Genomic DNA, 55322 nt, shown 5'->3' on the forward strand with positions numbered 1-55322 from the left:
CGTGCGCAACCAGCTCAAGCAGTGGGAGGACCAGGGCTACGGCAATCTGCCCGTCTGCATGGCCAAGACGCAGTATTCCTTCTCCACCGACGCCAATCTGCGCGGGGCGCCGACCGGCCACGTGGTGCCGGTGCGCGAGGTGCGGCTGGCAGCGGGCGCCGGCTTCGTGGTCGCCATCTGCGGCGAGATCATGACCATGCCCGGCCTGCCGAAAACGCCTTCGGCCGAGCGCATCTTCCTTAACGAACAGGGTTATATCGAGGGGTTGTTCTGACAAAACCGTGCCGCTCATCGGGCCGGCACGCGGAAACGCAAACAACGGAGGGCGAGCATGCGGATCGCTGAGATGAAAACAGGGACCACGATCATCGATGGGAAAGCCTTCGCGGCCGAGATGCGGGGGCGCGTGGCGGAGCAAGTCTCGAGACTCAAGACCGAGCATGGCATCACCCCCGGACTCGCCGTGGTGCTGGTGGGCGAAGACCCGGCATCCCAAGTCTATGTCCGTTCCAAGGGCAAGCAAACGGCGGAGGCCGGTATGGCCTCCTTCGAGCATAAACTCGACGCCGACACAACGGAAGCGGCGCTTCTCGATCTCCTCGGGCGCCTCAATGCCGATCCGTCGGTGCATGGCATCCTGGTACAGCTGCCCCTGCCCCGCCATTTGGATTCGGCCAGGATCATCAACGCCATCGACCCGGCGAAGGACGTCGATGGCTTCCATATCTCGAATGCCGGGCTACTCGCCACCGGACAAAAGGCCATGGTGCCCTGCACGCCGCTCGGCTGCCTGATGCTGCTCAAAGCGCATCTCGGCAACCTTTCCGGCCTCCAAGCTGTGGTGATCGGGCGCTCCAACATCGTTGGAAAGCCCATGGCGCAGCTCCTATTGGGCGACAGTTGCACCGTGACGATTGCTCATTCACGCACCCGCGATTTGGAGGACATTGTGCGACGCGCCGACATCGTGGTGGCTGCGGTGGGGCGCCCGGGAATGGTTCAAGGTAGCTGGATCCGACCGGGCGCAACGGTGATCGATGTGGGCATCAACCGCGTCGAAGGGCAGGACGGTAAGTCACGTCTCGTGGGCGACGTGGATTTCCCCGGTGCCGCCGAAACCGCCGGCGCGATTACCCCGGTGCCCGGCGGAGTCGGCCCGATGACGATCGCCTGTCTGCTCGCCAACACGCTGACAGCAACCTGTCGCGCAAACGGTCTCGACGAACCCGAGGGACTCACCGCCTGACATGCGGTGCGGGTGAATGGGCCGCTCGCGCCGCGTTCACCTGGCAGTCACTGCAGGGAGGAAACACAGTGCCGGAAGGGATCGCTCCCGTTGTTGGGATAACACGGAAGTTCCTGGGTGATGCCAATCCGTCGGTGATTTCGGCGATTGTCGGGCTTTTCACGGTCGAAGCCCGACCTCGCCGCGGCGCAAACCGACGATCACGTGGGCTGGCCATCCATTATTGCGTCCACGGACAGATCGCTGCGGGGAGGAGGCATGATGCCAGAACAGGCAGCTCCCGTCGTTGGGACAACACGGATATTTTTGGTTGACGCCAATCCGCTGGTGATTTCGGCGATTGTCGGACTTATCACGGCCGAGCCCGACCTCGCCATGGTGCAAACCAGCGATCGCGGCGACGACCTGCTGAAGGCCGATGTAACGACGTTCGATCTCGCCGTGCTGGCCTGGGATCTCGCCGATGCGAAGGCGCCTGAAATCCTGCGAAAGCTCAAGAATAGCGGCAACACTGTCAAGACGGTCATCTTCAGCAACAATCGCGATCCGTGCGCATTACGCCAGGCCGTGCGTTTGGGCGCTCACGGTTTCTGCTTCCAGCACGAAGCCGCAGCCATCCTGCTGCAAACAATCAGGGTCGTTGCGGCGGGACATTTTTGCATTCCCTATATCGACATCGCCGAGCTTAACGACACTCCGCTCTCCAGCCTCACAGTACGCGAACGTGAATTGCTCGAAGTCCTCGCGCGCGGTTGGACCAACCAGCAGATCGCCAACCGCACGGGCATTTCGGAAAACACGGTGAAATACCACCTAAAGAACCTTTACGAGAAACTGGGTGCCCGTAACCGCTCAATGGCCGTGGCAGTCTGGCTGCGGGAAGCCGACACCTGAATTCGCTAAACGGGTAGGCCATTTCCCCTCCTACGACTGCAAATTCCTATCCGCCTGTGTGTGGTCCAAAACGCCGGAATCGCGATGCTAGCGGGGGAATGATTGGAGAGGAGATTCCCCGATGCCCGGCTACAAGCATCTCTACATTCCTGGTCCGACGAACATTCCGGAAGAGGTCCGCATGGCGATGAATGTCCCGATGGAGGACATGCGTGCGCCCGATTTCCCGGATTTCACCAAGCCGATCTTCGAGAAGGTCGCCAAGATCTTCCGAAACACCACCGGGCAGGTCTTCATCTACCCCTCATCCGGCACCGGCGCCTGGGAAGCCGCAATCCAGAACACGCTTAATCCCGGAGACAAGGTGCTGATGAGCCGGTTCGGCCAGTTTTCGCATCTCTGGGTCGACATGGCACAGCGCTTCGGCCTCGATGTCGATGTGATCGACTGCGAATGGGGCGAAGGCGTTCCGGTCGAGAAATATGCCGAAAAGCTGAAGGCAGACGTCTCCAAGGAATATGCGGCCGTCTTTGCCACCCACAACGAAACGGCAACCGGCGTCAATTCAGACATCAAGGGCGTTCGCGCGGCGCTCGATGCCGCCGACCACCCGGCGCTGCTGATGGTCGACGGCGTCTCCTCGATCGGATCGACCGAATTCGATCAGGATGCCTGGGGCGTCGATTGCGCCGTCTCCGGCAGCCAGAAGGGCTTTATGCTGCCCGCCGGTCTCGGCATCCTCTCGGTCTCGACATCTGCGCTGAAGGCGCACAGGAACGCGCGCTTCAACCGCACGTTCTTCGCATTCGAGGACATGATAGCCACCAACACCGCTGGTTACTTCCCATACACACCGGCCACGCAGCTTCTGCGCGGGCTGGATGTAGCCTGCGACCTCCTGCTGGAGGAGGGGTTGGAAAACGTCTGGGCGCGGCACCACCGTCTGGCGACCGGTGTGCGCAAGGCCGTGGATGCGTGGGGGCTCCGCCTTTGCGCGAAGGAGCCGAAATGGCACTCCGACACGGTCAGTGCGATCATCGTGCCGGAAAACATCGACGCGCGCGACATCATCTCCCGCGCCTATCATACCTACAACACCTCCCTCGGCACCGGACTCAGCAAGGTCATGGGCAAGGTCTTCCGTATCGGCCATCTCGGCTGGCTGAATGAAGGCATGGTCGGTACCGCGCTGACGGCGGCGGAGATGGCGATGATCGATTGCGGCATTCAGATCGAGCCTGGTTCGGGTGTCGGCGCGGCGGTGTCGCATTTCACCGAGACGGCGGCAGTCCCGGCGGCCGAAGCAGCCTGAAGCGCCAGAGGAGGAGCCAGGAATGAGCCACACGATCCACCACCTGCGCCGGGTCCGCCTGCAGCGCAGCACCCTCGCGGTGCCCGGATCCAACCCGTCCATGATCGAGAAGGCCGCAACCAGCGCCGCCGATTGCATCTTCCTCGATCTCGAAGATGCGGTTGCGCCGCCCGATAAGGAGCAGGCGCGCCGAAACGTCATCACCGCGCTGAACGACATAGACTGGAAGGCCAAGAACAAGACCATGTCTGTCCGCATCAACGGGCTCGATACCCATTACATGTACCGCGACGTGGTCGATGTGATGGAACAGGCCGGCGGCAGGCTGGACGTCATTCTGATCCCGAAGGTCGGCGTGCCGGCGGATGTCTACATGGTTGAGGCGATGCTCAACCAGATCGAAATGGCCAAGGGTTACGCAAACAAGGTCGGGATCGAGGCGCTGATTGAAACCCCACTCGGCATGGCCAATGTAGAGGCGGTCGCGGCGGCGCCCTCACGGCTTGAGGCGATGCATTTCGGAGTGGCCGACTACGCTGCTTTCAACAAGGCGCGGACCGTCAATATCGGCGGACTGAACCCGAATTATCCGGGCGATCAGTGGCACGCCGCCCTGTCGCGGATGACGGTTGCCTGCCGCGCCTATGGCCTCCGGCCGATCGACGGGCCCTTCGGCGACTTTTCCGATCCGGAAGGATTCCGCGACGCCTGCAAGCGCGGCGCGGCGCTCGGCATCGAGGGCAAATGGGCCATCCACCCCAGCCAGATCGACCTGGCCAACGATGAGTTCTCACCACCCGAAACAGAAGTCGAACGGGCCCGGCGCATCATCGACGCCCTTCGTGAGGCCGAGGCCGCCGGCAAGGGCGCGGCGAGCCTCGACGGCAAAATGATCGACGCGGCATCGGAACGAATGGCGCACAACGTCATCGCCATGGACGAGGCCATACGTGCCCGGGCCGCCTGAAAGGAGGCAAGATCATGGATATCCACGAGTATCAGGCCAAGGAACTTCTGGCCACGCACGGCATCCAGCTTCCGCGCGGCGGACTGGCATACAGTCCCGAGCAGGCGCACTACCGAGCCACCGAAATCGGCGGCGACGTCTGGATTGTTAAGGCACAGGTGCATTCCGGCGCCCGCGGAAAAGCCGGCGGCGTCATTCTCTGCAGGTCCGAAAAGGAAGTCGAAGAAGCCGCGGAGAAGCTCCTGGGGCGCCGGCTCGTCACCACGCAGACCGGCCCGAAGGGCAAACTGATCAACCGCCTCTATGTCGAGGAAGGCATACGGATCGACCGCGAATTGTATCTGGGCTTCGTCCTCGACCGCAAGGAAGAGCGGATCGTGGTCGTTGCCTCGTCTTCCGGCGGAATGGAGATCGAGGAGATCGCCGAGAAGGAACCCGACAGTCTGGTGCGGTGCAGGATCGATCCAGGCTTCGGCATGCGCGATTTCGAGGCCCGCGAGATCGCCTTCGGCCTGGGACTCGACGGCAAGCTTATCGGCAAGGCGGTCGACACGATCCTGGCCTGTTACCGCGTGTTCCGCGACTTCGACGCCACCATGCTCGAGATCAACCCCCTCGTCCTGTCGAAGGACGAACTCCGCGCGCTCGACTGCAAGATGAGCTTCGACGAGAACGCGCTGTTCCGCCGTCCCGACATCTCGGAACTCCGCGACAAGAGCCAGGAAGACCCGCGCGAGACCTTCGCCTCGGATCGCGGCCTCAGCTATGTCGGGCTCGATGGCGATATCGGCTGCATCATCAATGGCGCCGGCCTCGCCATGGCGACCATGGACATGATCAAGCTCTCCGGCGGTGAGCCGGCCAATTTCCTCGACATCGGCGGCGGCGCCAGTCCCGAACGAGTGGCGAAAAGCTTCCGTGCGGTGCTTCAGGACAAAAATGTCCAAGTGATCCTGGTCAACATCTTCGCCGGCATCAATCGCTGCGACTGGGTGGCCGAGGGTGTGGTCAAGGCGCTGGAAGAGGTTGGCGTCAAAATGCCGCTCGTGGTGCGTCTGGCCGGCACGAATGTCGAAAAGGGCAAGAAGATTCTCGTGGAAAGGGCGCCGGACGTCATCGTGGCCGACACGCTGGCCGAGGCGGCAGAACATGCCGTTTCTGCGCTGAAAGAAGTCCGGAAGAACGCCGCCTGAGGAGGACACACAATGGCAATTCTGCTGACGAGAGGGACGAAGGTACTGGTGCAGGGGTTTACGGGCCGGATCGGGAGCTTCCATGCACAGGAGATGATCGAGTACGGCACCAACCTGGTAGGCGGTGTGACCCCCGGCAAGGGCGGTGCTATTCATCTCGGCCTGCCGGTCTTCAACACGATGAAGGGCGCAGTCGCGGAGACCGACGCAGAAGCCTCCATCGTCTTCGTGCCGCCACCATTCGCCGCTGACTCGATCATGGAAGCGGCCGATGCCGGCATAAAGACCTGCGTGTGCATCACCGACGGTATTCCGTCTCAGGACATGATGCGCGTGAAGCGCTACATGCGCCGTTACCGGTCCGAGAACCGGATGCGGCTGCTCGGTCCGAACTGCGCTGGCATGATCACTCCCGGTCAGGCAATGATGGGCATCATGCCGGGCCACATCTACGCGCCGGGCCGGGTGGGGATCATCGGGCGTTCGGGCACGCTCGGCTATGAGGCCGCAAGCCAGATGAAGGCGCGCGGCATCGGCGTCTCGACCAGTGCCGGAATCGGTGGCGACCCGATCAACGGTTCATCATTCAAGGATATCCTGGAACTCTTCAACGAGGATCCCGAGACCGATGCCGTTGTGATGATCGGCGAGATCGGCGGCACGCAGGAAGCCGAGGCCGCACTTTGGGCAAAGGAGAACATGAGGAAGCCTCTGATAGCATACATTGCTGGGCTTTCAGCACCCAAGGGCAAGCGGATGGGCCACGCCGGTGCGATCGTGTCGGCCTTCGGAGAATCCGCACAGGAGAAGGTGGATCTCATCCGTAATGCCGGACATCACATCGTTCCAAACCCGTCCGCCTTCGGCGAAACCGTCGCGGCGGTATTGGCCGGAATGAGCGCCGCAGCGTGATCCCATGACACGCAAAAGAATCCTGCTGACACGCCGCTGGCCTGAAGCGGTCGAAACGCGTCTCGCCTCGAGCTACGACGCCACGTTGAACCCGGAGGACCGCCCGATGAACGTCGAGGAGATCGGTCGGGCGCTGCGCGACTACGATGCCGTCTGCCCTACAGTCAGTGACAAGCTGCCGGCCGAGATCTTTTCCGCCCCGCCTCAGACGAAGATTCTCGCCAATTTTGGTGTGGGCGTGAACCATATCGACCTTCCCGCGGCCGCAGCTGCCGGGATCACAGTCACCAATACACCCGGCGTCCTGACCGACTGCACGGCGGATCTGGCCATCGCCCTAATGTTGATGCTCGCCCGTCGCCTCAAAGAGGGCGAACGCGAACTGCGTGCCGGCACCTGGGCCGGCTGGCGCCCCACCCATCTCATGGGCATGTGTCTCAGGGGCAAGACGCTGGGTATCATCGGCATGGGCCGCATCGGCCAGGCAACCGCCCGGCGTGCGCAAATGGCCTTCGGCATGGACATCGTTTACTACAATCGCACCCCAATGCCGGACGCGCGCCTTGCTGACCTGAAAGCCCATGCTCTCCCGACGGTCGATGCGGTCATCGAACAAGCCGACTTCGTTTCCCTGCACTGCCCTGGCGGCGGCGAAAACCGTCACCTGATCGACGCAAGGCGCATCGGACTCTTCGGGCCGAAGACGTTCCTGATCAACACCGCCCGCGGCGACGTGGTGGACGAAACGGCGCTCCGCGCAGCACTCCGCCAAGGCGCGCTAGGCGGTGCCGGTCTGGACGTGTTTGAGCGGGAACCGCACGTGCCCGACGACCTTATTGCTTTCCCAAATGTCGTTTTGCTGCCCCATCTCGGCAGCGCCACCCGCGAGACGCGGGAAGCAATGGGCATGATGGCCGCCGACAATCTGGACGCCTTCTTCGCCGGCACCGCGCCGCCCAACCGGATCTGACGGAGGTCGCTCATGGTCTCGACCGAGGCGCAATACCGGCTACCGACCCTTGCGGCAAGCGCTGCCGAGACGGTCCCGTGCGGCGAACGCGGACCGTCTGATATACTGGCGCTGCTGAAATCGAGTCTAATCGGGGTCGGTCGGCAACATCTCCCTGAAATCGCGGGTGTTCTGGATGGCAGTGTCCCGGTCAACGAGTTGCCTGAGGAACGCCGCTTCCTGGCATTGCAAGGTCTGGGCGCGTGGCACCAGCTGATCGCCATCGGGCAGGAGTTCGAGACCAGCCTTGAGCGCCGTCTGACCGAACGCTCCGGCAACGCGACCCCAGGCGGGTTCACCGACGTGCTGAAACGCGCGGCTGCAAAAGGCGTAGCACACACGAGCATCGCGACCGCGCTCGACCGGCTGGCCGTCGGGCCAACGATGACGGCCCACCCGACCGAAACCAAGCGCGTCACGGTTCTGGAAATCCACCGCCGCATTTACCGGCGTCTGACCGATCTGGTCACACGCGAATGGTCCCCGCATGAAGAAGAGGCGTTTCGCGAGGCGCTCCTGGCGGAGATTGAACTGCTCTGGCTCACCGGCGAACTGCGCCTTGAGAAACCCTCCGTGCTTCAGGAAGTTGACTGGGGCATCCATTTCTTTGACGAGATTCTGTTCGAGGCTCTGCCCACTCTCGTCGACCGACTGTTGCACGCAGCCGGGGAATACGACGGAATTGCCCCGCCGAGCGGCTTTCTGCACTTCTCCTCCTGGATCGGCGGGGATCGGGACGGTAACCCGAATGTCACGACAGAGGTCACACGGGCAGCATTGGCCCGGTATCGCCTGACGGCCCTTAACTCCTACCGTGCTCCGCTGAAAGCACTCATGCGCGATCTTTCCATCGGCGTTAGCGTTACACCGCCGTCGAGCGGATTCCTCGAAGCACTTGATGCCCTGTTGGCGCAATGCGGGTCGGAACGGATGCGCATCGAGTCGCGCAACCCCGGCGAGCCCTTTCGCCAATACGTCGCCACGCTTCTCGCACGGCTCGACGCGACATGCGCGAACGATCGCGGTGAGTCCACGGACGTCGCCCCTTTCGCTCGGTCGCGTGAGTTCGCCGCCAACGTCCAGATCCTCGGCAATGCCCTGCGGGACGCCGGCGCACCGGCCGCGGCGCTCAGGAAAGTCCTGCCCCTGGAAATGCGCATCCGGACCTTCGGCTTTCACACCGTATCCCTGGACATCCGCCAGAACGCGACGGTCGTGAATACCGCGCTTGCCGAAATCTTCACCATGATAGACGGATATTCGTCCCCACGGCCCGGCACCCGGGAATGGACCGAGCGGCTGACACTGGCGCACGACGGTCCCGTCCCGGACATAGATCGCGTCCGCCTGTCACGGCAAAGCCGCGACATCCTCGACCTATTCGATCTGCTGACGGAGGCCCGGCGGCGCGATCCCGAGGCAGTCGGCGCCTTCATCCTGTCAATGACCACCTCGGCTGATGATCTCCTGGCCGTCTACCTGCTGGTCGGCTGGTCGGCCGGTCCGGCCTTTGGTACTATGCCCCCGCTTCCGGTCGTCCCGCTCTTCGAAACCATCGAGGATTTGCGCGCCGCGCCCGATATCCTTTCGACCGTATTCTCGCACCGAGCCGTCCGACGCCTCATCCGCGAAGCCGGCGATCGTCAGGAGGTGATGCTCGGCTATTCCGACAGCAACAAGGATGGCGGGTTCCTGTCCTCCAATTGGGAACTGGCCAAGGCTCAAACCGCGCTCAGGCGCATCGGCCAGAAATTCCGGATCGAGGTCTCGTTCTTCCACGGCCGCGGCGGCTCGGTCAGCCGTGGGGGTGCGCCGGCAGGCCGCGCCATTGCTGCCCAGCCCGCCGGCACCGTCAACGGGCGCCTGCGCGTCACCGAACAGGGCGAGATCGTCTCGGCAAAATTCGCCAACCGCGGTACCGCCTTGCAGAACCTCGAGAGCCTCGCCGCCGCCGTACTGGCCCACACGCTGGAGCCGGCGGACAGCGCCCGGCCGGACGAGACTGGCGAGTTCAGCGAGGCGTTCGAGGCCCTGTCCGGCCTAAGCCACGTCAAGTATATCGACCTTGTTACGAAGCCCGGCTTCATCAACTATTTCACCGAGGCCAGTCCGGTCGAAGAACTGAGCCTGCTTAAGATAGGCTCCCGCCCCGCACGGCGTTTCGGTTCGACGCCCCGGGATCTCGGCGATTTGCGGGCGATCCCCTGGGTCTTTGCGTGGAGTCAGAACCGGCACATGCTGACCGGATGGTACGGCATCGGCACTGCCCTGTCGTCCTTCACACGCGTTCGCGGCGAAACAGGATACGCGCTGCTCAGGAAGATGTACGAAACCTCGCGGCTTTTCCGTCTGGTCATCGACGAGGCCGAAAAGATTCTGTTCCAGTCCGATCTCGCCATCGCGGAACACTATTCGACGCTCGTACAGGACCAGTGCGGCGGAAGGCGCATCTTCGACATGATCGCCGAGGAGCACCGGCTGACCCGGGACATGATCCTCTCGCTGACCCAGGAAGAAGGTCTTTGCCTCCGCTTTCCGGTGTTCCGCTCGCAGCAGGACGCCGTGCGTACCCAAATGGACGGGCTGCACCGGCTCCAGGTCGACCTTCTTCGCAAGGTGAGATCCGATCGCGAGACCGGCATAGCGAGGTCCGAGGATATCGACGCCCTGCTCATGACCATTCACGTGATTTCCGGCGGACTCGGCTGGACGGGTTGAAAAGGAGGAAAGCATGCAAGACTTGGGCCCCAGGCTTCAGTCAGCCTTTTTCGATCAGCCGCTGGCCGATCGGGATTCCCCGCTCTGGAGCATGATCGAACGCGAATACGCTCGCCAGCGCGACGAGATCGAGCTGATCGCATCGGAGAATATCGTCAGCCGCGCCGTGCTCGAAGCCCAGGGCTCAATCATGACGAACAAATATGCCGAGGGCTATCCGGGACGCCGGTACTATGGCGGCTGCCAGTTCGTGGACGAAGCCGAAGAACTCGCCCGCATCCGGCTAAAGGAACTCTTCGGATGCAAATGGGTCAATGTGCAGCCGAATTCGGGGAGCCAGGCCAACCAGGCCGTCTTCATGACACTGATGCAACCAGGCGACACGTTTCTGGGCCTCAACCTTGCCGCCGGCGGACACCTTACGCACGGCGCCAAGGTGAACATGTCGGGGAAATGGTTCAACGCGGTCCATTACGGCGTTGGGAAGGAAAGCGGCCTGATCGATATGAACGAGGTCGAGGACCTTGCCACCCGGCATAAGCCCAAGGTCATCGTGGCTGGGCACTCCGCCTATTCACGCCATCCTGACTTCGCCGCCTTCCGGCAGATCGCAGACAAGGTAGGGGCGAAACTCTTCGTCGACATGGCCCATTTCGCCGGTCTCGTGGCGGCAGGCCATCACCCGAGCCCCCTGCCCCACGCCCACGTGGTCACGTCGACAACGCACAAGACGCTGCGCGGACCGCGCGGCGGGATCATCCTGTCGAATGACGAGGAGTTGGGCAAGAAACTCGACTCCGCGGTTTTCCCGGGTCTGCAGGGCGGTCCGCTGATGCATGTGATCGCCGCCAAGGCTGTCGCCTTCGGCGAAGCGCTCACGTCGGAATACCGCGACTACATCGCAAAGGTGATCGCCAACGCCCGAAAGCTCGCGGCGGTCCTCAAAGGCGGCGGCGTAGACATCGTGTCCGGCGGCACCGATTCCCATCTGATGCTGGTCGATCTGCGTCCGAAGGGTCTAACCGGTAAAGCGGCGGAACAGTCGCTGGGGCGAGCCCATATCACCTGCAACAAGAACGGCATCCCCTTCGACCCCGAAAAGCCGATGGTGACATCCGGCATACGGCTCGGCACCCCTGCGGTGACGACCCGCGGTTTCGGCGAGGCCGAAATCGAGACAACAGGCAATCTCATCCTCGAAGTGATCGACGGGCTCACGAAACACGGCGTAGCCGGCAACCACGTCGTTGAAACCTCGCTACGCCAGAAGGTCGCCGGGCTCCTGGAGGCGTTCCCCATTTATTCAGCATGGCGTACTGGAACATATCGTTAGTGGAAGCGGTTGCTTCGCGCCCCTACCTCGGTCGCCATGGCGAGATCGGCCCAATGCGTCAGCGTGTTTTTCCTTTCCATTGGTGATGGAAACGGCGAGACTAGACTAGAATCCCTGCGGGTGGTTCTGTCGCAAATTGGGAGCGAGGTACCAACGGGAGCTGTGTTCGCGGCGGCTCAGGCGGCAATGATCTCGAACTGCTCGGCGATTGAGGGACCTGGATACGACGCTGCGGGAGGACAAGGCGATTACCGAAAACAATCAACTCGGCGTCAACTCGTCCGCCTATAGGCCCGGTCGATACTCTACGCAAGAAAAGCGAATCTCGGAGTTCGCGGACTGGTACATGGGCAAGCGTCAGACGACTGTGATGGCGAGTGCGGGATAGACTGCCGCCCAGGATGACCCAGCTTGCAAGCGATGGCGGACTATCTGTTTCAATCAGGCAGGTACTGATCCGCCGTCTCTGGTTGCGCGAGACGGTTGAACGACTCAAGCAGGTCGAGCAACTGCGCGTATTTATCGGGTCCAAATCGCTGGGCGATCGTATCGGTGATCTGCCGTGAGGTCCTTGCATGTGTCTCGATGATCGCCTGTCCGGCGGGGCAAATCGATACGACCTGACGGCGTCGGTTGCTGGCGTCCTGCACGCGCGCCACGTATCCTCTTTCCACCATTGTCTGCAGTATCCGAGACACTGATGCCGGCTGCAGGCAGGCCGACCGGGCCAGTTCCTGCCCCGACATCGGCCCGGACTCGATCAACACCCGCAGGATGCGCCATTGCGGCTCGCTCACGCCGGCGTCGGCGAGCATCCGGCGCAGCGGTACCAGCAGCACCTCGCGCGCGCGGATCAGCGCGAAGGGCAGCGACCGGGATGTGGGCGCGAGCCTCGCGCGGTCTTCGGTCATAAATCTCCTCCTGCCGGCCATCAACTAGCCTACAACAGCCAGAGCGACAGCGCCGGCACCAGAACCAGCAGCGCCAGGCGCAGGATGTCGGCGATCCAGAACGGCACGATACCGCGGAAGATGGCTTTGAGCGGGATCTCGGGCAGTGTCGCGCGCAGGACGAAGACGTTCATCCCGACGGGTGGCGTGATGAGACTGATTTCGGTCACGACAACGACCACCACCGCGAACCAGATCAGGATGTTCTCCGGGTCGGACAGCAGCCCGGCGCCGAAATCGAGCTGATAGACAATCGGATAGAAGACCGGCACCGTAAGCAGAATCATCGAGAGGCTTTCAAAGACACAGCCCATCACAAGATAGATCGCCACCATCAGCCCGATGACCGCCCAGGGACTGATCTCGAACTCGTAGATCAGGTCAACCAGCGCATCGGGCAAGCCGGCGAAGTTGACGAAGGCAGAAAAGATCTCGGCGCCGATGATGATGGCGAAGATCATCGCGGAGGAGAGCACCGTCTCGCAACAGGCCTCCCAGAAGCCCTTGCGGCTGAGGCTGCGCATTGCCATTGCCAGCAAAAGCGAAAAGATCGCGCCCATGCCGGCGGCTTCAATGGGGGTGAAGAAGCCGCCATAGATGCCGATCATGATGAAGGCGAAAAGCGCCAGCGTCCCCATGACGCCCATCACGTCGGCGCGCGACATGGGCTCGGGATCCGAGACCGGCGGGGCGAGGCGCGGGTTCACTCGCACTGCGACCAGCACCGCGACAAGGTAGAAGACGACCCCCAGCGCACCCGGAATGAGCCCTGCGATGAAGAGCTTGCCGATATCGCTTTCGGTGAGCAGGCCGTAGATGATCATGATCACAGAAGGCGGGATAAGGATCCCCAGCGTGCCGCCTGCGGCGATGGAGCCCGCAGCGAGGCTGTCGGAATAACCGAAGCGGCGCATCGGCGGCATGGCGACGCGGCTCATCGTGGCGGCCGTGGCCAGCGACGACCCCGAGACCGCCGAAAACCCGCTGCAGGAGAGAACCGTTGCCAGCGCCAGCCCGCCCCGCATCCGCCCGAACAGTCGGTCCGCCCCGGCGAAGAGCCCGTGCGCGATGCCGGAATGGGCAAGGATGTTGCCCATGAAGATGAAGAGCGGCACCACCGAGAGCGAATAGGAAAAGCCGGTCTCGAACACCGCCGCGCCCACCATGGCGCCGGCAGGCTCCACCCCGCGCAGCCAGGCGAAGCCCGCCGCCCCGACCAGCGCCATGGCGAATGCGATCGGCACGCGGGCAAAGACCAGCACCAAAAGCAGGACGAGCGCGACCAGCGATTCAGTCATGGTTGAGTTCCCGGATCACGCCGAATACCGCCGCCACCACGCAGGTGAGCCCGCCGAGAAAGGCGAAGGGTGCGAAGGGCACGCCCAACGAGACCGAGCGCGAACCGTCCTCGAACTGTGTCACGCCGAGCACGGCAAGACGCCAGCCGAAATAGACCAGCACGAGCGCAGAAATCAGCGCCGCAAAAAGCCCCAGCGCCCTTGTGACCCGGCGCGGGAGCATCTCGACCAGCAGGTCGACCTCCACATGCGCGCCCGAGCGGCTGACCAGTGGCAGCGCCACGAAGACCAGCGTCCCGAGCAGCAGTTCGGTCAACTCGAAAGCGCCTGAAAGAGGCGCGTTGAAGAGGTAACGGCCGACCACGTCTATGCCCGTTACCGCCATCAGGGCCAGCAGCAACAACGCTGCCAGCCCCATCAGACCCGCCCTGATCCGCGTGGCGATCATTGCGGCACCGCGCCGGGTTCGCCGATCCCGGTCATCTGCCGCATCCGCTTCAGGGCGGCAATGCCGTCCTCGCCCTCGGGCAGCGATGCGGCCCAGGCCTCTTCATGTTTTTCCGCCGCTGTCTCGATCGCCGCCAGAACCGGGTCCGATGCCGAGTAGAGCTCAATCCCCGCCGCCTCGATCTCTACCGTGGCGGCCGCGTCGGCGTCGTTCCATGCCTTGCCCACACGCTCGGCGAAGGCCAGCCCCGAGATCGCATCTATGGCCGCCTGATCCTCGGGCGAGATCTGGTCCCATTTGTCCTCGTCCATGACCAGGAACCAGGTGGTATTGTAGATGCCGCCGGGCACGGTCATGGAGTATTTGATGTCGCCGGTGAGATTGAACGCGGTCAGCGCCTCATAGGTGAAGGCGACCCCGTCGATCACCCCGCGCGAGAGCTTCTCATAAACCTCCGGAGAGGACATGAAGAGCGGGGTGGCGCCCAGATCACCCACCAGCTCGGCCACATAGCCACCGGGCACGCGGATCTTGAGGCCTTCCAAATCCGAAGGCGTCTCGATCCTGCGCTGGTTGTTGTGCAACAGGCCGGGGCCATGCATGAAGAGCCCCAGCAGATGGGTGCCCTCATGCTCCCTGGCTGCATTCAGATCCTCGGTATAGACGGTCCAGAAGGCCTTGGAGCTTTCCACCGCGTCATCGCCGAGGAACGAGAACTGCCCTACCCGGCTGCCGGCAAAACGATCGTCCTGTGTGAAGCTGTGCAACCCGTAGGTGATGTCGGCCACACCGTCCTTGGCCATGTCGAAATGTGCGGGCGGGCTGCCGAGCGGCTTGCCCAATACGCGGATCGAGACGCGGCCCTCGGTCACCTTCTCGACCTCCTCGGCCCAGGGCTTGATCGCGTTGACCACGATCGGGTGCCGCGGCGGCAGCCAGCTCGACAACACGAGCTGCAGATCGGCCGCCTGCGCGGCGAGCGGCACGAGCACGGCGCCAAGGGCCAGCAGGCCCGCTTTCGCAAGGGTTTTCATATGCATTTCCTCCCATGGTGGTTAAAGAGCCCCTCGGGATCTCTCCGGCCCGAGCGGCGGTGATCTGATCAGTTGGTGGGTTTCGGGCGCACCTCCTCGGGGTGCGCGGCGGCAAAAGCGGGCAGCGCGGTACAGGCTGCGGACACGCGGGCGAGACGCGGCAGATCATCGGTTGCGACACCCCAGCGCGCGGCGTTGTAAAGCTGCGGAACCAGCACCAGATCCGCCTGGCTGAGCGCGGCACCGATGGCATAGGGGCCGGCAGCGTCAAGCAGCGCCTCGACGGCCTCGAGTCCCCGGCGGATGAAATGGCGCATCCATTCGGCACGGCTTTCCTCGCGCCCGGTGAGTGCCACAACATGGGCCGCCACGCGCAGGTTGCAAACCGGGTGGATATCGCAGGCCACTGCCTGCGCTATGGCGCGCATTCGGGCGGCAGCGGTGGGGGTGCCGGGGCGCAAGGACAGTCGGCCCGTGTCCTCGAGGTAATCGAGGATGGCCAAGGACTGGGTCAGCCGCAGCCCGTCGATCTCGAGCACCGGAACGAGCCCCTGCGGGTTACGCGCCAGATGCGGCTCGGCCCGCTGATCGCCCGCCGTCAAGTCGACCGGCACCGCGGTAAAGGCGATCCCGGCGAGGTTGAGTGCGATCCGCACGCGGTAGCTCGCCGTGGAGCGCCAGTAGTCGTAAAGGATGACCTCACTCATAGGCACGCGCCGTGTTAATGAGGCCGCGCAACTCGGCCAGATCGCCGATCCGGTTCGCCATGAGCAGCACGAGGCGGGCGTTGAGCCGATGGCTCTGCTCATCGGACAGCCCCTCATGGGCGCCGATCAGCGCTTCATAGAACGCGTCCTGCTGCCCCCCGAAGCCGTCTTCATAAGCATGTTTCGCATTCATCATGCCGTCTCCCACGCGCTTTCGCGCCCCAATGCGCGGTTCATCGCCGCCCGTATCCCGGTCTCGGTCGGTGCCTCGAAGACCGCCGCCACATGACCGTCGGGCCGGAAGAGATAGGCGATATCCTTGCCGTAGCGCTGCAGCGCATAGCCTTCCGTATCGGCGTGGCAGGGATAATCCGTCGCGCTCTGGCCGATGCCGATCCGGCGCAAGTCCGGCACATCGGGCAGCGCCACATTGCCGAAGCCCACCAGCGTGAAATCCCCTTGCACGAGCGAGATCAGCCAGCCGTTGCCCACCGGTGCATCCACCATCGGCGCACCCGGCTGCACCTGCGCGGCTCCCGGGGTCTGCAGCGCGAAGCCATCCAACGAACAGGGCAGCGACAGGCGCCCCGAATTGATCAGACGCCGTGCGAAGGGCTGGTCGTGGGCCATGCGCAGGACCTCGGCGCGAAACAGCGCCTCGATTGGGGTCTTCGGCGTCATGAAATTGGTCGAACGCGTCGAGTTCTTTATGTTCTCGGCCGATCCATGGCTGCGCTCGTCGTGATAGGTTTCGATTATGGGGTGATCGGCTTTGCCTGCCAGCACGGCGGCAAGTTTCCAGCCGAGATTGTCCACGTCTTGGATGCCGCCGTTGCCGCCCCGCGCACCGAAGGGCGAGACCACATGGGCGCTGTCGCCGGCAAAGATAACCCGCCCATGCACAAAGCGATCGAGCTTCATACAGCGGAACTTGTAGACTGAGAGCCAGTCGAGCCGGAACGGCTTGTCGCCCACGATGGCCTTGACGCGGGGAATGACCTTTTCCTCGGTCGCCTCCTCCCTGGCATCGGCGCCGCGGCCGAGTTGCAGGTCGATGCGATAGATATTGTCGGGTTGGAGATGCAGCAATGCCGATCTCCCCGGATGGAAGGTCGGGTCGAACCAAAACCAGCGCTCCGGCACGTCTTCGGCCCCGAAGGGACTGTCCTGCATCTCGATGTCGACAATGAGGAACTGCTCCTCAAACGTCTGCCCGGTGAAATCGAGCCCCATGCGGCGGCGCGTCGAAGAGTTCGCCCCGTCACAGGCGATGAGATATTGCGCCTCGAAGCCGTAATTGCCTTCGGGGGTCTCGACCGAGAGCCGCACGCTCTGCCCCAGATCCTCGTGGTCCACCACCTTGTTGAGGAAGCGGATATCGATCAACTCGGGGAATTCGCGGGCGCGGTCGAGCAGGTACCCCTCGACATAATATTGCTGGAGATTGATGAAGGCGGGGTACTTGTGCCCGTCCTCAGGTAGAAGGTCGAAGGAATAGACCTCTTCGTCGCCATGGAAAATGCGGCCGACCTTCCAGGTCACGCCCTTCTCGAGCATGCGCTCGCCGACGCCCAGCCTGTCGAAGATCTCAAGCGTGCGTTTCGACCAGCAAATTGCCCGGCTACCCACCGAAACCACGTTGTTGTCGTCGAGCAGCACCGAACGAATGCCGCGCTGCGCGAGGTCGATCGCCATGGCAAGGCCGATCGGGCCGGCGCCGACGATGGCCACCGGGGCGTCGGTCCTGCCGCCGTCGAGTTCCGGCGGCCGCATAAAGGGCTGCGACTGATAATCGTATGCTGGCATGATCTCCTCCCGGATGTCTTTCGCACCTCAGTCCGCCGGCCCTCTGGGCTCCTCCCACCCGCGTGCTCGCCGGCTGCGGGCCGGACGCGGCTTCACGCCTGCAACGCGTTCCACATTTCCCGATCGCGTTCGGCGGTCCAGACGCGGGGCGTGTCGATTCCGCGCGCCTCATCGTAGGCGCGGGCCACGTTGAATGGCAGGCAGTGCTCGTAGATGGCGTAGTCGGCGAATTTCGGATCGCATTCGGTGCGCACCGCGTCCCATGCTTCCTTCAATGTGCCGCCCCGTGCAACGACCTTCTCCACCGGTTTGTAGGTGGAGCGGACGAAATCCGCGGTGTTTGCGATGGCCTCGGTAACCTGCGCTTCGCCAACCAGCGCGTCACCACGTCCGGGCGCGATGGATTTCGGCTCGAACGCCGCGATATTGGCCAGCGTTTCGGGCCAGTCAGCGAAGTGGCCGTCGCCGCAGTAGCAGGCCGAGTGGTATTCTACGATATCACCTGTGAACATGACCTCCTGATCCGGCACCCAGATCACCGCGTCCCCAGCGGTGTGGGCGCGGCCCAGCGTCATGATGTCGACACGACGCTTGCCGAGATAGACGGTCATCCGGTCCGAAAAAGTGGTGGTGGGGCGGGTCAGACCCGTGATTTCCTCGTGCCCCTGAAAGAGCCGGGGGAAGCGCCCGAACTCGCTGTCCCAGTCTTCCTGTCCCCGCTCTTCCACCATGGCGGCGGCGACGTCGGACATGATGATTTCCCGCGCACCATAGGCCGAGGCGCCCAGGACACGAACCGCGTGGTAGTGGGTCAGCACCAGATGCGAGATCGGCTTGTCCGTCACCGAGCGGACGCAGTCGATCACCTTGCGCGCCAGTCGCGGCGTTGCCTGCGCCTCGACGATCATCACGCTGTCATCGCCGATGATGACACCCGTGTTCGGGTCTCCTTCGGCCGTGAAGGCGTAGAGCCCGTCGCCCACCTCCGTGAAGCTGACCTTCTTTTCTTCCATATCCCCTTGGGAGGCGAATACCTTTGCCATTGCGGTCTATCCTTGTTCTTTGGTCCATTCGGGCTGCTCGATGGCGGGTAGGACTTTGCCGGTGCAGGCGCCGAAGCCGACGCGGTAGCCGTCGCCCTTTGCAGCACCGTAAAGTGTCAGCGTGTCGCCGTCCTCGAGGAAGCTGCGCTTCTCCCCCGTCTGAAGCGTGATCGGTTCCCTGCCCCCCCAGCTGAGTTCCAGAAGCGATCCGCGGCTATCCCTGTCAGTACCCGAGATCGTCCCCGAGCCCAGCAGATCGCCCACGCGCATCGCACAGCCGCTCGTCGTGTGGTGACAAAGCTGCTGCGCGGCCGAGTAATACATGTTCGAATAGTTCGTCCGGGCGATAATTGTCTCGCCCTTGCCCTCGGGTGCGAGGCCCACCGACAGGTCGATGTCATACAGCATCGGGCCCGGTTCATGCAGATATGGCAGCAGCGGGCGTTCCCGCTCCGGCGTCGGAACGCGGAAAGGCTCCAGAGCCGCCCTGGTGACGATCCACGGGCCGATGGTCGTGGCCGTCGCCTTGGCCTGGAACGGCCCCAGCGGCTGGTATTCCCACGCCTGAATGTCGCGCGCGGACCAGTCGTTCAGAAGCACATAGCCGAAGATCATCTTTTCGGCCTGATCGACTGAAACCATTCCCGACGAGGGCTGGCCCACGATCGCACCCACCTCCAGTTCGAGATCGAAACGTGCACAGGGCGCGAAGCGGGGCAGTTCGTCGTTCGGGCCTTTCAGCTGGCCCCAGGGACGCCTGACATCAGTGCCCGAAACAACCACCGAAGACGCCCGGCCATTGTAGCCGATGGGAATCGACAGCCAATTTGGCGGCAGTGCATTTTCCGGGCCACGAAACATCGTGCCGACGTTGAAGGCGTGGTTTTTCGAAGCATAGAAATCGGTGAATTCGCTGACGGTGAACGGCATCTTCAGCGTAACATCCGAGAGCGGCACCAGATGCGGCTCGACGGCTGCCCTGTTGGTCTCGTCCGAAAGCAGTTCGGTCAAGCGGCTGCGCAGCGCATCCCAGACCTGGGGCCCTGCAGCCATGACGGCGTTCCATTCAGGCTTTGCGAACAGCGCGGCATCCAACCCGTGTTCCACCTTGGCGACATCCAGAACACAATCGCCGATGGCAACGCCCATGCGCGCGCCCTGCCCCTCGTCGAAAACGCCGTACGGCAGATTGTTCAGCGGAAAGTCGCAATCCGGGCTGTTCGCTGAAACAACCCAACTTTTGATGAGACCCATGTCTCCTCCAGTAGTCTTCGGTTCAACGCGGGGAACCGGACGCCCCGTGAGAACTCTCAGTTCCAGTCACCTTCCGGTGTCCCGTTGAAGCGCTTCTTCAGCGTCGACCAGCAGTCGATGTAATCGTCTTGAAGCGGCGCTTCCTTTGCGGCGAACCGCGTCAGATGCTGCGGGAAACGCGTCTCGAACATGAAGGACATCGTGTTGTCGAGCTTAATGGGTTCCAGATCCGCGAAGGTCGCCCTCTCGAAGGCCTCGTTGTCCGGACCGTGGGGCAGCATCATGTTGTGCAGGCTCATTCCACCGGGGGCGAAGCCATGGGGCTTGGCGTCATACTCGCCGTATATGTTGCCCATGAGCTCGGACATGACGTTCTTGTGGTACCATGGCGGGCGGAAGGTATCCTCCATCACCGTCCAGCGCTCGCGGAACAGCACGAAATCGATATTGGCTGTGCCCTCGATGCCCGACGGCGCGGTGAGGACGGTAAAGATCGACGGATCGGGGTGGTCGAAGAGGATGGCGCCGATCGGGCAGTAGTTTCGCAGGTCGTACTTCACCGGCGCGTAGTTGCCGTGCCACGCCACCACGTCGAGCGGACTATGGTCGATGTGGGTCTGATGAAACTGGCCCTGCCACTTGATGACCATGCGGGAGGGGGCGTCACGGTCCTCGAAGGCGGCGACGGGGGTCTTGAAATCGCGCCGGTTCGCCATGCAGTTGGCGCCGATGGGCCCGCGGCCAGGCAGGTCGAATTTCTGCCCGTAGTTTTCGCAGACGAAGCCGCGGGCGGGGCCGTCGATCAGTTCGACACGGTAGACGAGGCCGCGCGGAATGATGGCGATCTCCTGCGGTGCAAGATCGATGATCCCGAGTTCGGTGCAGAAGCGCAGCCGGCCCTCCTGCGGGACGATCAGCAGCTCGCTGTCGGCGGAATAGAAATACTCGTCCACCATGGACAGCGTGACGAGGTAGATATGGCTCGCCATGCCCAGCTGGGTGTGGACATCGCCCGCCGTGGTCATGGTACGCATGCCGGTGAGCCAGGTCAGCGGCGCATCGGAATGCGGCACCGGGTCCCAGCGGTACTGACCCAGCGAGATCACGTCCGGATCCACATTCGGCGCTGATTTCCAGTACGGCAACTCGATCTTTTCATAGCGATGCGAGTGCTTGACCGAGGGCCGGATACGATAGCACCAGGTCCGCTCATTCTGATGGCGCGGCGCGGTGAAAGCGGTGCCGGAGAGCTGCTCGCCGTAAAGGCCATAAGCGCATTTCTGCGGCGAGTTCATGCCCTCGGGCAGCGCGCCGGGCAACGCCTCGGTTTCGAAATCATTGCCGAAGCCCGGCATATAGCCTTCGTGCAAGGCACGAGTGCCAGCCGCGCGCGTGAGTCCGGAAATCCCGTTCAGATGGCTCATGGTGATCTCCTCCATTGACCTTCTATTGATAGGTTGATAGTTGCTTTTGTAACTATCAATCGAAAAATTGCGGATCGCGGATGAGAAAATCGGGCGCGGCCGGCTTCGAGCTCTCGGGCTTCACGCCCTACCTGCTGAATCTTGCGGCTGAAACGCAAAGCGAAATTTTCTCAAAGACCTACCGTGAGCGTTACGGCATGTTGAGAACGGAATGGAGGGTGCTGTTCCATCTGGGCCGCTACGGCGAGCTGAGCGCAAAGGAAATTTCCGAACGCGCGCGGATCCACAAGACCAAAGTGTCGCGCGCCGTCCGTGCCCTCGAAGAAAAGCGATTCCTCGAACGCTCCGTCAGTGAGTTGGACCGCCGGGTTGAACGTCTGGTGTTGCGCGCGCCGGGGCGCGAGGCCTTTGCTTATCTCTCGAAGGCCGCCAGCGACTATGAGGCGCATCTGCAAGACCGGCTTGGCACAGAAGACGCCCGGCGCCTGCGCGAGATTCTGAAGCGCCTCGCCGAATGACCAAACGAACGAAAGTCGCAGTTTAACGTCTCGACTGGACTTGGCCACCATCCAATTAATTTTAAGAGTTATCTACCGGGCCCAGGACAGCCCCAATTCGCCTTTCACCTCAAACAGCACAAATCCTGGCCGAAGCGATCGGCGCACGCCAACGGCAACGCCCACGGCAAGCTGCCACTGGCCAAGGAGATCGACGAGTTCGACTTCACCGACACCCCGGTCAACGAGACCCTGGTACGCGACCTGGCCAGCGGCAACTTCCTGCAACAGCAGCGCAACGTCGTACTCATCGGCGGCACCGGAACCGGCAAAACCCATCTCGCCATCGGTGTCGCCCGCGCATGCATCCGGCATTGGGAGCCAGTGTTTGCTGTCAGGCCTCTACCCGGATGTTCGCACCGGCGACGCAGATGGTTCGGCGCTGCTGTTCAACATGGAAAAGCTCTTCGAGAGGGTGCTCGGACTGCGCATCCGGCAAGTCTGTCAGGTGCACGGGGTGCCCGCCAGGAAAGATCACCGAGTTCGCGCTCATGACCGACGAGCGGCCAATCCGGCGCGCCTTCGGACTTCTTCCTGTCGTTGGCGACGATGCTCGCCTTCACGTTAACGGCGGCCCCCCTCAATCTGTTCTTTGCTGTGCGCCATCCGTGGTCCGAATAGGTATCTAGCTATCCAAGCGAACGATCCGCCGGTATCAATCGTCCAATTCGAGGCGTGACAAATCAGGATCCGCAGGAGGCAGGTTCAGTTGCTTCAGTCTGTTCGCGGTCTCACGTTCGATGGGCACCCCCCAATCGGTGAAAAATCGCGTCAGGTCGCGGTCCGCAATCATGCTGCTCCGCAAAACAAAGGCCTGTATCTGCGCAGCCTCATTTTCCAGGGCGTCGTCATCGAGCGGATGCTCGCGATAGTATTTGTGAAGTCTCGGATAGAATTCCTCGCCGAGACCGCGCCGCAATTGATCGAACATGACGAGCCGGATCCAAAGCTCCCTGCGGTCATCCGCGCCGTCACGCATCTGCTCGGCATTGTCGAAATCACGCGTCTTCCGCGCCAGATATTGCTCTGCCTGCTCCAGTGTGGTCTGGCCGGTGTCTTCATCGCGTTCTTGCAGGCGGGTCAGCTCGCCGAAATGTGCTTCGGCGTTGAGGGAATAGATATTGACCGTCGTTTCAACGACATCCTCCCAGGTCCAGTCCCACTGTTGGTATTTGTGACCTGTCTCGTGCCAGATCGACCAGGCATGGCGCAGTTCCTCCGGATCCAGCAGATCGCCAATGGTCTCGCCGGGGAACCCGACAAAATAGTTGCCTGCATACATGTATACGCCGCCTTCAAAGACCTCCGGCGAGGTAACCGTGTCCTGCTGATAATGGAGGCGCAACGGGGACGGTCTGTGCAACTCAGATGAACCGTCGAGTCCCGACACGTCATCATACCAGTCAAGAATCTGTTCGAGAATGTGGAGGGTTTCCGCAGGGTTGCTCTGGTCCAACGTCATATAGTCTTCGCGGGTTACGGTGATGGCGACATGCTTGCTCACCATCTCCACGAATGGCGCAGCATCCCGCTCCTCCAGCATGGCATTCCATTCGTCGAGGGTCGTTTGCCCCTCAATATAAAACGGAATTGAACTGCCGCCGTTCGCTATTTCCACCTCAATCGGGGGCAAAGGGGTCGTGTTGAAGCCGCTGTCCGCATAAAGGAAATAAATCAGTCCATCGCGCTCCGCCGTGAAATCAGTGTTTCCCTCCTCGGCAGTGACCAGTTGCGGGTCATCCTCAGGCATTTCATCCCAGAAACTGTTCATCGGTCCGACCATAATCGTCAGCCCGTCCGGGGAAGACGACAGGCCCTCCACCGTAACCGATACCGCTTCCCCCTCTTCCACGAACACACCGCTTGGCTGATAATCCATCAGCTTCATGCGTCGCAGCCGGTTTGCCTCGCGGGTTGCCGCAGGCATCGGAGCAAGCCGATAGCGTTTGTTCAGATTGTCGAATTGCGATCTCTGTGAAGTCAGTGCTGTGGTTTCGTCTCTATCGCGGAGCGGATAGAGCAACCATTGCGCATTGTCGTCCGTGCTGGCGTCATAGACGATGATCTGGGCATCGTCCGCCAGATCACTGCCGGTCACATTGAGGGTTGTCCCACTATTTCCCAGTTCGATGCCATAGCTGTTCAGGTATGGCTCGAAGCGCCAATTCTTCCTGTTGGCGGATTGCTTGTCTTCCAGGACAACGCTTATATCACCGTTTTCGTTTTCATCTCCTTCGGCGAGGTACGATCCGTATTGTCGGGACCGGATTCGATAGGATTCGCCGCCTGTTTTGTTGCTCGCCCTGGTGATGGTCCACAGTTGCGTGGGATCATTATCGGGTTTTCGGTCGGATTGGCCGAGGACGATTTCTCCCTCGCTGTCCTCAAAGGCCGTGAGCGCCTTGTAGGAGTGTTTCGCAACGATGTAATAATCCCCCTCTGGGATCTCAACGGCCGCCGCGGTCGTTGAGACCGCCATGAGCAAGACGCCGAGCGCCAAGCTTATTCCTTGCATAGTGAATTTCCTCATGCCGTCACCAGCTTAGTTGGCATTTCCGAAATACCGCCTGCGTAGATCCTCGCCTCTCTCGCCATTGATTAGTTGGAGATGTTGCAATGCAATGGGTTGCGTCAGATCGCTATCGTGAGGATAAGCAAGGCCCTGTTTATCCGGGTGAAGACTGTTTCCTGCAACTGCAAGATTACCCTGAAGGAAATATACCAGAATGAATATCGATTTTCCACCTAGAGGCTGTTAGGGATTGGTAAACCATAATTTTTGAAGGTTTGCGGGATGAACAACACTCGCAAGCCTTACCTTTCGGACGTTTCCGACGAAGAATGGGCGCTTGTCGTGCCCTATCTGATCCTTCTGCCCGAAGAGCGCGCAGCGGACACAATCAGTGCGCGAGGTCTTCAACGGCCTGCGCTACGTCGTCAAGACGGGCGCGCCGTGGCGCTGGATGCCCAACGATCTGCCGCCTTGGGAGATCGTCTACCAACAGGTGCAGCGCAGGCTGGAGTTCGCAGGTTGGACGTGCCTAGAGGTCATTTATGCGTTGCCTCAACGTTCGGGAATGAACGATCGAGATGATTCTTGGCGGAAGAGGCGGACCATCGTGCTCCGCCTCGCGTTCGGGGCGATCGCCGCGGGCGAGCCCCCGCCGGTGGAGGCGCTGGGCTTCCTGCTCTCTGATGCAGCTAGGGGGCTTGCCAGGCCTTTTCGATGTCGGCATATTTCGGACCAAGCGCATCTTCGTACGGGATGTCACCGTTCTGGATAATCTGGGCAACAACTCTGTCGGGTCGCATGATTGCCAACCGAGCGCCGATCGGTGAGCCGAAATCATGGAGATAGATCACGAAGCGCTCGACCTTCAACTGCTGCACGAGCTGATCGAGCCACCTGGCGTAGCCGTCAAAGCTGTAGTCGAAATCATCTGGTGTACCGCTATAGCCGAACCCAGGATCCTTGCAAACTGCTCAGGTGTGAACGCTTCGGCTGCCGTCGATGACAACGCGTCGGGTCGATCATGTCGTTTCCAACGCTTTTCTGAAGAAGCGCTTGGCCGACGGCAGGTCCCGCTGTGGGCTGAAATAGAATTCGAACGTGCCGCCGACGCTGTCGATGGCGCGGTAGAGATACCTCCATCGCCCGCGCACCTTGATATAGGTTTCATCGACATGCCACTTGCCGGTGACGGTACGCTTGCGTCGGTTGAAGCGCTCAAGCAGCAAAGGGGAGAAGTGCACAACCCAGCGATGCACGGTCGAATGGTCGACGTTCAAGCCACGCTCGGTCATCATCTCTTCAAGGTCACGTAAGCTGAGATTGTACGCCAGATACCAGCGTACGCACAACAAGATCACTGATTGGTCGAAATGGCGACCTTTGAACATGATGAGCTCCTCAAACTGACGAGCGTTTCATGCCTCCGTTTGCCTTACCGAAAAGTTTGCGACAGAACCCGAGATCAACAGCAGCCTTCTGGAGATCTGGAGGGTATCCGTACCGAGCCAACAGCTTACGGATTTTTATGCGCGTCTTTGCTCGGAGCCTTCTTTCCGGGTCCAATCGTCGCTATTGGTTATGTTCGCCGAACATGTTGCCCGCCGATCCCGGCAGGCACGCATCCGACACCCCGCCATTCGACTTTGCGTGATCGGCGCATCCGCTCTGTAGCTGCCGCCGGCCTGCATGGCGAGGCTCGGCATCAGACTAACTGCGCGGTCCGGCGTTAAGTGCATTCCCGGCATATTGTCTGTGGGGAAGCTGATATGGAGTTGACCGCCCCGCGGGCATCCCTCAGTTTAGTAAGTTGTTGCGAGGGGATAGTGGGCGGAGATTGGCGACTGCGGGAGGGGACGACATGGGAGCGGCTGTCATCAGCCATGCCTGCCCAAAGAGCCGGTGGAATCTGGGGATATGCGTCGCGGTTTTACTCGGTTGCATACTCGTGCCTCTTTCATCCGCATTGGCCAAGGGTGATTCCATCCAGATTTCAATTGGCGAGGCTTCGACCATTCGTGTTGCGAAGGGAAAGCCGCTGACGGTCGAGACGGCGGAGGCGTTCGACGAAATTGTCATCGGTGATCCAGAGGTTGCCACACTCAATCCCCTGACGGACCATTCCTTCTACGTCCTGGGCCAGGGCCTGGGGACGACGGGGATAGCGCTCTACGATGCGCAGAAGAGCCTCATCGGTACGATCGACGTCGAGGTAACCCTCGATATGAAGGTGCTGGCGAATACGATCCGGGACAGCGTGCCGGGATCAAACGTCAAAGTGACTTCAGCCAATGGAAGGATCGTCCTTTCCGGTTCCGCGCCCGATGCCGTGGCGGTCGAAAAAGCAAGCCAGATCGCAGAGCGCTTCGCAGGCGATGAGGAAGTGATCAATACGCTCGAGATCACCTCATCCCAGCAGGTTCAGCTCAATGTGCGCTTCGTGGAGATCAACCGGTCCGTCGGCAAGGAGCTCGGTACCCAAATCAGTGCCGCCTATATGTCCTCCAGCGGCGACATCACCTTCAACAGCGATCCGGCCGCATCCTCGAACGCTCCGGCCGGCTCGCTCATCGGCGGGCTCGTCAGTGACGGCTTTTCAATTGACGTCGCCATCGATGCCCTGGAAGACCGCGGAGTGGCCCGGCGCCTGGCAGAGCCGAACCTGATCGCCCGGTCTGGAGAGACCGCCAGCTTTCTGGCCGGCGGCGAGTTTCCCATTCCGGTCTCGGAGGAAGAAGGCCGCATCACCGTCACCTACAAGAAGTTTGGCGTCGGCCTTGATTTCACGCCCACCGTTCTTTCTGATAGCCTTATCTCGCTCGACATCGAGCCCGAAGTTTCCTCCATAGACACCACCGCCTCCTATCGGGTGGGTGAAATCGCCATTCCCGGCTTCACCGTGCGGCGCGCGCGCACCTCGGTCGACCTGCGCAGCGGCCAGAGCTTCATGATCGCGGGAATCCTGCAAACCCAGAACGAGATCAATACCCAGCGCGTGCCGGGTCTCGGCCGGTTGCCTATTCTAGGTGCACTGTTCTCGTCCAAGGCCTATCAGCGCAGAGAAACCGATCTCGTGATCATCGTTACACCCCATCTCGTGAAACCGATTTCGCCTTCGAACAAGGTGGCGACGCCCGCGGACGACTCGGCTCCGCCACATGACGGGGAGCTGTTCCTGGGCAATATCGAGGAGGTGCGGGCACCAATGCGTGCATCCGCCACGGCAGCTGCCCCGGGTGCAGGACACTTCCTGGAGTTGCAGTGATGTGCGTGACGGTTGAGAAGATGCCCAGCCCGTGTTTCTCAGGGTCCCCGGACCATGTACCGGTCCAAACGGACGACAGGATAGGAGAACGACGCAGAGCGCAGGGAAGATGTGAAATGCGGGTTAGACTCACGCTTGCCTGCGCCCTGCTCCCACTGGCCGGCTGCGCGGCGGACCCGCCGCTGCGCACAGAGGGCGTGAGCTTCGCCGCTGGAGACGCGATCGCCGCCAATACCGTCATGCAGATGGTGGATCCGTGGGATGCCAACGTACGGTACACGGACATCGCCGTCCCTGCCAACCGCGATCCCTACCAGCCGCGGCAGCAAGAACAAGCTCCCGCCGAAAGCTATACGCAGGCCGTCGGGACAACCAACCAATAGCCGCACTGCTGGATCGACGAACATTTTGATGAATGCCGCTTTCAGTGCCCATATCCGCTCACCCTGCACGTTGACCGGGATTAGGAGGGGTATGCACCGGACTGTGCTAATCGCCGGAGCGCTTCTTTCGCTCGCCGGCTGTCAAACCGTGTCGGTGAATGAGGCGTTGGATGTAGCCGGTGCGCCCACGAGCAGCGGCGACATCAGCGAAGGGGATTTGCGCACGGCCAAGGCGCATTTTCGGGAAGGAAATTACGGACTGGCCGAAAAGCACTTCCGCAAGGCGGTGGAGCTGCGCGCGAGCAATGCGGAGGCGTGGCTCGGCCTTGCGGCGACCTATGACAATCTCGGCCGGTTTGAATTCGCCGACCGCGCTTACGCGCAGTTGTTGAAGCTCGTGGGGCGCAAGCCCCGTGTCATCAACAATATGGGCTATTCCTATCTGCTGCGGGGAAATCGCAAACAGGCACGCGAATTGCTTACGGAAGCGAACGCGGCCTTGCCGGGCGATCCGCGGATAGCGGCCAATCTCGCCCTGTTGAACAAGAACTGAGGCCATTCGACGCTTGCAATCGGTCCCTCGGCAGAAGGACCGTGCACGAGGCTCAGGTCACCCGGCCCGGTATCACTCGATGATCGCGATCGACTGTCCGACGATGATCTCGTTCGTTTCGTCCGCGCAGGTTTCCATGGAGGAGTTGCCGGTGAAGGTGACGCGGTCGGCGACGATCTGCAGGCATCCGCCACTCCCGGTGGAATTGCCCGTAAAGTCTATCGCCCCGGTCGGCGTGTATACAGCTCCCTGGAGGCTCCACTCCGTATTGCCAGTTACAACGTGACCCACACCCGCCCCATGGCGGCTTCCAAACAGAAGAATGCCGGCATAGGGCCCGGACGTGGGGGCGGAGAGCGTGATATCCGAGTTTCCGGTGAGGTTCGCCCTTGCCGAATTCGTAAGAAGAAAGGTCACCCCGCTTCCGGTAAGCGACGCCCCCGCGGTCACTTTCAGTTCGCCCCCGTCGATGATGTAGAGGCCGGGCTGAAGCGTGATGTTGCCCTTGATGTCCAGGCCGCCGCAGAAGCGCAGCGCCTTTTCGCCGCTCGGAAGAGTGTCGAAGGAGTAGGTGGAGCTCGAGATGTGGTCCAGTGACCGGCAAGGAAGCTGGTCGATCTGGATCTTATCCGGTTCGATGACGGCAGCGAAAGGGTCGGGAATGGGCGGCGCGGAAGTCACGGGTTGGCTGCATCCGGTCAATGTCAGCCCCGTCGACGTCACCGCGCCGCCGACGGTGTATATGCAGTCGCTCGACATGAGAGCGCTGCCGTTCTTCATCAGGAACGCATCCGCCGCGTTCGAATTCGAGGCGACGCTGCAATTCGAAAGCTGCACGTCGGTCGACCCCGTCACAGTGACGGCCCCCGAGGCCGAGCTTGAAAGTGCAAGCACGCACGCTTTCGAACCACCTTTCAATTCGGCGACGGCGCGGGCAGCGAGCACCAGCGGCTCGCTGGAGAAGACCGAGGAGAAAAGCCGTGCATGCGTCTCGGTCAATTCAACCGTGATCTTGCCGCTGGTTACCGTCGAGCCGGACAGAGGGTCCACCGCGATGGTGCCGATATCGGACTGGTAGCCCGTGCCGCTCGCCGTCCGCAGAGCGGCTGACTCCACCGCAGTCTGGGCATCGCCGGCGCGATAGCGAACGGCGGCCGCATAGACGGCCACGTCCGCCGCATGCTGAAGCTTACGCTGCTTGAGGAACCAGTACCCGGTTTCGGCACCGAGCCCCATCGCGCCGATGACGACGGGGAAGACGATGGCCGCGATGGCGGCCACTGCGCCTTTCTCATCTTTTGACAGGGCGCGGAAGATGCCGGACGGGCGTCGGTGTCTCGGAGTTTGGGAATGCGGACTCATCGCGTTTTCCAGCATTGAAATGATTGTCGCCGATATAGCGTTTCGGCCGGCTATGCTCGATTCAGCCACATAGCCTAGTCCCGCCGGCACGCCGGCACGCGGTGCTAGACCATCAGGCTGAATGGTGTTTCCGCCGATGAGGCATCAAATTACCCGGCAATTGCGGATGACGCGCCATCGGTGACCGATGCCGGCTCCCCGCGCAGACGTTACCGGGAGCCCGAAATGATCTCCAACGCCGCGGCCTGGGCCGCACTTTTCCTTTTCGCCGCCGGCATGACCTACGCCGGCGTGAAGGACGTGGTGACGATGACGATCACGAACCGGCTCGTGCTGTTGCTTGCCGGCGCATATGCGGTGTTCGCGCCTGTCGCAGGCGTTGGGCTCGACGGAATGCTGACGTCCGCGGCCGCCGCGGCGGTGGTGCTTACGGGAACTTTCCTGCTTTTTGCCTTTGGCTGGATCGGCGGCGGCGATGCGAAGCTCGCCGCGGTGGCTGTCCTGTGGCTCGGCGCCGATCAGGCGTTCACTTATCTGCTCTACGTCTCGGTTGCCGGCGCGCTCCTCACTCTGGCACTGATCCAGTTTCGTCGGCTGCCGCTGCCTGCCTTTCTGCAGCGGACGGAATGGACCGGCCGGCTCCACGAGGCATCGTTCGGCGTCCCCTATGGCGTTGCGCTTTCCGCGGCGGCACTCCTGCTCCTGCCCGAGAGCCCGTTCTTTTCAGCCATGATCTAACGAGGCAAAGCGATGTTCCGTATCCTCATTCTCCTTCTGGCGCTGTGCTCCGGCGGTGTCGCCGCATGGCTGGCCATGGGAACGGCCGGACAGCCGACGACGGCCGAGACCAGCGTCTCCGAGCCGCCTTCGTCCCCCGACAAGGAAGTGCTCGTGGCAGCCTCCGATCTTGCGCACGGCGCCGTCCTCAAGGAAGCCGACCTGCGCTGGCAGCCGTGGACGGCAGGCGATGTCCCGGCCGTCTTTATGAGCCGCTCCGCGCGGCCCGACGCGCAGGAAGCGCTCACGGGCTCCCTCGTGCGCGGCGGCTTCGTGGCCGGCGAACCCATACGGGATGACCGGCTGGCGCAGCCGGGTGCCGGCTTCCTGTCCGCCCAGCTTCCCTCGGGAAAGCGGGCGATCGCCGTCCGCGTCACCGCAGAGAGCACCGCGGGAGGCTTCATCCTGCCGAATGACCGCGTGGACCTGATCCATACCGCGGTGACGCCGGAACAATCCGGTGCGGAGCAAGTATCGAGCCGGACCATTCTCTCCAATATCCGCGTTCTTGCGGTCGACCAGACGGCATCGGGGGTGAGCGACGGCGCAGCTGTCGTCGGCAAAACCGCGACTCTCGAAGTGGATCCGCGCCAGATACCCGTGATCACGGCTGCGGAAGCATCGGGCTCCATTTCGCTTGCCCTGCGCGCCGCCTCGGACGAGGGCGAGCCTGCCGAAACCGTCGCGACGAAGAAGCACACCCGAGCCATCCGGATTTTCGGCGGCGACACTCTCAGAACGGTGGAGGTTCCCTCCTCGAACCGTGAAGGCGGCTAGGGGCCGCCGGCATGACACAGACTTCAGTTGGAAACCGGGATATGCACCCCATGAACGCTCCATACGTCCTGCACGCGATTCCCAAAGTCGACATCACCGCCTTCTGCATCTCTCCGGATCTGGCGGAGGCGATATGTACCGGTGCGCTCGACCGGCGGATGGCGCGCGCCAGCGTCTCGATCAAGGAAGGAGGCATGATTCAGGCGGCGTCCTTCTACCGGGGAACGCCATCGCCCAACCTCGTGGTCGTGGAATGCCATGAGGAAAAGCCGAAGCTCATGGAAGAGCTCGAAGCGCTGGCAATGGAGTGCATCGCCGGCACCAAGGTGATCGTGATCGGCTCTTCCAACGACGTGAACCTCTACCGCGAGCTGACAGAGGCGGGCGTGGACGACTACCTTGTCGCGCCTGTCGCGCCGATGGCGTTCGTCGAGGCCGTATCGCGATGCTTTCGCAGCTCGGTCGAGGAAAAGCTGGGGCGCATCATCGCCTTCATCGGCGCCAAGGGCGGCTCCGGCTCCTCGACGATCGCCCACAATGTGGCCGCGGCCATGGTGGACCGGTCGGAGGCGGATGTGCTTGTCGCCGATCTCGACCTGCAGTTCGGCACCGTCGGTCTGAATTTCGACGTCGACTCGCCGCAGGGAATGGCGGACGTGATCGAAGGCGCGAACCGCGTCGACGAGGTTCTCATCAGGCGCATCGCGGTCAAGCACTCCGAACGCTTGCATCTGCTTCCCGTCAATGCCGCCTTCGACCGATCCTTCAACTTGAAGGAAGAAGACATTGACCGGCTGCTGGATGTCGCCAGGTCGAGTTCGTGGCACCTCGTCCTCGACATCCCGCACCTTTGGACCCCATGGACGAAGAAGGCGCTACTGAGCGCAGACGAGATCGTCATCACCGCTACGCCCGATCTGGCCAGCATGCGCAACGCCAAGAATATCATCGAGTACCTGAAGAAGGCGCGGCCGAACGATCCGCCTCCGAGGCTCGTTCTCAATCGCGTGGGCACGCCGAAGATGCCCGAGGTCAAGCTCAAGGATTTTGCCGCGGCGGTTGGCGTGGAGCAATGGGCGACCATCCCCTTCGATGCACAGGCGTTCGGCAAGGCTGCCAACGAAGGCCGCATGGTAACGAAAGTGGCGCGCGGCTCGAAAGCCGCACGGGCACTGAGCGAGCTTGCCTGGCGCGTGAGCGGCCAGCGTGACAAGAGAAGCGGAAAGAAGTTCCGCCTGCAGGCACTCCTCGGGATCTTCAGGCGCCAGCGTAAGCAGGACGGCCTTTCCCTCCGGAAGGGCAAGGCAGCGGAACTGGCTGTCTCCGAAAGCGGTGTCTCCGCCGTCGAATTCGCGCTGGTTGCGCCGGTTCTGGCCTTTTCCCTGGTGGCGATGGCGGATCTGGGGCTTGCGCTGCATGAGCGCATGGCGATGGACTATGCGCTGCGTGCTGGCGCCCAGGCCGCCATGTCCGATCCTGGCGAAGCGGAAGTCTACAAAGTCATGCAGTCGGCGCTCGGACAGGCTGACGCCCCGGCCGCCGTCTCCTTCGACCTGGTCAGTCGCTATTGTGCGTGCCCCGAGGACGCCGACATCTCGCCGGCCGACGCCCCCGCCTGCACGGTGTCCTGCGCGGGGTCGGCATCGCCCTTCGTCTTCTACCGCCTGGAAGCTTCCAAGACCTATGACGCCATGTCCCTGCCGGAGATACTGGCGGATTTCAGGCTGAGCTCGTCCGCGCAGGTCCAGGTACAATGAGACCCATGCGGCGCGTTTCTCGTCATCTTGCAAGATGCCAGTCGGGGGCCGCGGCGGTCGAGTTCGCGATCGTCTGCCTGCCCTTGCTCCTGCTCTGCCTCGGCGTCGTGGAGTTCGGCCGCGCGTTTTTCGTGCGCAACGATCTTGCCTACGCCGCGGACGTCGCAGCGCGCAAGGTGCTGATCGGCCAGATACCCCCCGACGCCTCGGCGAGCGAGATTGCCGTCGGGCTTGAAGACGCGGTCCGGGGCGCTTTCGTCGGAGACACGGAGCTGCTGCAGGTTGCGGTGGGGACCGAAACCGTCGATGGCGCGCTATACCGCACCCTGTCGATCCGTTATCCGTTCACCTTTCTCGTTCCGGGAGTGAGCGACAGTCCGTTCGCCCTCAGCGTCTCAAGGCGCATTCCCGCTGGCTGATGTTCCTACTGCCCGGCCGCGCCGTCGCCCGTGAGACCCTGCCGGACGCCCATCTGAGACGCGGTGGTACTGAAGAATTCCGCGTCGTCGCCGACGGAAAGTACCGGATCGCACCTGCGCACGCACGTGTATGTCTGGCGCTGTTCGCCTTGGTGGACCGTGACGAGTTCCGGCCGCTCGACCACCCACAGCACGGTGTCGATGATCTCTGCGCCATCCGCATCGAGCACGATCAGGTTTGTGGAGCCGGTTGTCCGCCCCGTCAGGATAAGCGTGCGGTCATCGCTCAAGGTGGCGGTGGCAGTCGCCGTGCTGCCCAGAATAACGGTGCCGGCCGGCCGTTCGAGAGCCAGCAGCTCCGCGCGGTCGATGGTGAGCCTTACCAAACCGTCTTCTAAATAGACAGCCTCCTGTGCCGACGGCGGAACCGGCTCGCCCCAGGCCGAAGTGGGCAGAACAATCACCGATGCGGCAAGGGCGAGTGATATCCGGAAATCAGCGCTCATGGCCGGAGTCCTCCTTCAGGCTCTTGTCAGAACGGACGCAAGGGGGCGGGGTTCCCTGCCCCGAGCCGGGCAAGCGAATTAGGCCATGTGGCCGAGGATAGCGCGGAAAGGGTCGGCCATCAGGCTGAATGGAGCGCGAAGGTTAACACGGCTATATCACCGCTTACACAGAGCGTGGGTTCAAAAGCACATGACGGCCCACCTGTGACGCCGATCCTTGATGGTGTCGGCGCAACCCCGCAATCCAGTAAAGGATCGAACCATGAAGAACCTCGTCACCCGCTTCGCCAAGAACGAGTCCGGCGCCACCGCCATCGAATATGGCCTGATCGCCGGCCTGATCGCCGTCGTCATTATCACCGCCGTCGGCCTCGTCGGCACCGACGTAAGCAACACGTTCCAGTCCATTGCCAACAGCCTGAACCCGACCCTGTAAGGGCCTCCAGCTTTTCAGACAACGAAAGTTGGGGGGTGAGAGCCCCCCATTTTTTAGCGCCAGCCACGGAAACGTTTAGGACAAGAGCAATGATTGGCAGAAAATCCGCCGCACAGCTGCAGTCCAGTGAAAGCAAGGCACCCCCGCCTGCGCCGGAGCCCGCGCCTCGTCCGCAAGAAAACGCAGCGCCAGCGCCAGCGCGCATCTTGGCCGACAAGCCGAACCACTATTACGACCTGAAGAAAGAGATCTTCGGCGCGCTCATTGCCGCCATCGACGTCGCCGCCCTGTCGACGATGGAGGAGGTTCAGGCGCGCAAGGAAATCGGTGCGATCGTCAACGACATCGTTGCCGCAAAGAAGGCCGGCCTTTCCCAATCGGAACAGGACGGACTGCTCAACGACATATGCGATGATATTCTCGGTTATGGCCCCCTGGAGCCGCTGCTGAAGCGCGATGACATCGCCGACATCATGGTCAACGGCGCGGACCAGATCTTCATCGAAGTGGGTGGCCATGTCGAGAAGACCGGTATCCGCTTCCGCGACAACGAGCAACTTCTGAACATCTGCCAGAGGATCGTCAGCCAGGTCGGCCGGCGCGTGGACGAGTCGAGCCCCATCTGCGACGCGCGCCTGGCGGACGGCTCGCGCGTCAACGTCATTGCGCCGCCGCTGGCGATCGACGGTCCCAGCCTCACCATCCGCAAGTTCAAAAAGGACAAGCTCACCCTCGACCAGCTGGTAAAATTCGGCTCGATCACGCCGGAGGGTGCGGAAATCCTGAAGATCATCGGGCGCGTGCGCTGCAATGTCGTCATCTCCGGCGGCACAGGCTCGGGCAAGACGACGCTGCTCAACTGCCTGACCAACTATATCGACCGCGACGAGCGCGTCATCACCTGCGAGGATGCAGCCGAGTTGCAGCTCCAGCAGCCGCATGTGGTGCGGCTGGAAACCCGCCCGCCCAACATCGAGGGGCTGGGCGAAATCACCATGCGCAACCTGGTGAAGAACTGCCTGCGCATGCGTCCGGAGCGCATCATCGTCGGCGAGGTGCGCGGGCCGGAGGCCTTCGACCTCCTGCAGGCCATGAACACGGGCCACGACGGCTCGATGGGGACGCTGCATGCGAACTCGCCGCGCGAAGCAATCTCACGTCTGGAGTCCATGATCACGATGGGCGGCTTCGCGCTACCCTCCAAAACCATCCGCGAGATGATCGTTTCCTCGGTGGACGTGATCGTGCAGGCAGCGCGCCTGCGCGACGGCTCACGCCGCATCACCCACATCACCGAAGTGCTGGGTATGGAAGGCGACGTCGTCACCACCCAGGACCTTTTCGTCTACGACATCCTCGGGGAAGACGCCGACGGAAAATTGCTGGGCCGGCATCGCTCCACCGGGATCGGCCGCCCGGCGTTCTGGGATCGCGCCCGCTACTATGGTGAGGAGGCGCGCCTTGCGGCGGCGCTGGACGCCGCGGAAGCGAAGGCTGCAGCCTAGAGGGAACCGCATAATGACGGAGTTGAGCACCCTGCTTGGGCCCACCCTCTTCCCGATGGTGGTGTTCGCCTTTGCAACGCTGAGCGTCGGGGGACTGGCCGCGGCGATGTTCTACCCGCGCCTCGCGCAAGCCAGCCCCTTCAAGCGGCGCTTCCATAGCCTTGCCGCCCTCGGCGCGGGAGAGGATGTCTCCTCGCCGGTGGACGAGGAGCGGGATCGTCGCAAATCCGTGGAAAAGACGCTGCGGGAACTCGAGGAGAAGCAGAAGGCGAAGAGCAGGAAGGCCGGCAAGCCGACACTTGCGGGCAGGATGAGGCAGGCGGGTCTCGGCTGGTCGAAGAAGACCTACTACACCGCCTGCGCCGCTTCGGGCGCGGGATGCTTTCTGCTCTCGGTCGTTCTTGGGGCCGGGATGCTCGTCGCCATCGGCTTCGCCGTGGCGGGAGGGTTGCTTCTGCCGCACGTCTATGTCGGTACACGGCGCAAGCGGCGTCTCAAGAACTTCACCGCCGAATTTCCAAACGCGGTCGACGTCATCGTGCGCGGCTTGAAGTCCGGCCTGCCCATGCCGGACTGCCTGCGGGTGATCGCCGCCGAAACGCCGGAACCCATCAAAAGCGAGTTCGTGTCGATCGTCCAGGACCAGACGCTCGGGATCCCGCTCGACGAGGCGGTGCAGAGGTTGTGGGAACGCGTTCCTCTGCCGGAAGCCAACTTTTTCGCGATCGTCATTGCGCTGCAGAGCCGCACCGGCGGCAGCCTTTCGGAGGCGCTCGGCAACCTCTCCAGGGTGTTGCGGGAACGCAAGAAGATGAGCGCAAAGATCAAGGCGATGAGCTCGGAGGCAAAATCCTCCGCCGGCATCATCGGTGCCCTGCCCTTCCTTGTATCCGCTGCCGTGTATGCGACGAGCCCCGACTACATGTCGCTCTTGTTCACCACCCTGACAGGCAAGATCGTGCTTGTCGGCTGTGCGCTGTGGATGGGCATGGGCATCCTCGTCATGCGCAAGATGATCAACTTCGATTTCTGAGGCAGCACGATGAACTTCGTTTCCAGCATTCCCGATCCCGAGCAACTTTCGGCGATCATGGCGGCCATCGCCGCGTTTTCGGCGGTTCTCGTCGTCTCCTGGCCGTATCTGTTCCGCAACGGCCTCGCCCGGCGCATGGAGAAAGTGGAAAACGAGCGCAAGCTCCTGCGCAAACGCGAGCGCGCGCGGCTCACGGCAGAACGCAAGCCCATGTCGTTGCGCAGCGAACCACGCAAACTGTTCAAGACGATCGTCGAGGGCTTCAACCTCGCCAAACAGGCCGAAGACGGCGAGATCGCAGAGCGGCTGCGGATGGCCGGCTATCGCGGCAGCGCGCCGGTGATCGCGTTCCTTGCCATAAGGCTCATCGCGCCGGTCGTGATATTCGGGATCGCCACGCTGTATTTCCTCTTTCTGCTGAAGCCGGCGGTGCCGCTCTATGCGGGTTTCGGCATTGCGGCCGCCGCCGGGGCACTCGGGTACTTCGTTCCGTCCATCTATGTCAGGAACAGGATCACCAAGCGGCAGAAGGCCATCCGCCGTGCATGGCCGGAAGCGCTCGACCTGCTGCTCATCACCGTGGAATCGGGAATGAGCGTCGAAAGCGCGTTCCGCAAGGTGGCCGAGGAGATCGGCACCCAATCCGCGGAAGTGGCGGAGGAGGTGGCGCTGACGACGGCGGAACTGTCCTACCTGCAGGATCGCCGCCAGGCTTACGAGAATCTCGGCAAGCGGACGGGGGTGGAGGGCGTGCGCGCCGTGGTGACCAGCCTCATCCAGGCGGAGAAATACGGCACTCCCTTGGGGCAGGCCTTGCGTGTCATGGCCCAGGAAAGTCGCGACATGCGCATGAGCGAAGCCGAGAAACGCGCCGCGGCCCTGCCGCCCAAGCTGACGGTACCGATGATCATTTTCTTCCTGCCGGTGCTCTTTGCGGTGATCATCACGCCCGCGGCAATCCAGATCGCCGGCATTCAGTAGCATCGCCGGATGTCAGCAGACTGTAACGCCCGCCAGCCGGGCGATCTCCCCGGGCATGTCGTCCAGGGACACGACCAGATCGACCAGGCCGGAATCAATGGCTGCCTTCGGCATCCCGAAGACGGCCGAGCTCGCCGCATCCTGCGCCATCGCCACACCTCCGGCCGCGCGGATCGTCCTCAGCCCCTCGGTTCCGTCCCTGCCCATCCCGGTCAGCACGACGGCCAGGCATTCGCTGCCGAATGCATCAGCCATCGACGAGAAGAGATAGCTTCCCGAGGGCAGGAATCCATCGACCGGAAGATCGTCCAGCACGTGGATCCGCTTCTTGCTGCTCAGGCCCATCTGATGGCCATCCGGTGCGAAATAGACCGTCGCCGGTGCAAGGAGATCGCCATCTGCCGCGACCTTCACCTTGAGCGCCGACCCCATGTCGAGGGAAGCGGCGATCGCATCGATATGCCCGACTGCGATGTGCTGGACCGCGAGGATCGGCACGGGGAAATCGGGCGGTAGTCTCTTCAGGATCGTCTTAATGGCCGCAAGCCCGCCGGTCGACGCCACGACCGCCATGATCCGGATGGACCTGCCGCCTGTCTTTCGCGCGGCGAGCGGGCCGCTTGGGGTGCGCCAGCGCCTCACCACCTTCACCTGGGACATGGCTGCGAGGCTGGACAGGAACTTCCGCACCGACGGTTCGTCTATTTGTCCTTCGATCTCCAAAGGTGCGGGAATGATCGCGAGCGCTCCCGAAGCCAGCGCTTCGACCGCGAGGCGCGCCAGGTCGGGATCGGAAACGGGAAAGGCCATGACGATCGGCAAGGGAGCCTCGATCATGATCTCCTTCACCACGTCCGCACCTGCCCTGTCGCCCAGCTTCGGCTCGACAATGGCGATGTCCGGCTTGAGCCGCTTCGCCCCGTCGATCGCTTCCTGCTGGCTTTCGGCCACGCCGATCAGTTCCACCTCACCGCCAAATCCGCCCGTCCGCCTGATAAGCGACGGCAGATCGGTGCTCTTTGCCACGAGGAAGAGGCGAAGCATGGGACCTCAAATCATCTGGCGAACCGTTTCAAGGAAACTTTGCTGGTCAAAGCCGCTCTTGGCGATGTAAGCATCGGCACCCACCTGCAGTCCTTGTGCCTTCTCTTCCGCCGTATCCCGTCCGGTGACGAGGACGACCGGTAGCTTGGCGAACTTCGGCGATCTCCTGATGACACCGGTCAGGGCAAGTCCATCCATTCCGGGCATGTCGACGTCGGCCACGACGACATCGGCGCCCTGTTCCTGCAAGTACTTCCATGCTTCCGATCCATCCGCCGCCAGGATGACCGTATAGCCGGCCGCTTCGAGAATGAGTTTTTCGAGCATGCGCACCGAAGGAGAGTCGTCGACCACCAGGATTTTGCGCACCGGCGGCGGATGGGAAACATAAGCGTCGGTCCCGAAACGTTCCTCGGATGCGACCGCCTCGAGCAAGCCGGAAGGGTTGAGAAGAAGGGCGATGCGGCCATCGGCGAGAATTGTGGCTCCGTTGTAGTGGCGCAGATTGGCGAGTCGAGGCCCCAATGGGCGCACCAGAAGTTCCTCCTCTCCGAGGATCCGGTCGACGATGATCGCCGTCTCTCCGCCGGACGGTCCGACAAAGACCACCTGGCAATGGTCCGGCACCTCTGTTGCCTTCGTTCCGGGAAGTTGCAGCCATGTGGCCAGATCGAGAATCCGGACTTCGCCGCTTTCAGCGGCAAGAAGGCCCCGCTGCCCCGCCGCCGGCAACTCGCTGGTGCGCACCCTGCCCACCCGGCGGATCGACGCGGTATCGAAGGCGAAGATCTGCCCGCCTACGGAGACCTCCAGTGCCCGTACCGTGGCCAGCGTCAGTGGCAGGGTCAAGGTAAAGGCCGCTCCGCCACTGGACGCGTTCGAGACTTCCACGCTTCCCCGCAACGCCTCCACCGTGTCGCGCACGATGTCGAGACCCACGCCGCGGCCCGACAGCTTTGTCAGCTCGGCCGAGGTCGACACACCGGGCTCGAGCGCCTGGCGCAATCTTTGCCGCTCGTCTGCCGGTTCTGGAAAGCCCAGTTTGCGTGCGGCCGCCATGACCGACGTTACGTCGAATCCGCGCCCGTCATCCTCGACATGCACCTGAAAGCGGTCGCCGAAGAGGGCGGCGGAGATGCTGATCCGGCCCTTCTCGGGCTTGCCGGCAGCGCGGCGCGCTTTCGGTGTTTCTATCCCGTGGCCCATTGCGTTGCGGACGAGGTGACGCAGGCAGTCCTGAAGTCCGGCGGCGAGCGACCTGTCAATTTCGATTTCGCCGCCCACGAGGTGCAGTTCAGCCATTTTCCCGGATGCGGCGCCGAGATCCCGGACCAGTCGCGGCAGCCCCTGGCAAGCTTCCGACAGGCGCTGCATGCGGGCACGTCGGATCTCGTGATCGAGTGCATCCACCAGGCTGCCGATCAGCCGCGCGTCCTCGGCAAGTCCGGAAGCAAGCTCGCGCAAATCGCTCTCAAGCGACACGGGCGTGTCCATGCGGGCTTGTCGGGAGGAGCGAAGATGCCGCAATTGCTCCCGCAGTGAAGCGACTTCTGCAGCTTTCGCGGCAAGACGCGATTTCGCTGCTACAAGTTCACCGCTTCTGTAGAGGAGAGTATCCAGCCGCTCTCCGGAGATGCGCATGGAACCATCGAGATCGGTTGAACGGATGCGCGGCGCGTATGCAGGTCCGGCTTGGCCCGCCTTGTCCTCATCTTCATCGGTGGGCCTCTGCTCTGCCTTATCTTCACCGACGTCGCCCCGCGGCCTCTCCTTCAGCCTGGCGTCTACCTTTCTGAGCGCAGACTCGATCGGTGCAGCGTCAATGCCGGCGCCTCCATCCAATCTCATGGCGGTTTCGCTGATGGCGTCCACCGCAGCCAGGAGGGCGTCCAAGTCCTCCTTTTGCACAGCACGCTCACTGCCCATGTGGAGCGTAAGCATATCTTCCATCTTGTGACAGATGAGCTCGACCGGACGCACCTCCACCAGACCGGCGGCGCCTTTCAGGCTGTGTGCAATGCGCAGGAGCCTTTCCGTCACGCTTCGCCGTGCCTGCGCCTCCTGAAGCCCCTCGAGGGAAAGCAGCAGATGCTCGAGCTCGCGCGCGCGCTCCTGCATCTCCCGGGTGAACAACTCCAGCAGTTGCCGATCGATCTGGCCTTTCGCCATGTTCATTCCCCGCGTCCGTCCAGCATCGTCTTCAGGCGGGCTCCGAGCTGGTTGAGGTCCCTGGCCGCCTGCTCCGCCTGACGGACCGCAGCGAGATTCTGCGCGCTCGTCTGTTGGATGTGGTGCATCGCCTCGTGAATCTGCTTCATGCCCGTCCTCTGCTGGCCGGCGGAAGCAGCAATCTGGGCGGCGGATCTCGCAGCATCGGCAATGATGCTCTCGAGCTGCCGGATGGTCTCGCCGGCCGCGTTCACCTTTTCCAAGGCTCGGCTGACGCTTTTCGCCCCCTCTTCCATCCCGATGACCGCTGCGTTGGTGCTCTTCTGGATATCCAGGAGAATTCGGCGGACCTTGTCCGTAGCGGCCTTGGACTGACCGGCCAGGGCCTTGATCTCCGTTGCGACAACGCTGAAGCCGTGCCCGTGCTCGCCCGCACGGGAGGCTTCGATTGCCGCGTTGAGGGCAAGCAGGTTGGTCTGATCAGCAATCTCGGTCACCGCCGTAATAATCTCGCCGATCTCCTGGTTGCTTTCGGCTAGCGCAAGGATGTCGCCGGCGATCGCTTCGGTCCGCTCGCTGACCGCATTCATGACGGCCACGGATTCATCGACGGCCTCACGCCCGGCGCTGCTGACATTCACCGCCGCCTCCGACGAGGCGGCGACCGCTTCGGCCCGCTTTGTTGCCTGTTCCGCGGTCTGCAGCACCTCGTCGACGCTCGTGGTCGTCTGCGTGACCGCTGTCGACTGCTCGCGCATTCCCTCGACCTGTTGTGACGCGCCGGCGAGAATCTCGGTTGCGGAAGAAGAGAGCTTCTCGGCCGTGTCGGCGATCGTTGCGACAAGCCCTTCGAGCCTTGTCCGGTCGTTCCGCTCGCTGTCGATCATGGCCAGGAGCTTGGCCGTCATGCTGTTGAACGACGCCCCGAGTTGCGACAGCTCATCCGCACCTTTCTCGGGCGCTCTCCTGTCCATGTTCCCGGCACTGATCTCCTGCGCCGTTTCCAGCAACATTTTTGCACGTTGTGCAAAGTGGTGGATCAGGAGCAGCATCGTGAAAAAGCCGAGCACCACGACGGCAGAGGAGGCGACGAGTAGGAGACGGGCCTGCCACAACCGCGCGCCGGCGGTCTGCTCCATGAAGCGGATCTGCCGATCCAGCCGAGTCACATACGCCCCCACAAGACGCTCCAGGCTGTCCATTTCTCCGCTGGTCAGAGGAGCATTCACGATGGCGGTCTCAAGGGCCGGCCTCACGGTGGTCAGCCAATACTGGCGACTTTCCTCGAGTTCCGCCAATACATGCGGATCCGTCGTCGGCGGTAGTCGAAGCTCGGTGCTCCCATTGATCAGCGTGGACAGCATCCGCTCGTTGCGGTTCATGGCTTCACGCATGTCGGAGGCGACGGTCTCGTCGCCGTCTGACTCCGGCAAACGGGACGCCAAGTAGAGCAGCCGGTAGAAGACATGCTCCCTGCCCAGATAGGACGTCACCACGATGTCGGAGCGGACCCTCTCGAGGGTCACCAGCCCGAAGCTTATGAAAACCGCCCAGACTGCGACGAAGAAAACCATCGGCACGCCAAGCGTGCCATAGAGACTCCGCCTTCGCAGAATGCTCATTGTCCCTTTTCCTTTCCCCCACCCTGGGAAGTGTTTTTCTGGTCTTCGAGAAACAATTGCCGGTCCGTAACCAGCGCTGCGCCGTCCACGATGATGGTTCCGTCACCGGCTATCCCGCGTATCCACCCCGCGGACGCGTCTGTTTCCGCCGGAGCGACCGGCTGCGGGACGTCGGGCGCGATTGTCGCCATGCCCGAAGTTGCAATCAGGAACTCTGGCCGATGCTGGCCGCAGACAATGCCCCAGTTCGCGACGAGTGATGCACCTGTTGTCGGGGCGAGAAGTACCTGCAGATCGAAGACGGGAAACACCTGCCCACGTAAATCGTAAAGACCGATTACGAAGCGCGGCGCACGCGGAAGGTGCGTGGTCCACCGCATCGGAACCAGCTCGTGGACGTAACGCGCCTCCATGGCGAACCGCTTACCGCCCAGATCGAAATGGACCGATCCCACCGCCGGAATGTCGCTCGGGCCCTGGGTGCGCGAGCGTTCGAGGGCTTTGGCCCGTGCCTCGATCTTGCGTCGTCGCGCTTCGTCGGCGGGATCCTGGAGACTGGTGACCGCATTCATGCTCGTCTCCAGCCTCTGGCGGACAACGGCCCAATCGACCGCGCGCCCTCTTTTTTTCTCAACCGGCATCAGCCCCATCCTGTAGCGAGCGCTTCAAAGCGGCAATTTCGCGGCCGATATGGGCGGCGAACTGGCCGGCGCTGAAGCCTTCCATCAGTTCCACACGCTCGTCGGGCGGACGGCCCGCACAGAGCGCGTGAGCCGTCTCGAAGGCGCGAAGGGCAACCTTGCGGTCATTGGGCAGGCAGCACTTTCCGAGGAGGAAATGTGCGACGGGGAGGCTCCTGTTCAGATATAGAATCTGCCGGAGTGCGGCGGCTGCGTTCTCGTACTGCCCCAACGCCATCAGGACGAGGCCGTGGAGATGGTGCAGCCTGGCTGAAAGGGGGTGTTTTCCGGTCGCTTCGGCGGCGAGCGCTGCGGCCACGTCCGTTGCTCCCCCGTGCAGCGTCGACAGAATGCGGCGCACGATCGGGCCTTCGCCGGGCGTCAGGCTTGCTTCTTTCAGCCGGCTGCCGACAGGCTCCATGTCGCGAATGCGTTCCAATGCCGGACAACCATCGTAGAGGGTGGGAATTGACGGCTTTGAACGGACGGACGTGTTACCGCGAACTAGTGTGCCGGGCTCCGGCATTACCGGGTTGCGCCGGTAGAGAACGCCCGCGCGTGCGGTGAACGTGGTGAATGGAGCATACTCCCAAAGCGGCGGATCGGAGGGGCCAAGCAGGAGCCAGCCCCCCGTTCCGAGGCATTGATAGAACTGGCGCGCGATGCGCTCCACCATGTCCGGCATCAGATAGATGAGTACGTTGCGGCACACAATCAGGTCGAGATCGGCGAGACCTTGGGCCGGAGAAGGGAGTTCGTCCCTGCCCAGACAAAAATTGCCGAACCGGATCCGGCTTCTCAAGTGTTCACTCACACGCAGTTGTTCTCCACATGGGACGAGGTAGGGGCTCATGCGGTTCGACGCCCCACCCCTCAGCGAGTGTCGGCCATAACGCGCAGCCGCAGCTTTCCGCAGGGCACTGCCGGACACGTCGGTTCCGGTAATCTGCACCTTGTCGCCGAGACCCATCTCCTCGGCGAGTACCGCGAGCGAATAAGCTTCCTCGCCCGTCGAGCACCCTGCGCTCCATATCTTCAAGGGTAAGCCTGCCGGTCGCGCTCGCTGCAGTTCCGGCAGCACCTCATCGCGGATGAGATCGAACTGGCCGGGATCGCGAAAGAAATATGTCTCGCCGATGGTCATCCCCGATACGATCTCACCAGCCAGCGTCGGGTCGAATTCGAGGCACTCGAGCAGAAGCGCCGGATCGTCCATTCTGTGGCGTTCCATAAGCGTTATCATGCTGCGGGCCAGTAAACGTCTCACAAGCGGAGCGACGTCGAGTCCCACCTTTGCCGCGACGGGTGAGATCAGGAGATCGCAGTTGCGGCTTTGAGGCGACGCGGTGCCGGGATTGTTCCGCTTCCAACCTCAGGTATGCCGCGCTTCTCCGGCAGGTGGTGACTGACTGCATCGTTCGCCCGCTGTTATTATGTATCTCAAGTCTGCACCTCTTTCCCGGTATCGCCTATTCGGCCAGATGGCCTACTGGCACCCGTGGGCATGCGGCTAGCGGGACTCCCCTTGCCGGTTTGAAAGAAGCCTGGCCCCGGTGGCGGCGGCGGCTTGGCGGTTCCTGACACCAAGGCTGCGAAGCAGTGCGGCCAAGTGGATTTTCACCGTTCCCTCGCCGAGCTGCAGCTTGCGCGCGATCTCCTTGTTCGAAAGGCCGTCGACGAGAAGGACCAGGACATCCCGCTGTCGGGGCGTCAGGCTGCCGATGACGCGGCTTTCCGGTTCCCTCGACGGCTCCGGCTCCTCCCTCACCTCATCGCTCTTGTCGCGAGCAGCGATCTCGGGTGGGACATAGATGGCTCCGTCCAAGACGCGCCCGAGGGCCGCGGCCAGTTCCGCGGCGCCCAGCCCCTTGGGCACGTAACCATGGACCCCCGCGGACAGCGCCGTCAGCATGTCGGATTTCCTGGTCGACGCGGAAACGACGGCGATGCGCATATCACGGCGAAAATCACGGACCGCCTCCAGGCTACCAGCATCCTTCATGCCCGGCATCGCCAAGTCGAAGAGTGCCAGGGCAATTTCGTCGTTTACGGTAAGCTGTTCGACCGCCTCCTCAAGCGATCCCGTCTCGATCACCTCCGCGAACCCCAGTTCGCTCTTCAGGATCGTCCGCAGCGCAATTCGGAAAAATTCATCATCATCCGCAATAAGCGCAGTCGAAGGCCCCGAATCGGTCTTCATATCGCGCTCCAGAAGAATATCTCCCGGGCTCCAGCAAGATAAGGAATCGTCATCATTTCGGTCCGGCTCCTCCTCCTCTGGATTAACCCAGTGTAGACAACAAGGTTCCGCCAGTGCAACTCGGCGGTTTCACAGCCTTACCAAGTGGTTACTTTTCACGGGCATCGAATGCGCCCACATGATGCAGTTCTTCAATCGCAGCCCGCATCCAAAGGCACGCAATTATCCGCTACCGGCGCGGAAACGCCAAGGGAGAGGCCTCGCGCCTCTCCCAATCTAGAAGCGGCGTTTCCGCCCACCGTTCAGGCGGATACTTTCAGTCCCTGCTGCAGATCGTTCAGGAATTGCGCGCCATCGAGGGGGCGCGAGAAGAGGTATCCCTGCATTTCCCGGCAGCCGAGCGAGCGCAGAAGCTTGCACTGTTCGGCGGTCTCCACGCCCTCTGCTATCACCTGCAGTTCCAATGCATGGGCCATATCGAGCATCGCACCGACGATCGCGCGGCCCTGATCGTTTTCCGAGAGTGCCTGCACGAAGGAACGGTCGATCTTCAGACGGTCCACTGGATAGTTTCGCAAATAGCTCATCGAAGAGTAGCCGGTACCAAAGTCGTCGATGGCGATCGAGACTCCGGCTTTGCGCAGCACCTCGAAAGTCTTGATTGCGAGATCCGGATTTTCGATCAGCACCGTTTCCGTGACTTCCAATTGGATGCGCCTCGGCGCGACGTTTTCTTGGCGGAGTATAGCGAGGCACCGCTCGGCGAAATGCTCGTCGCGAAGCTGCACGGCGGAAACATTCACCGACATTAACGGGAGGTCGGTTCTCGCGAGCATTCTGCAGGCTTCTCTGAGGATCCAGTCGCCCAGTTGCAGGATCAGACCGGCTTCCTCGGCCACCGAGATCACGACAATAGGCGACATGGCGCTATGAACCGGATGGTCTGCCGCATCCGGAACGGCCAGAGCCGGCCTATGAGGACGTCGTCTACCGCAAGACGCCTCTCGCCTACACCGATCCCATTCCCGGGCGCGTCGAGATGAACCTGTACTCGACGGTCTTCGATCCCATCGCGGACATGGAGCCGGAAATCCTCGGCGCGCATTTCATGACGTCGTCGGTCTATGCCGGCGGGTTCGACAAGGAAGACAGACGCCTCCTCAAAGTCCTGCGTCCATGACACAACCGGCGATCTCCGGGCCCGGCGGCCCGATCCTCGTCATCGGCGGGGACGGCTTCCTCGGCCGCGTCGTGTGCAGAACGCTTCGCGGGGCCGGGCTGAAGGTCGTAGCCGCCGACATTGCCTCTTCGGAGGGCACCGCGGCGCAAGGTAGTGTCATCAGCCTCGACGTCGCGGACCGGAAGGCCGTATTCGAAACAGTCGGCAGTATCCGGCCCTCACAGATCATCAACCTGTCCTATGTGGTCGGCCCCGCGCTTGCGGCCAATCCCGGACGCGCGGTCGCCGTCAATCTCTCGGGGCAAATCAATTGCCTCGACGCTGTATTAGAGACCGGGGTCAGGCGCTATCTCCACGCCGGCTCCATCGGCGCCTACGGTCCGAGCCAAGACTATTACGGCGACCGGGAGATCGCCGAGGAGGACGGCTGCCCGCCGCCGCACCACACCGAACTGTACGGTGCCATGAAGGCCTTCGACGAAGTGCTAATCGCGCAATATGCGTCGCGGATCGAAGTCTGCGGCTTTCGCTTCAGCGTCATATTTGGACCGGGCCGCCGCCATGGATTTACCAAGTGGACCTCGGCGCTGTGCGAGCGGCCGGAACCCGGCACGAGCATCGAGATTCCGCTTTCGCCGGAACAGCGCATCAGTCTTATCTCCGACGAGGACGCCGCGCGCCTCTTCCTGCTCGCGGTCGAGGCCGACACCTTGCCAGCCCGCATCTTGAATTCCGGCGGCCATGACATGTCCGGCAAGGATATTCGCCAGTACCTCAATCGGATGACACCCGGGCTTTCCGTCGCGCTACGCGATAGGCCGGGGCCTCTCCCGTTCGCTCACCGATTCTCCAATGCGCTGGCGCAAAGTGTGCTCGGATTCTCGCTGACGCCTCTCGACGTTAATCAGGGCGCAGCAGGCGGTGCGAGAAAGTCGTTCTGACGATTCCTAGATGTCGAGAGTGGTGTCGCTCAAGGGATAGGCCTCGCAGTAGAGGCAGCGGTCGGCTTCCGTGTCCTCTACATCGGTGTAATAGCCGAATTCGCCGGCGACTACGGACACCGCACAGCTTTCGCATTGTCCGATCCGCCAACCGGCAGGTACCGTCAGCCGGTTCTTTTCGGCAAGATCCAGCAGCAAGCCGTCGCCAGGCGTCCATGTGACCGTCTTATCCTACTACTTGAAGACGACCTTCCGGGGCTGAAGATCTCCGATGGCGCTTCGCCGGGGGCGGTGAACCGCTCGAAGAAAATCTCGAAATCCAGCACGCCCCTGGCTGCCAGATCATTGCGAAAATAGCGCAGCATGTCGTCCGGTCCGCAGACTTCCGTTCCGTTGGCGGCCCCGCTCCAGCCATGGCAATAAAATGTTGCAGATCGGCACTGAACGGTCTTCGCGGCGGCTGCCTTGCGCACCATTCGGGCACCCGCGATCTACTGTCTGACTGACAATCTCTATTATGTTGCCCTGCATGAGATCATTCGAGGATTAGCTATGGGGAAAATGAAGGAACTGCAAATCGAGATGATGAACCTCGAGTTTGAGTGGATATACCTACTGGCGGCGATCCTCGGGCAGGTGAACGTTGGTGACGCATCGGTGACGAAGCCCGAAGATTGGCCGAGCGTCGAGGAGGAATGGGAGCAAATACGCTTTGTCCCCGACTGTCCGGCGTCAGCACTGATGGGACCAAAGCGGCTTAACTGGGAAGGGAGGATTTCTGGCTCATCGTAGCCCTTCATAGGAGCGAAGATGAGACAGAAACCGGGAGCGACGAGGCCGTCGGCCGAGAAGGTCATCAAGGACATCCGCCGCGCGACCCGCAAGCAGTACTCGGCGGAGGAGAAGATCCGCATCGTGCTGGAAGGCCTGCGCGGCGAGGAGTCGATAGCAGCGCTATGCCGCCGCGAAGGCATAGCCGAGAGCCTGTATTACACCTGGTCGAAGGAATTCCTCGAAGCGGGCAAGAAGCGGCTGGCAGGCGATACGGCGCGCGCCGCGACCAGCGATGAGGTGAAGGTGCTGCGCAAGGAGGCGCGCAATCTGAAGGAGGTCGTCGCCGAACAGGCCTTGGAGCTTAGACTGCTTAAAAAAAGCATGATCGCGGATGGGGGAGACGACGAATGAGGTATCCCGCATCCGAGAAGCTCGAGATCATCCGGCTGGTCGAGCGATCGCACCTGTCGGCGCGGCGCACATTGCAGAAGCTCGGCATTCCCCGGTGCCGGCGGCGTCGATGCGCTGGAAGACCACAGGCCTCGGCCGAACCGGGTCTGGAACCGCATTCCCGAGGAGACGCGCGATCAGATCATCGAGCTGGCGCTGAACGAGCCGGAGCTGTCGCCACGCGAACTGGCGGTCACCTTCACCGACACCAAGGGCTACTTCGTGTCGGAATCCTCCGTCTATCGCCTTCTCAAGGCCCATGACCTGATCACCAGCCCAGCCTTCATCGTCATCAAGGCCGCCAACGAGTTCCATGATAAGACGACGGCGCCCAACCAGCTCTGGCAGACCGACTTCACCTATCTGAAGGTCATCATCGCCTGGAAGCTATGCACCACGATGAAGACGCAGGACGTCACCGACACGCTGACCATGGCGCTGCAGGCTTCCGGCTGTGACAGCACCAGGGTGGTACAGCGGCCGCGGCTCCTGTCCGACAACGGCCCGTCCTACGTCTCTTCCGATCTGGCCGCCTGGTTGTCCGGCAAAGGCATGGAGCACACCCGCGGAGCACCGTCTCATCCCCAGACCCAGGGCAAGATCGAGCGCTGGCATCAGACGCTCAAGAACCGGATCCTGCTGGAAAACTACTTTCTGCCTGGCGATCTCGAGCGGCAGGTGGAGGCCTTCGTCGAGCACTACAACCATCGCCGCTACCACGAGAGCCTCGGCAACCTCACCCCCGCCGACGTCTACTTCGGGCGCGGCGATATCATCACGCTGGAAAGGGAAAGGATCAAACGCGAAACCATCAAACAACGCCGCTTGCTTCATCGTGAAGCGGCCGCCTAAAATGACAACCCTGATGGGCCAGAGCCTCCGTTAGCTCACGCCGAAATTGTCCCAAAAACCCTGACGACGGACACGTGCCGGGTGAGTTCGCCCATCAATGCCGAACCGATCAGACCCGTTGCCCCGGTGACGAAAACACGCATTGCCGATCTCCTATCAAAACGTCAGCGACTGACAATACATTATGCTCATCCCATGCCACGCAATGGCGAAGACGCCCGCAAACGCTTGATGACTGCTGCGCTCGAGCTGTTCAGCGAGAATGGCTTCGACCAGACCACGGCCGCCCAGATCGCCGCGCGGGCGGGCGTTACCGAGCGGACGTTCTTTCGTCATTTTCCCGACAAGCGCGAGGTCCTCTTCGATGGCCAGGGCACCCTGAGCGCCGCGCTCTCCGACGCTATCGCGAAGCTGCCGCTCGGGCTCCCCCCGATCGAGATGCTCCGGCAGGCATTTTCTTCCATCGTCGAACCGCTCGAACAGAATCGCCGGGTATCCGAACCCCGACAGCACATAATCGCCGCAACCCCCGCGTTGCAGGAACGTGAGCTCGCCAAGCATGCCGCGCTCGTGCACGCGGTAGCCGATGCATTGCGGAAGCACGGGGTTGAGCCCAAGCGAGCCGACCTGGCGGCTCAGGCCGGACTGGCCGTATTGAGCTACGCGTTCAGGTCGTGGTTTGCTGATCCTGCTTCAGGACTGGCCGATCATCTCGATCACGCCTTTGCCGAGTTGCAGAACCTGTCGTCGGCGAATTGATCTGGAAAGGTCTCGTCCGTTCCTGAGGATCGAGGTTGGAGACTCGGTGGAGCGGAGCAGTCGGATTTACGCCTGACGCGCTGCGCTTTGGAAGAAGTCGATCAACCCGAAAGGAGCTCGATCATCCAGGCAGTGCGCCAGGATCTCGTGCGAAACCGCGGCTGCAGCCTCGGCGCGTGGGAACATCGCTGCTTCGAAGGCCGCGAGCGCCGCCTCGACCGAGTCCGGGTGCGCCACGATGGCGGCCGCGAGCTCGGCACCGTCGAGCAACGCCATGTTCGCGCCCTCACCTGCCGGCGGCGCGAGATGTGCAGCGTCACCGATGAGCGTCACCCCCGGCACCCGTGCCCACCGATGTCCCGTAGGCAGCGCGTGGAGCGGCCGCAGCACCGGCGGAGTGTCCGCAGCGGTGATGAGGGCTGTGAGCTCCGGCGCCCACCCCTTGAACTCGGCCGCAATCCGCCCCTTGGCGATCGCGAGTTCGGAAAAGTCGATGGCTTCGAACCAGTCGAGCGGGCGGGTCAGTGCCACATAGGCGTGGAGGACGGCACCGGCCTCACGATGGACGAAGATGCCTTGACCGGGCACAAGCGCGAACATGGCGCCCTCACCCGCCATTTCCGCTGTTGCGGGATGGCGCATGTCCACGTCGAGGAGCCACGTTTCGACGAAGGAAGTGCCGAGATACGCCGGCACAGCATCCGAAAGCAGCGAGCGCACGCTGGACCAGGCACCATCTGCGCCGACGAGCAGATCGCTTGTAACGCTCGTTCCATCTTCGAAGGTCAGGGCATGCTGCCCGCGACCTAGCGGAGCGACGGCAGTGAGCTTGCGTCCCCATTGAACCGCATCTTGAGGCAAGGACTCGAGAAGGATGCGACGCAAGTCCCCTCGCAGCACCTCCGGACGGCCGCCCGAACCGTCATCACCCTGCTCGAACAACAACACGCCTTGAGCATCGACCAGGCGCGTCGCCTGACCGCCTTCATGGATGATCGCCTGAAAAGCTTCGCTCAGACCCGCAGCAGCGAGCGCGGCTTGGCCATCCTCGGCGTGGATGTCGAGCTGGCCGCCTTGCTTGCGGGCATCAGCAGATGGGTCGGCTTCGTAGATCGACGCCGGGATACCATTGAGGTGAAGGATGCGCGCGAGGACCAGTCCACCAAGGCCCGCACCAATGATCGTGACAGAGGTCATGCTTTACTCCACAAATTAATGGAACGGCGTTCCACTCCTCCACAATTGGAACAGCGTTCCAGGTGTGTCAAGAAGGGGCATGACTGATTCCACACAACCGTCGGGGCGGCGTGGGAGTGCGCTCTCCAAGGACAGGATCGTGCAGGCCGCGATCGACATTCTGGATGAGGAGGGGGATGCCGGCCTCACCTTCCGTGCACTGGCCGCGCGCTTAGCGACCGGCAGTGGCGCCATCTACTGGCACGTCGCCGACAAAGACGAACTGCTGGCGGCGGCTACCGATCAGGTCATCGTCCGGTTCGAACCGCAGGACGTCGAAAGACTGTCTCCACAGGAGGCTATCCGCGCCCTCTCCCAGGGAGTGTTCGACGCCATCGACAGCCATCCTTGGGCAGGAGCGCAGCTATCGGGGAATCCGTTTCAGTATGCGGTTCTGCGTATCTTGGAAGGGCTAGGCACGCAGGTCGTCGCGCTCGGCGTCCCCGAGAGAGGGCGCTTCAACGCCGCGACGGCGTTGCTGAGCTTCATGCTTGGTCTTGCCGCGCAATATGCGGTCGCCTCCCGTCATTTTCGCGACGCAAGCGATCGAGCGACCGCCTTGAGAGCCGTTGCTGCCAAGTGGGTGGAGCTCGACCCCGAGCAGCACCCATTCATCCACCACGTCGCACCGCTCCTGCCCGAACACGACGATCGCGAACAGTTCATGGCGGGTATCGACCTCATTCTCGCGGGGATCGATACTAGCCGCTGACCGGGCGGCCCCGAGGTGATCGAACTCACGGATGAAGCTTGGCTCCCTTGGTCGCCTTGTCCACGTCCTTCCTGGCCCCGCGGAGCGCGATGCCCACCAACGCCGGCTCTTCCGCGGGTTCGGAAAGGAAAGCCTCGCGGTTGGCCGCGTCGTGCCCGGTCGAGAACATCGACTCGACATATGCGGCGCATATCCGGCCCCTCTCCTGCGCCTGCCGCCACGCGCGGAGCAGCGTGCCCCGGTCAGCCGCCAGGATCATGATTGGCTGGCCCAGCAGCGAGGCGTAGCGAGCTCCCGCCGCATCCACATAGGGCTCCCCCATTGCTTCCGGGGCGCTCCCCGCGATCCCGGTAGCCAGGAACGCGGTGACATTGAGCTTCTGCCACAGCTCGAGTTCGTCAAGCACGAGAATGGCTACCTTGGTGTCGAACATCCATTCAGCTCCTGCTGTTCAACGGGCCGGCTAGACGGGCAGCGGCGCTGCCGTTCGGCCGAGCTCTTGCCGCAGGAACGAAGCCACATCGTTCAGTGCCTCCGTAGCCGCCTCCAGCGTCGCGACACTTGCAGGGAAGACGTGCATCATGCCCTTCCAGACGTGAACGTCACACGCTTGCCCGCTCCGTTCCGCGTGCTCGTGGAACTGCAACGCATCGTCCAGCAACACTTCCTCGTCCCCGACGTCGATACGGATCGGCGGGAGGCCAGAAAAATCCCCTGACAAGGCGTTCACGCGGGGATCGGATGGATCGCCGACGCCGAGGTAGAATTGCACCGCCATCTGCACTGTCTCACGTGACAAGATCGGATCTCTGTCCGCACGGGTCTTGAGCGAGCGGCTGGACAGGGTTGTGTCGATCATGGCCGAGAAAACCGCCGCGGCGACCGGCCGCGCCTGCCCTGCATGTCGATTGACCAGCAAGCTCAGGGCAAGTCCGCCTCCGGCAGAGTCGCTACGACGGCAACTTTTCCGTCGTTCACCGCCATCAACGCGTCCAGCGCCCGCCGCGCATCGTCATAGGCGGCGGGGAAAGGGCGCTCCGGTGCAAGCGCGTAGTCAGCCACGAAGGTGGCCACGCCCGTGCGCTCGGCGATCTGACTGCCGAGCCCGCGATAGGCGGCAGCAGAGCCGACCACATAGCCTCCACCATGCAGGTAGAGGATCGCCTGCCGCGGCGCCGCGTTCGCTGGCCGGCACCACCAACCTGGAATGCCGTCAACCTCTCCGGGACTCATCTCGACCGAGGCTGCGGTTGGACCCTGGGCCATGAGTTTGTCGTATGCGGCGCGGCTCTCCGGCTTGGGCTCCGGTGCAGGCGAGACCGCCAGCGCGGCCCGCATCGCCGCCATCACCACCCGGTCCTTGAGGCTTTCGTCGTGGGTTATAACGGTCATCGCTTTTGTCCTTGTCCTTGTTCCTTGTGCTTGATGCTGGATCGCGCTCGCCCGTTTCGGGCAGCGGCGGGAGACGCAGTGTCTCAGGTCGACGGCGGCCGAGAAGCGGGTAGCCATGGCCGGATCGCGCCATCGCGGTCCGGCCGGTTGCGCCTATTTGAGGAACGGGTTGATCGCCGCCAGCGTATCGTCAAAGCGCCCCTCGGCCTCGGCGTTGCGCATGAATCGACGCCTTCCACCAGGATCTCGCGCGGCGTGGGCGTCTGCTGGAAACGCGCCATCACCTGGTCGGCGAACGTGTCGAGCGGCATGAAGCGTTCGTTATCCTGCTGGCCGGGGGTCAGGGTCGTCTGCACCGCGGGCGGCACCAGCTCGATGACCTCGATCTTGCCCTTCAGGACCGCACGGAGCGATTCCGTGTAGCTGTGGATCGCAGCCTTGATCGCCGAATAGGTCGGGGCGATCACCAGCGGCACATAGGCGAGGCCCGAGCTGACATTGACGATCACCGCGACGCTCTGGCGGCCCAGATGCTCGATCAGCGCATTGGTCAACCGGATCGGGCCGAGCAGATTGCTGGTGACCGAGGCCTCGGCGTCGCCCAGATCGCGGAATTTGTCGAGCGACCCTTCCATGCGCATGATGCCGGCGCTGTTGAACAGCACGTTGAGCCCGGGAAAATCGGTGACGAGCTTTTCGGCGAACGCCGCGATGCTGGCGCATTCGCGCCGTGGACTTCGACGCCGTCCGCGCCGGCTTCGATCGCGCAAGCGGCGCCATAGGCGTAGTCGGCGACGGTCTGCCGAACCTCGGCGGTGGTGAGCGCGCGGGGCTCCGGAACCGGCAGCATGCCCTTGCTGGTGAACATGTCTTCACCCGGGGCGATCGCCGAAGGGGCGACCGGCTGGCGATGATGCTCGGTGTTTTCCGGATGGGACCTGCG

53 protein-coding genes and 7 pseudogenes (1 of these 60 running past the window's edge) are annotated in these 55322 nt (G+C 62.5%); 31 read left to right on the plus strand and 29 right to left on the minus strand.

Annotation, left to right across the window (positions count from 1 at the left end; all coding sequences use genetic code 11):
• The 11 genes from ACFP9U_RS04565 to ACFP9U_RS04615 all read left to right on the plus strand — a co-directional run.
• Window positions 1–274, plus strand: a 274-nt coding sequence (locus ACFP9U_RS04565) for a formate--tetrahydrofolate ligase (protein WP_378619375.1), incomplete at its 5' end; no start/stop codon positions are given.
• A gap of 57 nt (window positions 275–331) precedes the next feature.
• Window positions 332–1246 carry a bifunctional methylenetetrahydrofolate dehydrogenase/methenyltetrahydrofolate cyclohydrolase FolD gene (folD, locus tag ACFP9U_RS04570; RefSeq protein ID WP_378619376.1) on the plus strand — a complete coding sequence of 305 codons (915 nt, stop codon included), beginning with the start codon at window positions 332–334 and terminating at the stop codon, window positions 1244–1246.
• Window positions 1247–1504: 258 nt separating this feature from the next.
• The gene (locus ACFP9U_RS04575) at window positions 1505–2140 is read left to right on the plus strand and encodes a LuxR C-terminal-related transcriptional regulator (protein ID WP_378619378.1); all 636 of its coding nucleotides are present in this window, start codon (window positions 1505–1507) and stop codon (window positions 2138–2140) included.
• A gap of 121 nt (window positions 2141–2261) precedes the next feature.
• Window positions 2262–3452: an aminotransferase class V-fold PLP-dependent enzyme gene (locus ACFP9U_RS04580; RefSeq protein ID WP_378619380.1), complete on the plus strand. Its 1191-nt coding sequence runs from the start codon at window positions 2262–2264 to the stop codon at window positions 3450–3452.
• Window positions 3453–3474: 22 nt separating this feature from the next.
• Window positions 3475–4419: an HpcH/HpaI aldolase/citrate lyase family protein gene (locus ACFP9U_RS04585; RefSeq protein ID WP_378619381.1), complete on the plus strand. Its 945-nt coding sequence runs from the start codon at window positions 3475–3477 to the stop codon at window positions 4417–4419.
• 14 nt (window positions 4420–4433) lie between these two features.
• On the plus strand, window positions 4434–5612 hold the full coding sequence (locus tag ACFP9U_RS04590) for a malate--CoA ligase subunit beta (RefSeq protein ID WP_378619383.1): 1179 nt from the start codon (window positions 4434–4436) through the stop codon (window positions 5610–5612).
• Between the two features lie 12 nt (window positions 5613–5624).
• Window positions 5625–6524 carry a succinate--CoA ligase subunit alpha gene (sucD, locus tag ACFP9U_RS04595; RefSeq protein ID WP_378619384.1) on the plus strand — a complete coding sequence of 300 codons (900 nt, stop codon included), beginning with the start codon at window positions 5625–5627 and terminating at the stop codon, window positions 6522–6524.
• A gap of 4 nt (window positions 6525–6528) precedes the next feature.
• On the plus strand, window positions 6529–7494 hold the full coding sequence (locus ACFP9U_RS04600; protein WP_378619386.1) for a 2-hydroxyacid dehydrogenase: 966 nt from the start codon (window positions 6529–6531) through the stop codon (window positions 7492–7494).
• A gap of 12 nt (window positions 7495–7506) precedes the next feature.
• Complete coding sequence (locus ACFP9U_RS04605; protein ID WP_378619387.1) at window positions 7507–10251, plus strand: phosphoenolpyruvate carboxylase; 2745 nt, start codon at window positions 7507–7509, stop codon at window positions 10249–10251.
• Between the two features lie 13 nt (window positions 10252–10264).
• Complete coding sequence (gene glyA, locus ACFP9U_RS04610; RefSeq protein ID WP_378619389.1) at window positions 10265–11584, plus strand: serine hydroxymethyltransferase; 1320 nt, start codon at window positions 10265–10267, stop codon at window positions 11582–11584.
• A gap of 208 nt (window positions 11585–11792) precedes the next feature.
• The gene (locus tag ACFP9U_RS04615; protein WP_378619390.1) at window positions 11793–11972 is read left to right on the plus strand and encodes an SRPBCC family protein; all 180 of its coding nucleotides are present in this window, start codon (window positions 11793–11795) and stop codon (window positions 11970–11972) included.
• 49 nt (window positions 11973–12021) lie between these two features.
• Here the strand turns inward: ACFP9U_RS04615 and ACFP9U_RS04620 are convergent, their stop codons facing one another.
• The 10 genes from ACFP9U_RS04620 to hmgA form a co-directional block, all read right to left on the minus strand.
• Window positions 12022–12495, minus strand: a complete 474-nt coding sequence (locus tag ACFP9U_RS04620; RefSeq protein WP_378619392.1) for a MarR family transcriptional regulator — start codon at window positions 12493–12495, stop codon at window positions 12022–12024.
• 29 nt (window positions 12496–12524) lie between these two features.
• Window positions 12525–13832 (minus strand): TRAP transporter large permease, encoded by a 1308-nt coding sequence (locus ACFP9U_RS04625; protein ID WP_378619394.1) that lies wholly within the window; start codon window positions 13830–13832, stop codon window positions 12525–12527.
• Window positions 13825–14280, minus strand: a complete 456-nt coding sequence (locus ACFP9U_RS04630; RefSeq protein ID WP_378619395.1) for a TRAP transporter small permease — start codon at window positions 14278–14280, stop codon at window positions 13825–13827. The genes ACFP9U_RS04625 and ACFP9U_RS04630 overlap by 8 nt, the downstream gene beginning before the upstream one ends.
• Window positions 14277–15314 carry a TRAP transporter substrate-binding protein gene (locus ACFP9U_RS04635; RefSeq protein ID WP_378619398.1) on the minus strand — a complete coding sequence of 346 codons (1038 nt, stop codon included), beginning with the start codon at window positions 15312–15314 and terminating at the stop codon, window positions 14277–14279. The genes ACFP9U_RS04630 and ACFP9U_RS04635 overlap by 4 nt, the downstream gene beginning before the upstream one ends.
• Before the next feature lie 68 nt (window positions 15315–15382).
• Complete coding sequence (gene maiA / locus ACFP9U_RS04640) at window positions 15383–16021, minus strand: maleylacetoacetate isomerase (protein WP_378619399.1); 639 nt, start codon at window positions 16019–16021, stop codon at window positions 15383–15385.
• Complete coding sequence (locus ACFP9U_RS04645) at window positions 16014–16217, minus strand: DUF2783 domain-containing protein (RefSeq protein WP_378619401.1); 204 nt, start codon at window positions 16215–16217, stop codon at window positions 16014–16016. The genes maiA and ACFP9U_RS04645 overlap by 8 nt, the downstream gene beginning before the upstream one ends.
• A complete protein-coding gene (locus tag ACFP9U_RS04650; protein WP_378619402.1) occupies window positions 16214–17827 on the minus strand; it encodes an FAD-dependent oxidoreductase in 1614 nt (537 codons plus the stop codon). The genes ACFP9U_RS04645 and ACFP9U_RS04650 overlap by 4 nt, the downstream gene beginning before the upstream one ends.
• A gap of 92 nt (window positions 17828–17919) precedes the next feature.
• On the minus strand, window positions 17920–18870 hold the full coding sequence (locus ACFP9U_RS04655; RefSeq protein ID WP_378619404.1) for an MBL fold metallo-hydrolase: 951 nt from the start codon (window positions 18868–18870) through the stop codon (window positions 17920–17922).
• Between the two features lie 6 nt (window positions 18871–18876).
• Window positions 18877–20124 (minus strand): fumarylacetoacetase, encoded by a 1248-nt coding sequence (fahA, locus tag ACFP9U_RS04660; RefSeq protein WP_378619405.1) that lies wholly within the window; start codon window positions 20122–20124, stop codon window positions 18877–18879.
• A gap of 56 nt (window positions 20125–20180) precedes the next feature.
• Window positions 20181–21548: a homogentisate 1,2-dioxygenase gene (gene hmgA / locus ACFP9U_RS04665; protein WP_378619407.1), complete on the minus strand. Its 1368-nt coding sequence runs from the start codon at window positions 21546–21548 to the stop codon at window positions 20181–20183.
• Between the two features lie 80 nt (window positions 21549–21628).
• On the opposite strand from hmgA, the gene ACFP9U_RS04670 reads away from it, so the two are divergent.
• Both ACFP9U_RS04670 and ACFP9U_RS04675 read left to right on the plus strand, forming a co-directional pair.
• Complete coding sequence (locus ACFP9U_RS04670) at window positions 21629–22066, plus strand: MarR family winged helix-turn-helix transcriptional regulator (protein WP_378619409.1); 438 nt, start codon at window positions 21629–21631, stop codon at window positions 22064–22066.
• A 168-nt stretch (window positions 22067–22234) separates the two neighbouring features.
• Window positions 22235–22417: pseudogene (locus tag ACFP9U_RS04675) on the plus strand (ATP-binding protein); the annotation flags it as partial.
• A 343-nt stretch (window positions 22418–22760) separates the two neighbouring features.
• Here ACFP9U_RS04675 and ACFP9U_RS04680 read toward each other — a convergent pair.
• Window positions 22761–24605, minus strand: a complete 1845-nt coding sequence (locus tag ACFP9U_RS04680) for a M60 family metallopeptidase (RefSeq protein ID WP_378619410.1) — start codon at window positions 24603–24605, stop codon at window positions 22761–22763.
• 294 nt (window positions 24606–24899) lie between these two features.
• Between ACFP9U_RS04680 and ACFP9U_RS04685 the strand changes: the two are divergent.
• A pseudogene (locus tag ACFP9U_RS04685) lies at window positions 24900–25125 on the plus strand (transposase); the annotation flags it as partial.
• Window positions 25126–25309: 184 nt separating this feature from the next.
• Here the strand turns inward: ACFP9U_RS04685 and ACFP9U_RS04690 are convergent.
• Window positions 25310–25573 (minus strand): annotated as a pseudogene (locus ACFP9U_RS04690) (alpha/beta fold hydrolase); the annotation flags it as partial.
• Window positions 25574–25600: 27 nt separating this feature from the next.
• A pseudogene (locus ACFP9U_RS04695) lies at window positions 25601–26005 on the minus strand (IS6 family transposase); the annotation flags it as partial.
• 470 nt (window positions 26006–26475) lie between these two features.
• Between ACFP9U_RS04695 and ACFP9U_RS04700 the strand changes: the two are divergent.
• The 3 genes from ACFP9U_RS04700 (at window position 26476) to ACFP9U_RS04710 (ending at window position 28815) form a co-directional block, all read left to right on the plus strand.
• Window positions 26476–27879 carry a type II and III secretion system protein family protein gene (locus tag ACFP9U_RS04700; protein ID WP_378619412.1) on the plus strand — a complete coding sequence of 468 codons (1404 nt, stop codon included), beginning with the start codon at window positions 26476–26478 and terminating at the stop codon, window positions 27877–27879.
• Between the two features lie 116 nt (window positions 27880–27995).
• A complete protein-coding gene (locus ACFP9U_RS04705; RefSeq protein WP_378619413.1) occupies window positions 27996–28262 on the plus strand; it encodes a hypothetical protein in 267 nt (88 codons plus the stop codon).
• A gap of 91 nt (window positions 28263–28353) precedes the next feature.
• Window positions 28354–28815, plus strand: a complete 462-nt coding sequence (locus ACFP9U_RS04710) for a tetratricopeptide repeat protein (RefSeq protein ID WP_378619416.1) — start codon at window positions 28354–28356, stop codon at window positions 28813–28815.
• Window positions 28816–28887: 72 nt separating this feature from the next.
• On the opposite strand, the gene ACFP9U_RS04715 is transcribed toward ACFP9U_RS04710, so the two are convergent.
• Window positions 28888–30198 (minus strand): pilus assembly protein TadG-related protein, encoded by a 1311-nt coding sequence (locus tag ACFP9U_RS04715; protein ID WP_378619479.1) that lies wholly within the window; start codon window positions 30196–30198, stop codon window positions 28888–28890.
• Between the two features lie 204 nt (window positions 30199–30402).
• Here ACFP9U_RS04715 and ACFP9U_RS04720 point away from each other — a divergent pair, with 204 nt between their 5' ends.
• From ACFP9U_RS04720 to ACFP9U_RS04735, 4 genes are read left to right on the plus strand one after another with little or no spacing between them, the layout of a single operon-like run.
• Window positions 30403–30915, plus strand: a complete 513-nt coding sequence (locus ACFP9U_RS04720) for an A24 family peptidase (RefSeq protein ID WP_378619418.1) — start codon at window positions 30403–30405, stop codon at window positions 30913–30915.
• Between the two features lie 12 nt (window positions 30916–30927).
• A complete protein-coding gene (gene cpaB / locus ACFP9U_RS04725; protein ID WP_378619419.1) occupies window positions 30928–31731 on the plus strand; it encodes a Flp pilus assembly protein CpaB in 804 nt (267 codons plus the stop codon).
• 41 nt (window positions 31732–31772) lie between these two features.
• On the plus strand, window positions 31773–33488 hold the full coding sequence (locus ACFP9U_RS04730; protein ID WP_378619421.1) for an AAA family ATPase: 1716 nt from the start codon (window positions 31773–31775) through the stop codon (window positions 33486–33488).
• Window positions 33485–33907, plus strand: coding sequence for a TadE/TadG family type IV pilus assembly protein (locus tag ACFP9U_RS04735; RefSeq protein ID WP_378619423.1), 423 nt, complete (start codon window positions 33485–33487; stop codon window positions 33905–33907). Before ACFP9U_RS04730 ends, ACFP9U_RS04735 begins: the two co-directional genes overlap by 4 nt.
• A gap of 5 nt (window positions 33908–33912) precedes the next feature.
• Here the strand turns inward: ACFP9U_RS04735 and ACFP9U_RS04740 are convergent, their stop codons facing one another.
• On the minus strand, window positions 33913–34413 hold the full coding sequence (locus ACFP9U_RS04740; RefSeq protein WP_378619424.1) for a pilus assembly protein N-terminal domain-containing protein: 501 nt from the start codon (window positions 34411–34413) through the stop codon (window positions 33913–33915).
• A gap of 262 nt (window positions 34414–34675) precedes the next feature.
• On the opposite strand from ACFP9U_RS04740, the gene ACFP9U_RS04745 reads away from it, so the two are divergent.
• From ACFP9U_RS04745 to ACFP9U_RS04760, 4 genes are all read left to right on the plus strand, one after another.
• The gene (locus ACFP9U_RS04745; RefSeq protein WP_378619427.1) at window positions 34676–34849 is read left to right on the plus strand and encodes a Flp family type IVb pilin; all 174 of its coding nucleotides are present in this window, start codon (window positions 34676–34678) and stop codon (window positions 34847–34849) included.
• An 89-nt stretch (window positions 34850–34938) separates the two neighbouring features.
• The gene (locus ACFP9U_RS04750; RefSeq protein ID WP_378619429.1) at window positions 34939–36354 is read left to right on the plus strand and encodes a CpaF family protein; all 1416 of its coding nucleotides are present in this window, start codon (window positions 34939–34941) and stop codon (window positions 36352–36354) included.
• Window positions 36355–36367: 13 nt separating this feature from the next.
• Entirely contained in the window at window positions 36368–37387 is a 1020-nt protein-coding gene (locus ACFP9U_RS04755; RefSeq protein WP_378619430.1) for a type II secretion system F family protein, read from the plus strand.
• Window positions 37388–37396: 9 nt separating this feature from the next.
• The gene (locus ACFP9U_RS04760) at window positions 37397–38368 is read left to right on the plus strand and encodes a type II secretion system F family protein (protein ID WP_378619432.1); all 972 of its coding nucleotides are present in this window, start codon (window positions 37397–37399) and stop codon (window positions 38366–38368) included.
• A 12-nt stretch (window positions 38369–38380) separates the two neighbouring features.
• Here ACFP9U_RS04760 and ACFP9U_RS04765 read toward each other — a convergent pair whose 3' ends face one another.
• From ACFP9U_RS04765 to ACFP9U_RS04795, 7 genes are all read right to left on the minus strand, one after another.
• The gene (locus tag ACFP9U_RS04765) at window positions 38381–39412 is read right to left on the minus strand and encodes a chemotaxis protein CheB (protein WP_378619433.1); all 1032 of its coding nucleotides are present in this window, start codon (window positions 39410–39412) and stop codon (window positions 38381–38383) included.
• Between the two features lie 6 nt (window positions 39413–39418).
• The gene (locus tag ACFP9U_RS04770; RefSeq protein WP_378619435.1) at window positions 39419–41587 is read right to left on the minus strand and encodes a hybrid sensor histidine kinase/response regulator; all 2169 of its coding nucleotides are present in this window, start codon (window positions 41585–41587) and stop codon (window positions 39419–39421) included.
• Window positions 41584–43203 carry a HAMP domain-containing methyl-accepting chemotaxis protein gene (locus ACFP9U_RS04775; protein WP_378619437.1) on the minus strand — a complete coding sequence of 540 codons (1620 nt, stop codon included), beginning with the start codon at window positions 43201–43203 and terminating at the stop codon, window positions 41584–41586. The genes ACFP9U_RS04770 and ACFP9U_RS04775 overlap by 4 nt, the downstream gene beginning before the upstream one ends.
• Window positions 43200–43775 (minus strand): chemotaxis protein CheW, encoded by a 576-nt coding sequence (locus ACFP9U_RS04780; protein ID WP_378619439.1) that lies wholly within the window; start codon window positions 43773–43775, stop codon window positions 43200–43202. Before ACFP9U_RS04780 ends, ACFP9U_RS04775 begins: the two co-directional genes overlap by 4 nt.
• A gap of 58 nt (window positions 43776–43833) precedes the next feature.
• Complete coding sequence (locus ACFP9U_RS04785) at window positions 43834–45114, minus strand: CheR family methyltransferase (protein ID WP_378619440.1); 1281 nt, start codon at window positions 45112–45114, stop codon at window positions 43834–43836.
• Window positions 45115–45393: 279 nt separating this feature from the next.
• Window positions 45394–46083, minus strand: a complete 690-nt coding sequence (locus ACFP9U_RS04790; RefSeq protein ID WP_378619442.1) for a LuxR C-terminal-related transcriptional regulator — start codon at window positions 46081–46083, stop codon at window positions 45394–45396.
• A 302-nt stretch (window positions 46084–46385) separates the two neighbouring features.
• On the minus strand, window positions 46386–47048 hold the full coding sequence (locus ACFP9U_RS04795; RefSeq protein ID WP_378619481.1) for an EAL domain-containing protein: 663 nt from the start codon (window positions 47046–47048) through the stop codon (window positions 46386–46388).
• 74 nt (window positions 47049–47122) lie between these two features.
• On the opposite strand from ACFP9U_RS04795, the gene ACFP9U_RS04800 reads away from it, so the two are divergent.
• A complete protein-coding gene (locus tag ACFP9U_RS04800) occupies window positions 47123–47263 on the plus strand; it encodes a hypothetical protein (RefSeq protein ID WP_378619443.1) in 141 nt (46 codons plus the stop codon).
• Window positions 47260–48204 carry an NAD-dependent epimerase/dehydratase family protein gene (locus ACFP9U_RS04805; protein ID WP_378619445.1) on the plus strand — a complete coding sequence of 315 codons (945 nt, stop codon included), beginning with the start codon at window positions 47260–47262 and terminating at the stop codon, window positions 48202–48204. The genes ACFP9U_RS04800 and ACFP9U_RS04805 overlap by 4 nt, the downstream gene beginning before the upstream one ends.
• A gap of 6 nt (window positions 48205–48210) precedes the next feature.
• Here ACFP9U_RS04805 and ACFP9U_RS04810 read toward each other — a convergent pair.
• A pseudogene (locus ACFP9U_RS04810) lies at window positions 48211–48417 on the minus strand (2Fe-2S iron-sulfur cluster-binding protein); the annotation flags it as partial.
• Between the two features lie 252 nt (window positions 48418–48669).
• Between ACFP9U_RS04810 and ACFP9U_RS04815 the strand changes: the two are divergent.
• The 3 genes and pseudogenes from ACFP9U_RS04815 to ACFP9U_RS04825 all read left to right on the plus strand — a co-directional run bounded on the left by ACFP9U_RS04815 (window position 48670) and on the right by ACFP9U_RS04825 (window position 51039).
• Window positions 48670–48996: a hypothetical protein gene (locus tag ACFP9U_RS04815; protein WP_378619447.1), complete on the plus strand. Its 327-nt coding sequence runs from the start codon at window positions 48670–48672 to the stop codon at window positions 48994–48996.
• An 18-nt stretch (window positions 48997–49014) separates the two neighbouring features.
• A pseudogene (locus tag ACFP9U_RS04820) lies at window positions 49015–50280 on the plus strand (integrase core domain-containing protein).
• A 231-nt stretch (window positions 50281–50511) separates the two neighbouring features.
• Entirely contained in the window at window positions 50512–51039 is a 528-nt protein-coding gene (locus ACFP9U_RS04825) for a TetR family transcriptional regulator (RefSeq protein WP_378619449.1), read from the plus strand.
• A gap of 66 nt (window positions 51040–51105) precedes the next feature.
• On the opposite strand, the gene ACFP9U_RS04830 is transcribed toward ACFP9U_RS04825, so the two are convergent.
• On the minus strand, window positions 51106–52236 hold the full coding sequence (locus tag ACFP9U_RS04830) for an FAD-dependent oxidoreductase (protein ID WP_378619450.1): 1131 nt from the start codon (window positions 52234–52236) through the stop codon (window positions 51106–51108).
• A gap of 139 nt (window positions 52237–52375) precedes the next feature.
• Between ACFP9U_RS04830 and ACFP9U_RS04835 the strand changes: the two genes are divergently transcribed.
• Window positions 52376–52987 (plus strand): TetR/AcrR family transcriptional regulator, encoded by a 612-nt coding sequence (locus ACFP9U_RS04835; RefSeq protein WP_378619452.1) that lies wholly within the window; start codon window positions 52376–52378, stop codon window positions 52985–52987.
• A 25-nt stretch (window positions 52988–53012) separates the two neighbouring features.
• Here the strand turns inward: ACFP9U_RS04835 and ACFP9U_RS04840 are convergent, their stop codons facing one another.
• The 5 genes and pseudogenes from ACFP9U_RS04840 to ACFP9U_RS04860 form a co-directional block, all read right to left on the minus strand.
• Entirely contained in the window at window positions 53013–53420 is a 408-nt protein-coding gene (locus ACFP9U_RS04840; RefSeq protein WP_378619454.1) for a DUF2000 family protein, read from the minus strand.
• A 30-nt stretch (window positions 53421–53450) separates the two neighbouring features.
• On the minus strand, window positions 53451–53906 hold the full coding sequence (locus ACFP9U_RS04845) for an alpha/beta hydrolase fold domain-containing protein (RefSeq protein ID WP_378619455.1): 456 nt from the start codon (window positions 53904–53906) through the stop codon (window positions 53451–53453).
• 2 nt (window positions 53907–53908) lie between these two features.
• Window positions 53909–54379: an alpha/beta hydrolase gene (locus tag ACFP9U_RS04850; RefSeq protein WP_378619458.1), complete on the minus strand. Its 471-nt coding sequence runs from the start codon at window positions 54377–54379 to the stop codon at window positions 53909–53911.
• Window positions 54380–54462: 83 nt separating this feature from the next.
• The gene (locus ACFP9U_RS04855; RefSeq protein ID WP_378619459.1) at window positions 54463–55044 is read right to left on the minus strand and encodes an SDR family NAD(P)-dependent oxidoreductase; all 582 of its coding nucleotides are present in this window, start codon (window positions 55042–55044) and stop codon (window positions 54463–54465) included.
• A gap of 53 nt (window positions 55045–55097) precedes the next feature.
• Window positions 55098–55322, minus strand: a pseudogene (locus ACFP9U_RS04860) (alkene reductase) (its annotated part continues 309 nt past the right edge of the window); the annotation flags it as partial.

It is taken from the genome of Nitratireductor sp. GCM10026969 (assembly GCF_042660605.1).
In the GTDB taxonomy this organism is placed as follows: Bacteria; Pseudomonadota; Alphaproteobacteria; order Rhizobiales; family Rhizobiaceae; genus Chelativorans.

Excerpts from the sequence above, each read along its gene's own strand:
- folD (WP_378619376.1), top strand. The coding sequence starts at position 332 with ATGCGGATCGCTGAGATGAAAACAGGGACCACGATCATCGATGGGAAA.
- ACFP9U_RS04575 (WP_378619378.1), top strand. The coding sequence starts at position 1,505 with ATGATGCCAGAACAGGCAGCTCCCGTCGTTGGGACAACACGGATATTT.
- ACFP9U_RS04580 (WP_378619380.1), top strand. The coding sequence starts at position 2,262 with ATGCCCGGCTACAAGCATCTCTACATTCCTGGTCCGACGAACATTCCG.
- ACFP9U_RS04585 (WP_378619381.1), top strand. The coding sequence starts at position 3,475 with ATGAGCCACACGATCCACCACCTGCGCCGGGTCCGCCTGCAGCGCAGC.
- ACFP9U_RS04590 (WP_378619383.1), top strand. The coding sequence starts at position 4,434 with ATGGATATCCACGAGTATCAGGCCAAGGAACTTCTGGCCACGCACGGC.
- sucD (WP_378619384.1), top strand. The coding sequence starts at position 5,625 with ATGGCAATTCTGCTGACGAGAGGGACGAAGGTACTGGTGCAGGGGTTT.
- ACFP9U_RS04600 (WP_378619386.1), top strand. The coding sequence starts at position 6,529 with ATGACACGCAAAAGAATCCTGCTGACACGCCGCTGGCCTGAAGCGGTC.
- ACFP9U_RS04605 (WP_378619387.1), top strand. The coding sequence starts at position 7,507 with ATGGTCTCGACCGAGGCGCAATACCGGCTACCGACCCTTGCGGCAAGC.
- glyA (WP_378619389.1), top strand. The coding sequence starts at position 10,265 with ATGCAAGACTTGGGCCCCAGGCTTCAGTCAGCCTTTTTCGATCAGCCG.
- ACFP9U_RS04620 (WP_378619392.1), bottom strand. The coding sequence starts at position 12,495 with ATGACCGAAGACCGCGCGAGGCTCGCGCCCACATCCCGGTCGCTGCCC.
- ACFP9U_RS04625 (WP_378619394.1), bottom strand. The coding sequence starts at position 13,832 with ATGACTGAATCGCTGGTCGCGCTCGTCCTGCTTTTGGTGCTGGTCTTT.
- ACFP9U_RS04630 (WP_378619395.1), bottom strand. The coding sequence starts at position 14,280 with ATGATCGCCACGCGGATCAGGGCGGGTCTGATGGGGCTGGCAGCGTTG.
- ACFP9U_RS04635 (WP_378619398.1), bottom strand. The coding sequence starts at position 15,314 with ATGAAAACCCTTGCGAAAGCGGGCCTGCTGGCCCTTGGCGCCGTGCTC.
- maiA (WP_378619399.1), bottom strand. The coding sequence starts at position 16,021 with ATGAGTGAGGTCATCCTTTACGACTACTGGCGCTCCACGGCGAGCTAC.
- ACFP9U_RS04645 (WP_378619401.1), bottom strand. The coding sequence starts at position 16,217 with ATGATGAATGCGAAACATGCTTATGAAGACGGCTTCGGGGGGCAGCAG.
- ACFP9U_RS04650 (WP_378619402.1), bottom strand. The coding sequence starts at position 17,827 with ATGCCAGCATACGATTATCAGTCGCAGCCCTTTATGCGGCCGCCGGAA.
- ACFP9U_RS04655 (WP_378619404.1), bottom strand. The coding sequence starts at position 18,870 with ATGGCAAAGGTATTCGCCTCCCAAGGGGATATGGAAGAAAAGAAGGTC.
- fahA (WP_378619405.1), bottom strand. The coding sequence starts at position 20,124 with ATGGGTCTCATCAAAAGTTGGGTTGTTTCAGCGAACAGCCCGGATTGC.
- hmgA (WP_378619407.1), bottom strand. The coding sequence starts at position 21,548 with ATGAGCCATCTGAACGGGATTTCCGGACTCACGCGCGCGGCTGGCACT.
- ACFP9U_RS04670 (WP_378619409.1), top strand. The coding sequence starts at position 21,629 with ATGAGAAAATCGGGCGCGGCCGGCTTCGAGCTCTCGGGCTTCACGCCC.
- ACFP9U_RS04700 (WP_378619412.1), top strand. The coding sequence starts at position 26,476 with ATGGGAGCGGCTGTCATCAGCCATGCCTGCCCAAAGAGCCGGTGGAAT.
- ACFP9U_RS04705 (WP_378619413.1), top strand. The coding sequence starts at position 27,996 with ATGCGGGTTAGACTCACGCTTGCCTGCGCCCTGCTCCCACTGGCCGGC.
- ACFP9U_RS04710 (WP_378619416.1), top strand. The coding sequence starts at position 28,354 with ATGCACCGGACTGTGCTAATCGCCGGAGCGCTTCTTTCGCTCGCCGGC.
- ACFP9U_RS04720 (WP_378619418.1), top strand. The coding sequence starts at position 30,403 with ATGATCTCCAACGCCGCGGCCTGGGCCGCACTTTTCCTTTTCGCCGCC.
- cpaB (WP_378619419.1), top strand. The coding sequence starts at position 30,928 with ATGTTCCGTATCCTCATTCTCCTTCTGGCGCTGTGCTCCGGCGGTGTC.
- ACFP9U_RS04730 (WP_378619421.1), top strand. The coding sequence starts at position 31,773 with ATGCACCCCATGAACGCTCCATACGTCCTGCACGCGATTCCCAAAGTC.
- ACFP9U_RS04735 (WP_378619423.1), top strand. The coding sequence starts at position 33,485 with ATGAGACCCATGCGGCGCGTTTCTCGTCATCTTGCAAGATGCCAGTCG.
- ACFP9U_RS04740 (WP_378619424.1), bottom strand. The coding sequence starts at position 34,413 with ATGAGCGCTGATTTCCGGATATCACTCGCCCTTGCCGCATCGGTGATT.
- ACFP9U_RS04745 (WP_378619427.1), top strand. The coding sequence starts at position 34,676 with ATGAAGAACCTCGTCACCCGCTTCGCCAAGAACGAGTCCGGCGCCACC.
- ACFP9U_RS04750 (WP_378619429.1), top strand. The coding sequence starts at position 34,939 with ATGATTGGCAGAAAATCCGCCGCACAGCTGCAGTCCAGTGAAAGCAAG.
- ACFP9U_RS04755 (WP_378619430.1), top strand. The coding sequence starts at position 36,368 with ATGACGGAGTTGAGCACCCTGCTTGGGCCCACCCTCTTCCCGATGGTG.
- ACFP9U_RS04760 (WP_378619432.1), top strand. The coding sequence starts at position 37,397 with ATGAACTTCGTTTCCAGCATTCCCGATCCCGAGCAACTTTCGGCGATC.
- ACFP9U_RS04765 (WP_378619433.1), bottom strand. The coding sequence starts at position 39,412 with ATGCTTCGCCTCTTCCTCGTGGCAAAGAGCACCGATCTGCCGTCGCTT.
- ACFP9U_RS04770 (WP_378619435.1), bottom strand. The coding sequence starts at position 41,587 with ATGAACATGGCGAAAGGCCAGATCGATCGGCAACTGCTGGAGTTGTTC.
- ACFP9U_RS04775 (WP_378619437.1), bottom strand. The coding sequence starts at position 43,203 with ATGAGCATTCTGCGAAGGCGGAGTCTCTATGGCACGCTTGGCGTGCCG.
- ACFP9U_RS04780 (WP_378619439.1), bottom strand. The coding sequence starts at position 43,775 with ATGAATGCGGTCACCAGTCTCCAGGATCCCGCCGACGAAGCGCGACGA.
- ACFP9U_RS04785 (WP_378619440.1), bottom strand. The coding sequence starts at position 45,114 with ATGGAACGCCACAGAATGGACGATCCGGCGCTTCTGCTCGAGTGCCTC.
- ACFP9U_RS04790 (WP_378619442.1), bottom strand. The coding sequence starts at position 46,083 with ATGAAGACCGATTCGGGGCCTTCGACTGCGCTTATTGCGGATGATGAT.
- ACFP9U_RS04800 (WP_378619443.1), top strand. The coding sequence starts at position 47,123 with ATGAACCTGTACTCGACGGTCTTCGATCCCATCGCGGACATGGAGCCG.
- ACFP9U_RS04805 (WP_378619445.1), top strand. The coding sequence starts at position 47,260 with ATGACACAACCGGCGATCTCCGGGCCCGGCGGCCCGATCCTCGTCATC.
- ACFP9U_RS04825 (WP_378619449.1), top strand. The coding sequence starts at position 50,512 with ATGACTGCTGCGCTCGAGCTGTTCAGCGAGAATGGCTTCGACCAGACC.
- ACFP9U_RS04830 (WP_378619450.1), bottom strand. The coding sequence starts at position 52,236 with ATGACCTCTGTCACGATCATTGGTGCGGGCCTTGGTGGACTGGTCCTC.
- ACFP9U_RS04840 (WP_378619454.1), bottom strand. The coding sequence starts at position 53,420 with ATGTTCGACACCAAGGTAGCCATTCTCGTGCTTGACGAACTCGAGCTG.
- ACFP9U_RS04850 (WP_378619458.1), bottom strand. The coding sequence starts at position 54,379 with ATGACCGTTATAACCCACGACGAAAGCCTCAAGGACCGGGTGGTGATG.